The organism is Streptantibioticus ferralitis, from assembly GCF_029223525.1.
Classification (GTDB): Bacteria; Actinomycetota; Actinomycetes; order Streptomycetales; family Streptomycetaceae; genus Streptantibioticus_A; species Streptantibioticus_A ferralitis.
On the sequence record NZ_JARHTQ010000002.1, the window covers coordinates 113,875 to 168,951 of the forward strand.

The following is a 55,077-nucleotide window of genomic DNA, read 5'->3' on the forward strand; positions in this document are numbered from 1 at the left end:
GGCGGGGGAAGATTGTGTCGCCATAGCCGTTGCGGAGGAGAGGCGGCTTCCGCCGTCGTGGCGCGTGGTCGCTCTGGGGCGCGCCTCTGCGGCCCGGAGGGGGCCTTCGCCGTCGTGGCGGGTGCGCGCCGTGAGCCCGCCGTTTGCGGCGGGTGAGGCCTTTCGTGGGGCGGCCGGGTGGGGGTAGCCGTCTGGCCGGGGGGGCGTGCGGTGGCGTCTCGGTGGCTGGGGCGGCCGCGGCGCAGCTGCAGGCCGCACCGCTCGGGATGCCGTGACGGCCGATCCTGGGTCCAATGGCAGTACCGGATCCGGCCCGGCGGCGGGCGTTCAGGCGAGGAGGCCTACGGCTATGACTGCTGCGACGCGCCTGCTCAGAGCCCTTCCGGCGGTGCACCGCGACCGGTTGATGGAGCTGGCCAGCGAGGTCTCCTTCGCGCAGGACGCCCGGATCTTCGAGGAGCAGGGCCCCGCCGACCGGTTCTGGGTCATCCGCTCCGGTGCGGTCACCCTCGACCTGCGGATACCCGGTCGCCGGGCGGCCACCGTCGCAACGCTGGGCCCCGGCGACCTGCTGGGCTGGTCATGGATGTTTCCGCCCTACACCTGGGATTTCGGAGCGGAGGCGCTGAGCCCGGTGCGCGCCTACGAATTCGACGGCGCTCAGGTGCGTGCCCTGTGCGAGGAGGATCCGGTCCTCGGCTACGCCCTGGTCCGGGCCGTCGCGGAGGTCCTCGCCCACCGGCTCCAGATCGCACGCTCGCGGTTGATGGATCTGCAGGCACAGCGCGGCGGCATAGCGAACTGGTGAAACCGTCAACCATCACTCGTTCGGCGGATAACGCTGACCATCGCACCCGAAGGGAAGCCGTGCGTGATCACCACCGACCAGCTCTCGAACCCCGCGGTACGCACCCTGGTCGATGCCGTCAACTCGGGTGACCAGCGGGCGTTCTTCCAGGCCCTCACGCAGGACGCGACCATGTCCGACGACGGGACCGACAGAGACCTGGAGCGGTGGGCCGAAAGCGAGATCTTCTCCTCGGACGGCCGTATGGACGTCGAGTCGCAGACCGACGACGGGCTGTCGCTGATCGCCCGCTTCCGCAACAACACCTGGGGCGAGATGCGGACCGCCTGGAAGTTCACCGTGACCGACGGGAAGGTCAGCCGGTTCGACACCGGACAGGCTTGAGGCACCCCGCAGCGCCTCAGCCGCCCTTCACGCGCCGCTACAGTGGGGGGTCCTAGGGCCCTCGTTGTGACTTCGTGGTGGTGGAGTGATGGCAGAACCGCCCGCCGTCCGTCCTGCGGGCCGCCGGGACCTGGCAGATCGCGACGATGTGCTCGCGTTGCTGGACGACTTCTACCGCGACGTCCTGACGGACGAGGTACTGGCCCCGGCGTTCGAGGCGGTCGGCGCCGACGTCCCCGCGCAGCTGCCGATCATCGCGGACTTCTGGGCGGGCCAGCTGTTCGGCCACAGCGCCTACCGGGGCGGACTGCTCCGCGCCCATCAGCGCGTCCACACCGAACACCCGCTGACCGAGGCGCACTTCACCCGTTGGGTGCTGCTGTGGAACCGTGCCGTCGACGCACGGTGGTCCGGCCCGGTCGCGGAGCGGGCCAAGGCGCAGGCAGCACGGATCGCCACCGCGATGCGCGACCGTCTGGACGGCCAGCGGCAGGCCGCCGCCGTGGATCCGGCAGATCCTTCGGCACCGCTGCTTCCCGTGCTCGCCGAACAGCCGGAGAGTGAGCCGGAGTTGGCGGAGAACGGCGCCGGTTCCGCGGGAGCGGAAGGCGGAGATCCCGCGTGCTGGCTGGCCCGCGTCTGCCCGCGGTGCGATGCCGTCGCGGACCGGGATCCGCCCACCCGCTGTGCCCGCTGCGGTGCGATGCTGTCACGCTGACGGGTCGACGGCGAGCCAACGCCGGTATGGCTGGCGGCCGTTGGCCACGCCCGTCGGCCGCCCGCCCGCTGGCCGCCCGCCCGCTGCGGACAACTCCGCCCCGCCACCGGCCTGTCCGGTGGCGCTACCCGGCAGTGACCCCCGAGACGACGCGCTTGTCGAGGGCGGCACGGACCAGCGCGGCGGCGAACACGTCGTACTCGTCGGCGCCCACCAGCCGGGCCAGTGCCTCGGCGGACTCCGGCAGGCCCAGCTTGTGCGCGCCCTGGACCGCCTTGCCGTCGAAGTACGGTGCCACCTCAGGCCAGGTCGTCTGGACCTCGCGGAGGAAGATGTCGGCGCCCACCGGGCCCAGCCCCGGCAGCTTGCGCAGCAGGCGGCGCAGCGTCTGCACATCGCCGTCGGCCTCCGCGCGCAGCCGTCGCAGATCGCCCCCGTACGTGTCGAGCAGATAGCGCGCGCCGTCCCCGAGCTGGGTCGCGGTGCGCTCGTCGTAGCGCCGATAGCCGCCCTCGCCCAGGACATCGACGCGCTGTTGCCACGACGCGTCGGCCATCCGCTGCGGATCCCGCAGTCCCGCCTCGAACAGCGCCCGGGCCGTGGCGGTGCCCACCGAGGCCCGGATACGGGCACTGAGCAGGCACGCCAGCACCAGCAACTGGTAGAGCGGCTGCGGGGTGTTCCGGACGCGGATGCCCGCGTCGGCGGCGAAGGTGCGCCCGTGGTCATGGAGCAGTGATCGGGTGGTGCTGGTGTTCGTCGGCATGGCTGATCGCCGCCTTGTCCAAGAGCGTTCGTTGCCCCCGCCGCGGTCAGTTCTCCCGGATCCGGTCCCGCCGCACCCGGCGCCAGGCGCGGACCATGTCCACGGTGAGGACGACCGCGAGCAGCCAGGTCGCGGCGACGGCCGCGATGACACCGGGGGCCAGCGTGGAGACGGCCACGACCATCAGCGCGGTGGACGCCACCAGGACCAGGGCCACCAGCAGTGGCCGCCAGTGCCGCACGTAGCGCAGGCAGACCGCGGCGTTCGGGATCCGCCGCAGACGCATCGTCCGCAGTCGGCGGTCCAGACCGTCGTCCTGCCGCAGCATCGTCTCGATCTGCTCCAGAGCCCGGCGCTCCTCGTCGGAGAGTCGATGTCCGTCCATCGCCGACACCTCCGTGACCGCTCCCGAAGGGGCCATTCCTTCCCACTTTCTACGGTAGCCGCAGCAGCGCCGATGAGCGCTGGAGTTTCACGGTTGATCTGCTCCGGATCCGGGTGGAAGTGCCCCCGGCGGCCACGGCCGTTGCGCCATCCGTAGGCCGGGCCGTGTCGGGCGCCGCCCCATCGGGGACGTATGTGGCTTCCACGGCGCCGACCGGTGCGCACAGAAGACGAACGGAGCGCGTGATGGTACGTACCCGGGCTTGGGCTTCCGCGGTAGCGGCCGGGCTGGTCATGGCCGGTGGAATCGCCGGTTACGCCGGCGCGGAGGACCCGAGTCCCGCAGCGAACGAACCCAGCGCGTCAAGTGCGCCCGGCCCTTCGGACAGTCCCAGCCCTGCAGACAGTCCCAGCGCCTCCGGTAGTCAGAGCGCCCCAAGCAGCCCCAGCCCCTCGGACGGCAGCGCCAGCCCCTCGGACAGCGCCACCTCCACCGTGGGGCCCGGGGACGCCGCCTTCCTCAGCGCGCTTCACCAGGGAGATCTCGCCGAGATCGGCGCGGGCCGGGACGCCCTGCCCCGCGCCGCGGCCGCGTGCGTCATGCGTGTGGGCGAGGCGCTGCTGCGCGACCGCGCCGCGGTGGACTCGGCCGTCACCACGCTCGGCGGGCAGTTGAGGATCGGGCTTCCGCAGGGCCCCAACCCCGCCCAGAACGACCAGCTCGCCCGGATCAGCAGGAGCGCGGGCACGCCGGGCTATGACACGCAATGGCTGCAGGCGCAGTCGGCGGCGAACACCGACGCCTTGAGACTGCTCGATCAGGAGATCGCCTCGGGCGGACCAGGTGATCACGCGAAGGTGGTCACGGCAGCCCAGGCCGCGCGGCGGGTCGTGGCACATCACCTCGCGATGGTGCGCGCCTGCCACCCCCTCGCGGGCGCCACCGCGGGCAGCCCGGGGCCGACCGCCCAGAGCGCGGCGTGGAAGGCGCCGAACGGCAGATGGAGCGCCACCGACGCCTCGGTGGTCGTGGTGGGTTCGCTGCTGGTGATCGCCGGATCGGCGTGGGCCACCCGCCGATGGCACCGCTCGCTGTCCCGCTGACGGCGGCGGGACCGGTGCGCCGCGGGCTGCTCGCCGCCGGAACTCAGCCCCCGCTGCCGTAGGGGCGGGTGAGGATCTCCAGCCGGTGCCCGTCGGGATCGTCGAAGTACGCGCCCCGGCCGCCGTCGTTGTGGTTGATACGGCCTTCCTGGTGGTGCCGGGGATCGGCGTAGTAGGTGAGGCCCGCACGCTGGATGCGCTCGAAGATGGCGTCGAACTCGTCCTCCGACACCAGGAACGCGTAGTGCTGCGGGGTGATCGGCTCCGTACCGCTGTCGGCGAAGTCCAACGTGACGCCGTTCGCGGCCGTGACCGGGATGAACGGACCGTAGGGCGCGCCGACTTCAAGGCCGAGCAGGCCTGCCAGGAAACGTGCGGACGCCGCCTTGTCGCGGGCGGCGACGATGGTGTGGTTGAGCTGGATCGACATGGCGGAATGCCTCCAAGCATGGGCTGGAAGGTGTCCTGAGGGAAATCCTAGGCCCGGTCGGCGGGGACCTGGGGGGCTCGGCCGCGGAAATCGATCGCCGGAGAAAAAACGATCCCGGACTCCGTCACCGGCGGCTATGCTCGGGATCATGAAGCGCGCTGCTGTGACGACGACGCCGGACCCAGTCCCGGCGCGCTGACAGCTGTCATCGAGAAGCCCCGGGGCGAGTGCCCCGGGGCTTCTTGTCGCGGTCACTCGCACCGGCACGACGAGGAGACCGTGATGCGAACCCCCGTACACGACCACCGCAAGCTCGGCCGCGAGCTGGACCTTTTCGACACCGACCCGCTGATCGGCGCCGGGCTGCCGTACTGGCTGCCGGGCGGCGCCGCGGTGCGGCACGCCCTGGAGGAGTACATCAGGGAGGCAGAACGGCGGGCGGGCTACCGCCATGTCTACTCGCCCGTACTGGCAAAGCGCGAGTTGTACGAGATCTCCGGGCACTGGGCGCACTACAGCGAGGACATGTTCCCCGCGATGGAACTGGGCGGTGAACAGTTCGTGCTGCGGCCCAGCCTGTGTCCGCATCACGCGCTGATCTACCGTTCCCGTGAGCACAGCTATCGCGAACTTCCGCTGAAGATCGCCGAGTTGGGCGGAATGTATCGCTCGGAACTGTCCGGCGTCCTGGGCGGGCTCACCCGGGTGCGGGCGATCCAGCTCAATGACGCCCATATCTTCTGCACCCTCGACCAGGTCGCCGACGAGGCCCGAGCGGCGCTGGAACTCATCGACCGCGCTTACCAGGCCCTCGGCATCCGCGCGGCGCGCTACCGCCTCTCGCTGCCCGGGCCGGGCGGGAAGTACGTGTCCGATCCGGCGATGTGGCAACGTGCCGGTGCCCTGCTGACCGGGGTACTGGAGTCCATCGGGGCGCCGTACCAGGCCGAGGAGGGGGAGGCCGCCTTCTACGGACCGAAGATCGATGTGCAGATCGCCGACGCCAGCGGCCGTGAGTCGACCCTGTCCACCGTTCAGGTCGACCTCCACCAGCCGCGCCAGTTCGACCTGCACTACACCGGGTCCGACGGGGCGGCGCACCGGCCGGTGATGGTGCATCGCAGCGTCATCGGCAGCGTCGAGCGGGCGGTCGCCCATCTCATCGACACCCATGGTGGGGCGTTTCCCGGCTGGCTCGCGCCGGTTCAGGTGGTGGTGCTGCCGATCTCCGACGCCGAACTGCCCTACGCCGAGGCGCTGGTGCGGCGATGCGTCGGGCTCGGCCTGCGCGCCGAGTTGTCCGCCCCGGAACGCGGCTCGCTCGGGGCGCGGGTGCGCGCCGCGCGGCTGGTGCCGTACCAGGCCGTCGTCGGCGCGAAGGAGGCCGCCGACGACCTGGTGGCACTGCGGCTGCGCGATGGCCGCCGGATCGACGCGCTGCCGGTGTCCGAAGCGGTCGCCCGGATCGCGGCGCTGGTCGGCCGCAACTGCGTTGACCTGTGGGACGAGTGACCGGTCAGTCCGGCAACAGCACCGCCACGCCGTTGACCTGGCCGGTGGCCAGGTCGGTGAGCGCCCGGTCGGCCTGCCCCATGCCGTACCGCTGGACGTGCACCCGCGGTCGGATCCGGGCGGCCTCCGCGAGGTAGGCGCGGCCGTCCGCACGGGTGTTGGCGGTGACGGAGCGGACGGTGCGCTCCTGGAACAGGTGCCGTGCGTAGTTCAGCGTCGGGATGTCGGACAGGTGGATCCCCGCGATGGACAGCGTGCCGCCCCGGTCGAGTGCGGCCAGGGCGACCGGCACCAGCTCGCCGGCCGGTGCGAACAGGATCGCGGCGTCCAGCGGTTCCGGCGGGCTCGCGGTCGCCGGGCCCGCCGACGCGGCGCCGAGTTCCAGGGCGAGCCGCCGTGCGTTCTCGCCGCGGGTGAGGACATGCACGGTGGCGCCCTGGGCGATGGCGAGTTGTGCCGTCAGATGTGCGGAGGCGCCGAATCCGTACAGGCCCAGACGTCCGCCCGGCGGCAGGTCGGCGCGGAGCAGTGCCCGGTACCCGATGATGCCCGCGCACAGCAGGGGCGCGAGTTCGTCTTCCGGCCAGTCTTCGGGAAGCCGGTAGACGTACCGCGCGTCGACCACCGTATGGCCCGCGTATCCGCCGTCGATGTCCCAGCCGGTGTACCGGGACTTCGGGCAGAGGTTCTCGTGCCCTGAGCGGCAGTACCGGCAGACACCGCAGGTGCCCGCCAGCCAGGCGGCGCCCACCCGGTCACCCGGCTGGAAGTCCCGCACGGCGGCTCCGACGGCCAGTACCCGGCCGACGATCTCATGGCCGGGGGTGCACTGCGGGCGGCGTGGCGGCAGATCGCCCTCGGCGAGATGCAGATCGGTCCGGCAGACACCGCACGCGAGGACCTCCACCAGGATCTCCTCGGCGGTCGGGCTCGGTACGGTCCGCCGTACCCGGCGCAACGGCGACGTCGCCATCGGCCCGGGGGTGTCCACGACCCAGGCCTGGGTCACGAGGTCATCGGTCATCCGACGAGTCCTCTCGCGCGAGGGCGGGAATGATGCCGCCCGCGAGCACCGCGTTCCGTCGGCGCGCCGAGAGATGGTGGTGGACCCCGTACTCCTCGTCGCGGGTGGTGTTGCGTACCCGCAGCTTCGGCTCCGCGTCCGGGGCGAGTGCCGCGTGCAGACCGTCCAATCGCAGCCGGTCGCCCTGCCTGATGCGGTCGTAGTCGGCCGGGTCGTCGAACTCAAGGGCAAGTACCCCGAAGTTGGCCAGATTCTGCCAGTGGATCCGCGCGAAGGACTTGGCGATGACGGCCCGCAACCCCAGATACCGCGGGGTGATCGCGGCGTGCTCACGGGAGGATCCCTGGCCGTAGTTGTCACCGGCCACGATCAGATGGCCGCCGTCCTGCCGGGTCCGGGCCGCGCGCTCGGGGTACTCCGGTTCGATCCGGGTGAGCGTGAACTGCGCGAGCTTGGGGATGTTGGACCGGTACGGGAGCGCCCTCGCACCGGCGGGCGAGATCTCATCGGTGGACACGTCGTCGCCCACCTTCAGCAGCACCGGTCCCTCGATGGTGTCCGGCAGTGGATCGAAGTCCGGCAGCGCGGAGATGTTCGGACCGCGCTCCAGCTTGACCCGGGCCGCCTCGGCGGGCGGTGGCGGCGGCTCCAGCATGGCCGTGTTCACCGAGGCGCACTCCGGCAGCCGCGGCGCCGCGTAGTCGACACCGCGGTCCTCGGCCCAGTCGCGGGGGTCGGTGATCACGCCGGTGAGCGCCGAGGCCGCCGCGGTCTCCGGCGAGCACAGCCACACCGCGTCGTCCTCGGTGCCCGAGCGGCCTGGGAAGTTGCGCGGGAAGGTACGCAGGGAATTGCGCCCGGCCGCCGGGGCCTGGCCCATGCCGATACAGCCCAGACAGCCCGCCTGGTGGATCCGGGCGCCCGCCGCGATCAGGTCGAACGTGGCCCCCGAGCGGGTCAGGTCCTGCAGGATCTCGCGCGAGGTGGGATTGACGTCGAAGCTGACACCCGGCGCGGTCTGCCGCCCCTTGACCATCGCGGCGGCCATCGCGAAGTCGCGCAGCCCCGGATTGGCCGAGGAGCCGATGACCGCCTGGCTGATCATCTCGCCCGCGGCCTCCCGCACCGGTACGACATTCCCCGGTGAGGTGGGTTTGGCGATCAGCGGCACAAGAGAGCCGAGGTCGATCTCCTCTTCCAGGTCGTAGCGCGCGCCCGGCTCCGCCGTGACCTCGGTGAAGTCCTCCTCGCGGCCCTCGGCCCGAAGGAAGTCGCGTACGGCGGCATCGGACGGGAACACGCTGGCGGTGGCACCGAGCTCGGCGCCCATGTTGGCGATGACATGCCGGTCCATAGCGGTGAGCGACGCGAGTCCGGGGCCGTGGTACTCCAGAACGCGGTTGACGCCGCCGTGCACTCCATGGCGACGCAGCATCTCCAGGATGACGTCCTTGGCGCTCACCCACGGCGGCAGTTCGCCGGTGAGCCGGATGCCCCAGATCCGCGGCATGGTCACGTACAGCGGACGGCCCGCCATGGCCAGCGCGACCTCCAGGCCACCGGTGCCGATCGCCAGCATGCCCAGCGAACCGCCCGCGCAGGTGTGGGAGTCGGAGCCGATCAGCGTCCTGCCCGGGATACCGAAGCGCTGCATATGGGTGGGGTGCGATACGCCGTTACCCGGCTTGGAGTACCAGATGCCGAACCGGCGGGCCGCGGACCGTAGGAAGTGATGGTCCTCCGCGTTGCGCTCGTCGGCCTGCAGCAGGTTGTGGTCGACGTACTGCACGCTGACCTCGGTGCGCACCCGGTCCAGGCCCAGCGCCTCCAACTCCTGCATCACCAGGGTGCCGGTCGCGTCCTGGGTGAGGGTCTGGTCGACCCGCAGGGCGATCTCCTCGCCCGGCGCCATCCGCCCGGACACCAGATGGGCGGCGATGAGCTGGTGGGCGACCGTGCCCCCGGCGGCCGCTGCTCGTGTGGGGGTGTCCATCGGCTCCCTTCCTGTCCAGCGGGGTGTCCATCGGGCGTACATCCGTGTCCAGCCTGGCGTGTCCCGGCGTGTCCCGCATGTGCGGAAGCGCCGTATCGGACGGCGCCGGACGGGTACCCGTACCGGTGAGGACTGATAGAGCGAGGTGACCGTGATGCTCCTGTTGGGGATGCTGCTGGTGGGCGTGGCCGCGGCGTTCACCGCCCTGGCGATCGCTGAGAACTTCGCCGGTGGGCCTGGTTACGGGGTGACCATGCTCGGCCAGCACGTGGCTACGCTCAGCACACTCGACGTGTTCCTGGCCGGGCTCGCGCTGGCGCTGGTGTTCTGCCTCGGCCTGGCGATGATGCGGGGCGGTGCCAGGCATGCCCGGCACCGCAGGGACAAGCGGCGGGTCGCGCGCCGGGCGGCGGAGCCCGACGCGACGCCCGTGCGGGGCGACGAAGGCGCCGCGGAGGGCAGGCCCCGGCACCGGCACGGGCTACACCTCTTCGGCCACTGAGGCACCCGCTCAGGAGGTGCCGTTGGTGTGGATGGCCTCGCAGAGCCCGGTCAACGAGTCCCGGGACACGATGCTGCCGCTCAGCGCCTGATGGGCCAACGGAAGTCCGCAGTGCCGCCCGTCCGTGGATCCGGTGCCCAGCGGCCCGGCCGCCGACGCCGGGCTCACGGCGGTCAGCACCAGGCCGACGCCGAGCACTGCGGTGGCCGCGGACCAGTGGGGCTTGCTGACCATGGGCGCTCCTCTACATCGCTTCCGTGCGCCTTACGGACACTCGCCGTAAGGCCTTCTGCCCGGAAGAACGGAAAAGTCCGCGATGGGTCACTCACGACGGGTCATTCAGGAGGGCAGCCCGGGACCGCTGAGCGGAGTGAACTCGACGACTTCCGGACTGCCGGAGAGCATGTTCAGCACATCCTCGACGGTGAACTCGGCCTCCGGCGTCACGGCGGCCAGGGCGGCGGTGACACTGTCCTGGTCAGCCCACATCTCGACGACCCGGACCGTGTCCGGATCGTTCTTGTCCTCGCAGATGACGTACATCTGGCAGCCAGGTGCCGCCGCCAGCGCCGCCGCGACCCTCGACAGGATGTCAGCCAACTCGCCTCCCCTGCCGGGTTGAGCGCGCATGGTGACGAAACGGCCGATCGTAGGTGTGGACATAGCGGGAGATTACCCAATGGGCCGGACGGTGTGTTCCGCTACCGTACGTGTCGGCAGGCCGCCCTGGCTCGCGGGCGTGAGCCACCGCGCCGTCCCCTGTGCAGGCGTCGGGCGCTCCTCTCGTCCTACGAGGTCAGCACCAAGGTGGTCAACGCCACCGTGGCCCATCCATGTCGCAGGTCGTGCGGGCTGTACTGGGGGAGCTGAGCTGCTCGCCGCTGCCGCTCCCGTAGCGTCGAGCAGGTCACCCGGCCTTCTGCCACACGCTTTGGAGCCGGACGATTCGCTCAATGGTTGCGGTGCCACCGACGTGGACCAGTGGACCGGCCTCGCGCTGCCAAGCGGAAGCGGTAATGGTGGCGGGGATACCGAGCGCATCGCCCATGTCGACGGTGATGTCGGTCATGCCCTCACGGGCCAGACGGGCGGCAAGGCAAGCGGTGCTGTTGGCGTTGGCGATGTCCTCTGGGACGCCGATCGACGGGGCGAACATTCGGGCCATGGCGCGGCCGTAAGCCGTCGGTGTGCAGTACACGTAGCAGCCCAGCAGCCCAAGGCGGTCGCAGGCATCACGAAGCCGGTCGAGGTTCGGGGCCAAGGCGGCGAGAACGGACCGTGTGGACACCGGAACCAGCATGCGCGGCCGCCCCAGGGAGGCGATGCAGGCGCCGCGAGCGGGCATGTCCGACGTGAGGCCCAATGCGTGGCCTCGTGGGCCTGCTCGCCGCGCCGCTGGGCGCCCGCACGACGCTCTGGCCGGCGGCGGTGTGGTCGGCCGTGAGTAGCGCGGCGGTGCTGGGCACTCCAAGGGTCCGCGCGATACGCGGACCCCAGCCGGTGCGATGGCCGCCCCTCACATCATGTCGGTGGCGCGCCGTTCCCCCGCGGTGGACGCCGAGGCCACTTCCGTGCACATGACCACGCTCGGCGATCACCGGTACGACGCCGATCGGCTGCCCTGCCACCTGTCCGTGGCAGGGCAGCCGCAGTGTCGTCAGGGGAGACGCCTGGCTCAGATGGTCGTCTTGAGCGCCACCTCGATATTGCCGCGGGTGACATTGGAGTACGGGCAGACTTGGTGCGTGGCCTGCACGAGTTCGTCGGCGGTGGTCTGGTCCAGGCCCGGCAGGTGCGCGTGCAGCTCGACCGCGAGGGTGAAGCGTGCGTCGTCAAGGGCGAGCAGGCTCACCGTTGACGTGACGGTCGAGTCGGCCACGCGGACCTTGCGCTCGCTGGCGATCAGGCGCAGCCCGTTGTGGAAGCAGGCGGCATAACCGGCGGCGAACAACTGCTCGGGGTTGGTCTTCTCGCCGCCGGGACCTCCCATCTCCTTCGGAACCGCGAGGAGTTCGTCGAGGACTCCGTCGGTGGAACGGACCTCGCCGTTGCGGCCGTCGCCGGACGAGACGGCCTCGGTGGTGTAGAGCACGGGCATGGTGACTCCTATCAGGGTTGCTGTGGGTATGTGGACGGTGCGGGCCGACACGACGTGGCGCTGCCGGGCGTTGTCTTTCGGCCGGCACACCGAGCGGCTATGGGGCCGGTTCGGTGGCCAAAGGGGCGCGCGGCGGCGTGGAGTCCGCAGGACGGGCGTGCCCGTCTGCGGCTGCGGCGGCCTGGGCGAGCAATGTCAGTGCGGCCTGCGAGGCCGACCCGGCTTCGGCGGTGACGGCGACGATGCGCTGCCCCGGCTTCGCAGGGACGGACAGGGCTTGTTGGGTGACGTCAAGGGATCCGACAAGCGGGTGGTGCATGCGGTAGGCGGCGATGTCCCAGGCACGGACCCGGTGCTGGGACCACAAGGTGGTGAACTCCTGGCTGTGCATGGCCAGTTCGCCGATCAGCGCGGCCAACTGCGGATCGTCCGGGTAGCGGCCGACGGCCAGGCGGAGTCGGCCGACCACGTCCCTGGCCTTCTTCGGCCAGTCCTCGTACAGCTCGCGGGTGTGCGCGTCGCGAAAGACCAGGCGCGCGGTGTTCGGGCGCCCCTTCGGGTCAGCGGGGCTGTCGGGGGCGAGGTGGCCGGCGAACAGCGCGTGTCCGGTGCGGTTCCAGCCCAGCACATCGCTGCGGCGGCCGAGGACGATGACCGGAGTGTCTCCGAACGCGGCGATCAGCTGTTCGGTCGCGGCGGTGAGCTGCTCCGGCGCCGGACGTCGGGTTCGTGAGCGAGCGTTCTGGTGAGCGGCTTCGGCGAGGTCGTGCAGGTGTCGGCTTTCGGTGTCGTCCAGTTGAAGCGCGCGCGATCGCGTCCAGCACCTCGGGGGAGGCGTGGAGCGATGTCCCCTGCTCCAGCCGGATGTAGTACGACTCGCTGACGCCCGCCAGACGGGCCACCTCGTCCCGTCGCAGGCCCGGCACCCGCCGCTGCTCGCCGTACGTCGCCACCCCTACGTCTGTGGGCTGGAGTTGCGCACGGCGGGCTCGCAGGAACCGCCCCAACTGCGGCTTGCTGTCCATGTGATCGAGTATGGGCGCGGGCACCGCGGCCCGCCTGCCCCTGCCAGTGTCAGCCAGGCTTCCCCGCGTGGGGACCTGCGGACGAACGCAGCGAGCTTTGGTGCCGAGTGCTCCACCGGGTCGCGAGGCGACCGCCTCATCAGCCGGGATGACACCGCGCTGCGAGAGCTCGCCGGTGTCGAGAACGTCGTCCACCTCATCGGAAATTCGGTGCTGGGATTGTTGCAACGCCCCTAGCTGCCAGCGCAGTTGCGACGGAATCCGGCCGTGATCCCGGCGGCGGTAGAGGAGTTCGCGCGTTGGGACGGTCCAGTACCCCTCGCCATCCGTCGATTCCCGCTTGAGGACGTCGAGATCGGAGGCGTGACCATCCCGGCCGGCGAGACGGTGTTGCTCTCCATCGCCTCGGCCAACCGCGACCCGGACCGCTTTCCCGACCCCGACCAGCTCGACCCGCGGCGCGCGCAGAGCGGCAACCTCTGGTTCGGCCACGGCATCCATCACTGCCTGGGCGCGGCGCTGGCCCGGGTGGAGGCCGAGACCGCCATCGAGGCGCTGCTTCGCCGCTTCCCAGGCCCGGCACTCGCCGTGCCGCCCGACGAGCTGCGGTGGCGGCCCTCGGTACGTGCTCGAGGCCTGACCTCTCTCCCGGTCACCTGGTGACGGCCAAAAGTACACTCGCTTGATGCGCGACCAGGATCGGATGCGGTATGAAGGTTCCAGCGCCTGCCCGGTGTGCATCCCCCGTCGCACCGGGCAGGCCTCTCCGAGCCGAGGTCAGAAGGCCGCTCGGCCCTGGTATGAACTTCCGGTCTGGACGAGTGGTTGCGTCTGGAAGTAGAACCGCGTCCCGTGCGTGACGTTACTGGCTATTACCGACCACTCGGTCAGTCGGCTCACGATTGTCCAGCCGTTTTGGCACGTGTGGTTCTTGGCCCAGCAGACACGCACCTCAAGGCCGTCCTCCGTGTTGAGGCGGAGGTTGATGTCGTTGCAGCGGGACGTGGTGGTGTACGTGTTGCTGTAGCCGTTTTCCGGAAGGGACAATGCCACGGAACCGCCGTAGCAGGACGTTGCCACGGACGCGGGCTGTGGGGCGGCCACCCTGGCCGCTGCCTGGGCGGGGGCTGTCAGGCCCAGAGTTGCCAGCCCGGCGAGGGTTGTGGTGGCTGCGAGTGCGGTGATGCCCTTGCGGACGTTCATGGCCTCGGTACCTTCCGTCGTGGTGGGACTGTGCGGCTGACCGCTGAGCCCTGGCGTGCAGACCACGGTGCACGGCGGTTGGCCGAAGGGCGAGAGGCGCTCGGGCAAGTGGTGTCCTCTCGGGACGTCCCACCCTCTGAACTGCTGTGATGAGGCATGGCGTGGCACTGCTGTGGGACGGCGAAGGCCGTGCACGCATCGATCCCGAGTCGCCGCCGCAAAGCCAACGGTGGCGGCCGCGGACGGAACGTCGGACCACCGGGCCGGGCGGCGCCCGGCGCAGGTCGTAAGGGGGTGACTTGGAGAGCCGACTGCCAGGCGTGGGGTCGCAGACGCGGGACGACGACTGGGGCTTCGGATAACTCCCCTGACATGTATGGCGATAGGTAGCTTGGACGCGTGGCAGCGCGGATCTTCTACATCGACGACTCCGGCGCGGAGAGCACCGGCTATGTCGTCTACGGCTGGGCCGAGGTCGACATAGCCCAGTGGAGCAAGGCGCTGCGCCGCTGGTTGGACTTCCGTAAGCGGCTGTACACCGACGCCGGCATCCCCGCCGACTACGAGTTGCACGCCACCCAGTTCATTCCCGGCCGCGGTGAGCCATCCGGGAACCGGGCGTGGGACCGCCGCAAGAAGAACCGAGCGCAGGTCGCGCAGAACGCTCTCGCCACCATCGCCGCCATGCCCGGTACCTTCGCCGGTGCGGTCTACCGTCACACACCGAAGAGGGGCCGCGCCTACCACGGCGAGCGCGCCGCGGTGTACGAGGCACTCCTCGCGGACCTCGACGCCCGGCTCGGTGCCACCGGCGACCACGGCGTCATCGTCATGGACGGAGACGGCAGCGATCCGACCTATCAGCGTGAGCACCGCAAGCTGAAGCTGGCCACCCGGCACATCGTCGAGGACCCTTGGTTCCTCGGTTCCAACACCAGCCAGCCCGTACAGGCCGCCGACCTGCTCGCCTACACCGCGTACCAAGCGGTGCAGCGCCACGAGGGCAAGCGGTTCATGTGGGACTGGTGGGCCAGGCTGCTGCCGGCCGCCGACCCGCCCCGGAAGATCTGAGCAGCACAAAGGCCCGGCACTCTGGCCGGGCCTTGAGAAAGCTAGACCCGGTGATCCCGCGTACGCAGGCCAGGTCCGCACAACGAGTATGCCATACCCCGCGCAGAGTCACACCCCTTCACACCTGGCGGGGCGCCGCGCGCCAGGTCGGCGTGGCGGAATCCGTGCGGCACGCGTTCCGTGAGCGCGGCTGCAGCGGCCTTCAGACAGTCTGAAGCCGTTGTCAGATACCCGCCGAGGCCATTTCGATGGCCGAGCGGTAGTTGAGGGCTGTTGCCTTCACACAGGCGCCGTAAGTACGGTTCTTGCTGACCACCAGGAAGTAGTCGCGCAGGTTCTTCCAGTAGCTCACCAGGTAACCCAGCCCGGGAACGAAGCCTGGGGGCCTGGGCACCAGCGCGAACGCAGCGGAGCACTTGAGGATCTCGCCGGTCGCCTGCGACAGGACGTCGCTCACGTCGCTGTTCATGTTCCATCCGGCGGCCAGCGAGTCGTCCCAGATGGCGCCCGCCACCTGGCGGAGGTCTTCCTGTTGCTGCGGTGTCGGGTCGTCGTTGAACACGCCGACGGCGGCGGGTCGTTGGGCTGGGACGCCGCTTGCCTGCGCCGTCCCCGCCGCGCCGACGGCCAGCGTCGCTCCGGCGACGAGGAGCGCCAGCGCGGGTGTCAAACGGGATAACCGTTGCCTCACCGCATCCTCCAGTTGTCCGTGGACCGGTCGGACTCGCATTCGTCAGGCACTGACGGGCCAACCATCGCGCATTGTCGCGGACACGGTCAACGCCCAGCGCATGACCGTCACGTGAACCGTGCCGACGGTGGGCACCTCCGGCTCAGCGGGTGACAGGCTGCACGGAAGATGGACTTGGGATTCCCGTAAGGGGAGACGCGAAGGTGGGGGCATGGAGGACGGGACGCGCTGCATGATGTCGGTGCCCGAGGCCGCGGCAGCGCACGCCGACGCCCTGGAGGTGCGGATCCGCACCCTCCGGCTGCGGCGTGCGCTGCTACGAGCGGTAGCCGAACGCAGCCGCCTCAGCACGGCTGGGGTGCTACCCGTGCAGCCGCTCCCGCAGTTCCTCGACATCGGCGAGGAACCAGGTCTGCCGCCCACGGTTGGCCCAGGTCGAGGGCACGTCCGGGGGTGAGCAGGCTGCGATCCAGATAGGAAACGAGGTTCTCGTCCGGCTTGGCGACGAAGAACGGTATGGGCTTGGACCGATCGGCGTAGAAGCCGTCCCACCAGGCGCTTCCGTCGGTCGTCGTCCATCGGTCGGCATCTGGCGCGAACAGGCTGTCCATGAGCCTGAGTACGTCGTCGATCGTGCGCACGCTCCGGTTCATCCGGCCCCCTCTCGTGGTACGGCGATGGTAGGGCGGCTTCAGGTAAAAGACCACGTCAAACGGCATGGCGGGATATCCTGAGGGCGCGTCTGAGGGCCGCTGACGCGGGCGGACACGGCATCCTCCCGGCCCTGCGTGCAAGGCCGTCGCCGCCCTGGTCCGGGGCCGCGACGGAGGCGTTCTTGGTCGCGCTCAGGCGGCATTTTCGCGGATCAGGACGTTGTGGCTCCATCAGTGGCGCCCAGAGTTCAGCCTCCTCCGATTCCGGTGCAAGGCCGGTCTGGCGACGGCTTCATGCGGGGGCGTTACCATCCCCGCCCATGAGCGACGACGTGCGCAACATCATCCTCGGGCTCGCGGCCAGCGCCATCAGTGCCGGTTTCGGCTGGTTCGTACGCACCTATGTCTGGCGGCGGCGACTGAGGCGCAAGCAGCGCTTCTTCGGGCTGCCGACCGGCTCCGAGTGCCTTCTTGTGGTCAACAGGGACACGAAGGCGGAGCGGGATTCAAGCGTGAGCCGACATGACGCGGTCGCGCTGATGGAACTGGCGGCAGTGGTCAAGGAGTGCGGCGCGCACGCCGAGATCCTGCCGCATGACCTGGGGCAGCAGGGGTTTGGCTCGCGTACGGAGTTCTGTGTCGGCGGACCGTCGTCGAACCTGCGCACAGCGGCGCATCTGAGGTCCCTGCTGCCGGGCGTCGCCATGAACGCCGGTGCTGAACTCGGCCCGGATCAGGGTGCGTTCACGATCGGTGGCGAGACGTACCGCATGGAGAGGGGGGTCGTGGAGTACGTTCTGCTGGCGCGGCTCACCGCGGGTAAGGGCGCTGGCAACGACCGGCCGGTGTTCCTCGCCTGTGGTCAGCGCGGGATAACCAACCAGGCGGCGGTGCGGTATCTCGCCCGTCACCACGGCCGTCTCGCGCGCAGTCATGGGTCGGACGCCACCTTCTGCCTGCTGCTGAAGGTGGTCAACTCCGATGCGTACGGTCCGGACATGGCCGAACTGGTCGCCGACGTGACACGAGCGGCGACCACTGCTCCGGTGGCCGCCGCCTGAGGCTCGGGGCCCTGCTGAACTCCTGGGCCGGGGCGGTTCGTTGCCCGCGCGGCAGGCTTCGGCACGTCCTCGCAAGGTGGTCACAAGTTCCCCATGTGACTGCCATAATCCCGTTTAACACTCAACAATTCGGGGGTCGTCATGTCGCAGCATGGCCAGTCAATGTCTTCAGGTCTCGGCGTAGGCGACGACCGCGATCCGTGCGGCCCGGCGGAGCGTCTGGCGGCGGAACGGGGCGGTGTGCCGGGTGATCGTCGTGCGGCTGGGGAAACGGCCGGTCGGCGTGCGACTCGGGAGCGGTCGTCGCACGCTGGCGGTATGGGGTATCCGACTCTTGTGGTGCATCCGCCTCAGGACGGTGGGCGGCTGATGACGGTGCTTGGTGAGCCGGTCGGCGTCGCCAAGTCACCGGGTGACGTCGAGGAACTCCTGCGCCGTGCAGGCATCAATCCGGACGACGTGGCTCTGGATGATCCGGATCTGATCGAGTGGCGCGGCGGTGGACCCGAAGTCTGGGGTTAGCCAGCCGGTGCGGCTGCTGCCGCCGCGGGCGTCTTCGCAGGCCGAAGCGTGAGTTTGAGACGGCCGGGATCGCGACGGCGGTGTCCCGCGCCGTTCCGTCTGATCGCTGGGTTGTTCGGCGGCGGGTAGCGGGGGCGGTGGCTGGAGTTCCGCCGCCCCCTGGGTGAGGAGCTCCTACTCAGTACCTGACGATCACGCAGCGGTGAACTCTGGAGTTCCAGCGGTAGTGGCTCCGGCAGCGCACCCGCGTGCCGAGCAACCTGAAGACGCTCATGGCCGTCCCTCCTGGGGGTCGGGCCGAGAGGAATCGTCCCCGTCGATTCCATCCTCTCAAATGCCGGAGGCCGTGTCCTGCCCAAGCGCGCGCTGCGGCGACCATCCCGGTCAGACCAGGGATGCCGCCCGCCGTCATGGGCCGGACACCGCGGGGGGTGGCCGCCGCGCCGCCGCGGTGCAGCGCGGCGGCGCGGGCGTGGCGTCAGGGTGCGAGGTGTCAGGGTGCGACGTGTCGGCGGTCGATGACCGAACGAAGCTTCCCGCTCGTGGCGGTCCGCTCGAAGTCAAGCGTGTCGACCGTCTCCACCGAGCAGCTGAGCAACTCCTCGTCCACCGCGCCGCGCAACTCCGGGCAGCCGTCCAGGAAGGCTTCGCGCGCCACGTCGGGCGCCGGTGCGTAGCGCCGGTCGAGACGGAGCGTCAGCTGCTCGCGTCCGGTGCCGGAGGACAGCACCATCTGCAGCTCACCGCGGTAGCCCAGGCGTTCCTCCGCGGTCCGGACGAACTGGCGGTAGTTGTAGAAGTAGGTACCCACCCGCACCACATCGCCGTGCCGCCCCAGCAGTTCGATGCGCGGGGTATGACTGCCGCAGCCGCACACACCGGGCACCGCACGGCCCAGGTCGCCGATCTCGTAACGGTCGAGGCGCTGTCCCCGCCGGGTCCGGCTGGTGAACACCAGCCGCCCCGGCTGCCCGCCGAGCACCGGCCGGTCCTCCTGCGGATCGAGGATCTCCAGCGTGTGCAGCTCGGTGAGCACGTGGTGTACCGAGCCTTCGCAGTGGTCGCACTGGTAGCCGAGCGGTCCGAGGTCCGTGCTCCCGTACGCGGCCGAGCGGATCACCTCCACCCCGAAGTCCTCTTCCAGCGTGCGGCGTTGCTCCGCGGTGAAGTGCTCACCACCGTAGAACACCTTGCGGATCCCGCCGTACGGGCCCAGCAGATCGGCCTGGGTGTGGAACAACTGCCACAGGTAGGACGGCATGCCGAAGACGGTGTCCACCCGGTACTCCACTAGCGCCTCGGCGATGGCCCGGTGGTCGGGGCCAGCCGCGATCGGGATCTGGGTGGCGCTCAGCCGCTCCAGGATGGAGAAGAAGCTGATGAAGCTGCCATACATCCCGCCGCAGAAGAACAGGTTCGCCGCCCGGTCACGGCGCGGATCGAACCCCGCGGTCAGCAGGCCGTGCGCGGCGGCGCGCATCTGCGTGTCGTAGTCGTCGTGGGTGAAGACCGACAGCGCGGGCGCCCCGGTGGTGCCGCCGCTGCGGAAGTACAGCTGGGCGTCGTCCGGATCGATGTCACGCAGGGCGCGTTGCACGCCCGCCTTGTCCAGCAGCGGCCCGGTGGGCGGGGCGGGCTGGGCGACGGGGCGTATCAGGTCGTCCAGGCAGGCGACGTCGGCGAACTGGCCGTCCGCCTGCACGCTGACCCGGCGGCTGTAACGCTGTAGGGCGTACACCCCGTCGTGCGGCTCTCCGTGATAGCTGTCCGGCATCGCGCCGACCGGCGTGATCCGCAGCACCCCGGCCGCGATGGCGGCCCGGGACAGCGCCGCGATGTCGGCCTTGCTGCCGCCGATCGCCGCGGTCTGCAGATAGCGGCGCATCGGCCGCAGGACCGCGGTCAGCCGGGCCCGGGGCAGCGGCTTGACCCAGATGCTGCGGTGCAACGGGGAGGCCGTCAGCGCGGCCCGGGAGTCGGCCAGGACACGCCATGAACCGTCCTCGGCCGCGATGACCTTCGTCAGACCGAGATGGCTCTCCAGCCGGGCCACCAACTCGGTGGTGGTGATCTCGGCCCGGGCCGCCTCGTCGATCACCGGCGCCGGGCGTCCGGCCGACACCCCGGCCAGTACGTCGGCGAACCGCCGGGCGAAGGCGAAGACCTCCTCCGCGTCGTCCGTGTCGAGGTAGATCACCTGAGGGCTGGAACACGCCTGCTGCTCGAAGCGGCACACGTCCGCCGCCAGTGCGGCCAGCGTGTCCGGCGCGGCCCAGACGTCGCGGGTCAGATAGCCGAACGAGATCTTGTGACCCCATTCGATCAACCGGCAGCCCGCCGGAACATGCGCGGCCACCCCCTCGACGGCCGCCTCGCCGCCCCAGACGGCCACCGCGTCGGCGGCCGCGCAGATGTCCCGCAGCCACTCCTGACGCCGCGACGGGAAGCGCAGCGCGATCAGCCGGGCGGCGATGGCACCGGACGGGTCGGCCGCGGCCAGCTCGGCGAGCAGGTGCTGGGCGAGCAGGGTGTCCCCGCTGCTGGTCTTCAGCACGTTGACGTTGCCCGCGAGCAGGCCCTCGATGACGCTCAGCGGTGCGACGCCCGCCGAGTTGCCCGGCGCGATGTGCACCACGAGTCCGACCGGGGCCCAGGCCTCGAAGACCGTGGTACGCGCGTCCGGGCGGGTCAACCGGTCCGGCGCGGGGCCGCCGAGTTCCCTGCGCAGCTTGCGGGTCAGCGCCGTACGGCTGATGGCCTCCGCGATCTCGGCGAGTACCGCGTCCGCCTCCTCGCCGTCCGTACCCGCCGCGATCAGGGGTTCCGCCAGTCGCGTGCGGACGCCCCGCGCCGGGTCCCGCAGCGCGGTGCTCAGCGCGTCACAGGCGGCCAGCACCGTGTCGGTGTCCAACGGCTCGGCCAGCGCCCGCTCCACGGTGGTCGGCAGATCGGCCAGTCGCTTGGCCGCTTCGGCGTCGTCGATGAACGCGCCTTGCCAGAAGTGGTCGTTGCCGGTCAAGACATTCCCTTCAGCAGTTCGGCGGCGGCGACCGCGCAACTGCGGTTGCGGCTCAGTCCGGCACGCCCGTGGATGGTGAACCAGTCGGTGCCCAGCGGGCATTCGCACTCTCCGCCCGGCTGGAGCGAGGCGAGATCTCCCATGACGACGCTGTGCGCCGGAACCGAGGTGATGTACGGCGAGGCCAGATGCAGATAGCCGCGTTCGCCGTACGGCAACGGCCGCAGCGTTTCGGTCGAGCGCACCGCCGCCCGGGACCACACCGGCACATGCAACCGGTGGCGTTCGCACTCCACGTACGGCACGCAGTGCTCGACCGAACCGTAGGTGTCGCGGATCCGGTCGCCGGGGATGCCCAGTCGCTCGGTGACGGCCGCGTGGAAACGGTCCTTGGGGATCTGCCGGTCGGCGTGTCCCTTCCAGCCGCCGCCGAGCACCACCAGCGAGTCCTCGGGCAACCGCAGCGCGGGGACGCCGAGTTCGCGCATCCGCTCCAAGGTGAAGTGCAAGAAGGCGGGGAAGCCCAGGATCCGGACCGGCAGCCCCTCGTCCGCGTAGCGCTGCAGCGCGTTCAGCACACCGAACACATCGAACTCATGACCCTTGCCGGTGTGCCGCAGGGCGTACGAGACCTGTCGCGCGGGTGCGAAGTCGCACAGGTAGTTGTCGGTGAACGAGGTGCCAAGCCGCATCTCGGGAGCCGGTTCATAGCTGTACAGAAGGTAGTTGACCGGCTGCTCGGGGGTGATCCACCCGTAGGAGTCGAAGATCCGGCCGACCATGCGCTGCGCGGCGCGGATGGTCCACTCGTCGAAGAACATCTGCGACTTCTGGCCGCTGGTGCCGGACGAGGTCAGATGGAGGAAGACCTCGTCCCGGGGGACGGAGAGCACCTCGTGCAGCTTGAAGAAGTTGGCGTGTACGAGCGGCAGCGAGCCGCCCGGGGTGTCGGCCAGCAGCGAGCGGAAGAACGGGGAGCGCTGCGCGTGCCAGGCGTTGGCCTCCTCCATGGCGGCTGCGAACAGCGCGTCGGTCCGCTCGTCCTGCGCGTAGGGATCGGCCAGGTCGCACAGCCGCTGCACGTTCGGCAGCGCCGCGGGGTCGGGGACCTCGACGGGGGCGAGATGCGGGTTCGGCGGATTGGCGGGGTTCATGAGACAACCTCGGGGAGGGGCAGATAAGTCGAAGTCCAGGCCGTCAGATACGCCGTCAGATACGGCTGGAGCAGACCGCCCGCGGCGACGTTGCGGAAGTCGATCTGACGGCTGGTGCGGGAGAGCACCACATAGTCGTGGAAGCGGTCGGCGGACCGCCGCATGGCCGGGTAGACGGCGCCGGGTACGAAACCCTGGGCCAGGAAGGCTGCCAGCCCCGTGCTGTCGGCCAGCGGCAGCAGCGCCTCCACATAGTCGGCGCCGGCCCGCGCGACGGCGTCCATCAGCGGTTCGAGCAAGTCGGTGACCGCGCCGAGGTGCGGATGCACCGCGACCAGAGCGCAGCTACCGGCCGCCCGGTCCAACTGGGCGTACGCCTCGAAGCGGCCGTCGTCCGGCAGCAGTACGGCGTTGGGCGTGTGCAGCGGAAAGAAGCGGCTGGCCGGATCGGGGAACAGCTCCAGGAACCGGCGCCGCACGAAACCGGGCGCGTCGACGAGTTCGAAGTCGGCCCCCGAACGGGTCGTGGAACGCGGCGCGTTCGGGCCGGGCCGGGCGGCCGCCGGATCGCCGAAGCCGACGCCCGTGCTCTCCTCGCAGGCCCGCAGCAGCGGCAGCAGCGCCTCGGGCACTTCCGGCACGGTCTCCCGGCGGGTCAGGACGCCGTCCGCGTAGCGGACGAACAGCGCCAGGCTCTCGCAACCCTCGACCTCGGCCGCGTTGGGCATCAGGCCGACCGGCCGGAACCCGTTGCGCAGCACCACGTTCTGCGGACCGCGGGTGACCATACGGACCGTGGCGTACACCGAGTCCACGCCGCCGCCGTCGAACGCCGCCGAGCACACCGACCCGGTCAGCCGCCCGGCCAGGCCCCCCTGGCGGTGCGCGGGATGCACCGCGAGCCCCACCAGTTTGCCGACGCGGGTCCCCGGATCGGTCTGGACGACCGCGGAACCGGCCAGTTCACCGCTGCCGGTACGGGCGGTGAGCCAGTACGTGTGCGGGTCGGCGATCAGCCGCCGCATGACCGCGGGATCGCTGCCGAGCGCGACGGGGTAGCCGTGGCCGTAGACGTCGAAGTACAACTGCCGCAGATCGGCGATGTCGCGAAGTGCCGCCGAGGTGAGCGTCGTGGTCATCACTGGTCACCAGCCATCGCCGCGGCCGCCTCCAGCGGCTCGTCCAGACCGTCGTCCGCGACGGATTCGTGCTGGCTACGTCCGCCCAGCCAGCACAGCGCCAGGGCCGCCGGAACCAGCCCGGCCGCCTGCAGCAGGCACAGCGAACGCGGCGACAGGTGGTCGCCGAGGAGGCCGAAGACCAGCGAGGAGACCGGGAACGTCGCGCCCAGCAGGGCCTGCATGGCGGCGAAGAACACCGGCTTGTCGGCGGTGGGCACCAGCCGCTGGAACAGGGCGACGAACCGCACCCCGATCGCGCCGACGCACCACCCGGCGACCACCAGGCAGGCCGCCACGACGGCCTGGTCGGCGACCGCGCCCGGCACGCCCAGCGCGGCTGCCATCGCCACCAGGCAGGCGCCGCCGGTGGTCGCCGGGCCGCCGGGCAGCAGACGGCCGGTGAACGACCCCACCAACGCGCCGATGCCCAGGGCGGATTCGAAGGTGGCGACCGTGCTTCCGTCGGAGTGCAGCACTGAGCGCGTGTACAGCGGCATGACCACGTACACAGCGGTGGTGAACAGGTTGGCCGCCGTCAGGCACCACAACACGTACCGGATCAGCGGGCGACCGCCGAGCACCTGGCGCAACGTCCGCCGTGCGGCGGTGGCCTGGCCGTCGGCCGCCTCCTCCGGGGCCGCCGCGAAGCGCGCCAGGCCGAGCACACCGGCCGCCGCCAGGTAGGCCCCGGCGCACCCCGCGAGCACCGCGGGAAAACCTCCGGCGTCCACCACCAGCGGGCCCAGCAGCCCGCCCGCGAGTCCGGCGAGCGACTGGGTGGCCAGCTCGAATCCGGTGGCCGCCTCGATGTCCGCGTCATCGACCAGTTCCGGCACCGAGGTGGTCAGACACGGGTCGAAGAGCGCCTGGCACGCCGCCAGCACCAGCGCCGCCGCGTACGCGGTCACCAGCGGCAGCGCGTGCAGATGGGCCCAGCCCGCCACCCCGGCCGCGACCACCCCCGCCACGGCGGCCGAGACCCGGAGTACCTCCCGGTGCGGGTACCGGGCGATAACCCGGGCGACCAGCGGGGCCAGCGCGACCGCGGGCAGCGTGCTCACCGCGAGGAAGGCACCGGAGGCCAGGCCCTGGTCACCGCCGATCGCATAGCCGACCAGCCACCACACGGCGCCGACCTGGAACATCCGGTTGGCGGCCTGGGTGAGTACCTGGGCGGCCCATACGGCGCCGAACGCCCGGTTGCGCAGCACCACGGGCAGCCGCCGGGCGCTTCTCGGGGTCGCCGTCATGACTGCGCCCTCTCGTCCAGCACCCGGATCAGCTTGCCCGAGCGGGCGTTGACCGCAAGCCCGCCCATCCGGGCCCACTCCACGGCGGGCGGGTGCACATGACCCGCCAGTGCGGCCTCGGCGTACAGCGGGCGGGCCGCGATCAGCTCCTTGGCGATGGCATCGGCCAACTCGCCCAGTCCGGTGGTGTCCTGGTCGGTCGCCAGCCGCAGCACCAGTCCGTCACGCCCGTCCCAGCGCCGGGTGACCAGTTGGATGCCGACCACATGTCCCGCGAGGTCCGCGGCGCCAACGATGTCATGGACGTCCTGCGTGTACAGCGAGACCGGGCCGACGCGCACGCCCTCCTCGGAGCGGCCGAGTATGCGGAAGTGCCCGGCGTCGGCGTCCACCCATTCCGCGCGGTCACCGACCGGATAGCGCAGGATCGGCATCAGCCGTCTCCGCAGGTCGGTCAGCACGGCACGGCCCGGCACACCGTTCGCGGTGATCGGCTGCCCGGTGTGCTCGTCGAGGATCTCCATGACGGCGTACGGGGTGAACGAGCGGTGGATGCGGGGATCCCCGCCGGGCACGGCGGCGCCGAGCAGCCCGGCGTCCACACTCGCGTAACCGATGGAGCGCGGGGCGGCGTTGGGGAGTGCCCGGGACAACAGCCGGTGCTGATCGGAGAAGAGACTTTCCCCGCCGAAGAACAGCAGTTCAACCCGGGGAAGTTGGCGACCGGACGCGATGAGGTGGTCGGCCAGCGAGCACAGTGTGGTCGGAGTCCCCGCCACCACATCGACGTCGAATTCCGTCAGCGTGTGTACGGTCGACTCCAGTGGGGCCGCACCGCCGATCGGCAGTCGTACGTTGCCGACGGGGGAGTGCTGGAGTGCGTCCAGAATGAACGTGAAACTGGCGTAGAGCTCGCCCGCGTAGAACAGGTCCGCAACTCGGTGCCCCGGACGCAGCCCGGCCCCGACCAGGTTCTCACCGAAGGCGGCGGTGAATTCGCGCCACTCTTCACGTGTATAGAAGGAGAATTTGGGTGCCCCGGTCGTGCCACCGCTTTTGAAGACCACCGCTTCGTCCAGCGGCCCGGTCAACAGGCGATTGCCGCGTGGTGTGTTGGCTCGCCAGAACTCGGTCTGCGGCACCACCGGAAGGTCCGTCAGCTCTGTGACCCGATCCGGCAGATCGGCGTAGAGCCGGGAGTAGAACGGTGAGTTGTGACGCACGAAGCGTATGAGTTCCGATATTTGTTGAACGGGCATCGATCCCTGCTTTGTGGCATGCGAAGGAGAGTGATGTCACATGGTGGTGAGATCACTTTGACGGGTGTGGCCGTCGTACGGGCCCTGCTGGCGGCAGCGGTCCGTACCCCGGATTTCGGGGCTATTTCCGACGGGCGGGGAGCACGCTAGCTGTAACCGCGGTGGCCGGTGCAAGCGGGCAGGCGATTTCCGGCCGGTTCCGGCTGGAAAGAAAACAGAAGGTGAATAGTCGTGTTCTGGCCAACTCGCCATGAGCTCGGGCCACTTGATGTCCCCACAGAACAATAACGGTACCACCCCTTCCGGCCCATTTTCGAACCGTGCTCGCGGGCCGCTGGGATACCCCTGTGCGGGTACCGTGGTATAGGCGGCGCGGCTGGAAAGCACTGCGGCCCGTCCCGAATGAACGGGACGGGCCGGGTGGTCGGCGGGCCGGTGGATCAGCGCCAGGAGTCGTTCAGCGTGACGGATCCCGAAGCGCCGGTCGTATACGAGCGGTTGGGATCGCTTTCCCAGGTGACGGAGCCGTCCGGATTCTTCTTCAGGTACTTGTACTGGACAGTGGTCTGCGCCGGGAGGGAGACCGTGCCGCTCCACACCGGGTAGGACGCCGAGGACAGCGGTACGGACTTGGCCGGGTCCCAGGAGCCCAGCGCCGGGACCGAGCCCACGACGAAGACGTTCTGGCCCCAGTAAGTGGTCGCGTTCTCGTCGAAAGTGACGGAGACCTGGTTCGGCGGACCGCCACTGGCGTACCGCTGGGCCACGATCGCCGGGGTGTCGACGGTCTTGCCCGCCGAGATGTCGACGGCCAGTCGCACGAACTGCGCCATCGTCCACATCAGCGGGGTCGCGGAGTTGTCCGGCTGCCCCTGGGTGAATCCGTCCGCACTGGCGCCGGGCCAGATCTGCTCGGAGATCTGGTAACCGGAGTTGGCCGCGTTCGCCATCGAGGCCAGCGTCGCCTGGGCGCCGGTCAGATCACCGGCCTGCACGTCGTACTCGCCGCGTTCACCGCTGAGCACCGGCCACGGGCGGCCGACGCCCGCACCCGTGTAGTCGGCGCCGGACGAGGTCTCACCGTAGCCGTCGTGGTTGTAGCGGCCCCAATAGGTGCCGTAGCCGGGGATGACCGTCTTGATCGTGGCGTCCACCGCCGCCAGCGAGTTGGTGATCTGTGGTGACGACGCGGGCTTCACACCGAGCCGGGACAGCTCCAGGAAGCCCTGGTCGACGATGGCCCGTTGGTCGTACGTGCCACCGCCGTTGGAGATGCTGATCGTGTCACCGCTGTTGGGGTTGCCGTTCGGAGTGATCCGTACGTAGTACGAGCCGCCCGCGATCGATCCCGTGGTGGTGTACGTGTGGGAGTCGACAGCCGTCTGGATGGCGTCGGCGTCGGCCAGATACGTGGACGCGTGCGACGGGTCGCCGTTCGCGGTCGCGATCTGGGCGGCGCACACCAGTCCGGCGACCTCGGCGGCCATCGTCGACGGGGAGTAGCCGCCGTTCTCCTCCCACCGCTCCTGGCCGGTGGCCGGGCCGTTGCTGACGATGTAGTCGGCGAGCAACCTCACCTTGGACCAGGTGGCCGCATCGGTCTTGCCGAGCTGGTAGGCCAGCACGATGGGGAAGGCGACCTGGTCCTCCTGGACGCCGCCCCACTCCTGGGTGCCGTCCAGCCAGCTGTTCTGCTTGACGTAGCCGCTGGAGGTCACCTCGTTGGTGAGGATGTAGTTGAGCGCGTCCGCCGCGTCGGTGCTGTCACCGGCCGCGAGCAGGGAGGTGGCCATCTGGTACTCGTCGCGGGTCCACACCAGGTGGTAGCCGTGTACCCCGGCGCTGTTGGCGCTGACGCTCCCGCCCCACGGGGTGAGCGGCGCGGCGACGAAACCGCCGACGTGGGTCTTGTCCTCGTCCGCCTTCACCTCCATCAGCGAGACCTGGTACTGCTGCTTGAGCTTGGCGTCCGAAGTGACCGAGGAGGGCGGTGCGTTGAGTCCGGCGTTCCAGCCGTGCCAGCCGGACTGGAAGGCGGTCTCGGCGCTGGGGAAGCCTGCGCTGAGTGAGGCGGCGGCGTCGCTGACCGCCGCGCCGGTGCTGGTGTTGAAGGCCAGGGCGAGGGTGAAGCTGGTGGAGCCGCTGGCGGACACCGGGATCTGGGCGGTCTGCGCGAGATGACCGGCGGTCGGCGCGGTCTGACCGGGTGTGGTGAGCTGGTGGCTGTTCATCAGCTCACTGGCTCCGTCGCCGGCGGTGCCCGCGTAGCCGGTGGCGGACGCGGTGAATCCGGTGGAGGCCGCCAGGGCGCTCGCCACCGATCCGTTCGCGGCCGTCAGATCGCCGCTGGCGGCGTCGGTGGATCCGGTGTTGCCCATGCCGTCGTTGTTCAGTGCCGGGTTGTACTGGGCGTACAGCGACAGCGGTGTGCTGGAGAGGTTCTCGAATGTCGTGCGCATCAGCACCACGGAACGGGCCGGATCGGCGACGTACGTCTTGGTGATCTTGTACTTGCCGTTGGCCGCGGCGTTGGTCTGCTGCCACTCCAACGAGGTCGGATCGACGAGGGAGATGGCGTGGCTGGTGTTGGCCACCTCGTTGTCGGTGAAGGACGAGCCGTCGGTGACGTAGTACTGCAGCCCGAAGGTGTCGGGGGTGTCGGGCTGCGGATACAGGACGTTCTGCAGCTCGCCGTTGCCGAGGGTGTACCAGACCTTCGACTGCGCGGAGAGCGCGTCGGCGAAGCCCTGTACGTTCGGCTCGTTCCAGTACGCGTCGGCACCCGGCGCTCCGGGCGCCGGGTCGGCGGCCGCGCTGCCCGCCGAACCGGCGAGTGCCGCGGCGGCCAGGGTGACCGCGGCGGTGAGGAGCGAGGTGCTACGGAGCCACGACGGCGCTCTCTTGGGTGGCCTCGCGGCCCTGCCGGGTGGCCTCTTGCTCGACATGTTGAACATATCGCTGCACTTATGCCTTTCGGTCGCCAGGGGTGGGGGACCTTGCGCGACTCCGCACACGATCGAAGCACCGGAGGGAGTGTCACCGCCCTGAGGTGCGAGAACGGTGCTGCGTGAGCTTCCTCCGGCGACGCGTACCTGTCAATACTTCAAGCGGATGCCATCCGGGCGGGGTTGCCGTGTTCAAGCTGTGAAGTCAGCCTCGGGCGGATTCCGCCAGCAGACCGGCGTCGCTGGACTGGACGCGTCCCGGGTGCGGGGGAGAGGGCGTCGACTTAGTGTCACGGCATGGGTCTCGTCCGGTCACGATCGCCGCTGTCCCGCATGCGGGGACCCCGGGGACCGGGCGGCATCGGCAGCATTCTGCTGGCCGCGCTCGCCGGGGTGGTGCTGGTGATCGCCACGCTCGCGTACGCGGCCACGCTTCCCTACGCGCCGTTCATACCGCCGCCGACCGACGCGCGGGGCCCCCAGCCGAATCTGCACCCCTTCTACCAGCAGACGCTGGCCTGGACGCACTGCGGACGACACGGGGTGAGCACCAGCGTCGCATCGCGCCCGGGGCTGGCCGCCGCGGTCTCCGGCATGCAGTGCGCTCGGCTGACGGTGCCGCAGGACTACGCCGCCCCGGCCAAGGGCACCGTCTCGCTGGCCGTGACCCGCTTCCGTGCCCATGCCTCCGGACACCGGCTGGGCTCACTGGTCTTCAACTTCGGCGGCCCGGGCACCTCGGGCGTCGACCAACTGGCCGCGCGGATCGGTAGCTTCGCCCGCCTGCGAGACTCCTACGACCTGATCGGCCTCGATCCACGGGGTTGGGGCCGCAGCCACCCGCTGACCTGCACCGGCCCGCAGGGCGAACCGCCCGCCGCCGCATCGGCGGACGCCGCGGCGCTGCTCCGCAGCCGTGATCCGGTCGACGACGCGGGGGTCCAACTACGGGCCGAGGCCGAGCAGTACGCCCAGCACGCGCGCGCCTGTGCGGAGATCTCCGGCCCGATCCTGCCCTACGTCGGCACCACCAGCGTCTCCCGGGACCTCGATGTGCTGCGGCAGGCCCTGGGCGACCGCAAGCTCAACTACTTCGGGATGTCGTACGGTTCCAAACTCGGTGCGGTCTACGCCCACCAGTTCCCGCACACCACAGGACGCATGGTCCTCGACGGCATCGTCGATCCCTCCCTCGACACCAGGCTGACGGCCCTCGCCCGAGCCAAGGACGACCAGCGCGGCATCCGGAACTTCCTCGCCGACTGCCTGCGGGAGCACCCCGCCGAATGCCCCTTCCACGGCAAGGTGGACACCGCCGAGGCGCGGCTCCAGCGCAGCTACGACGCGCTGGACCGCCATCCGCTGGCCGTACCGGGCGCGGAACTCGACCAGCAGACCTTCAGCCACGCCATCGCGGACTCGGTCTTCGACCAGCACGCGTGGCCCGCGCTGCGCTCCGCGCTGCGCGCCCTGCTCGTCCAGCAGGAGCCCGTACCACTGATCCGGCTCGGTGTGACCGCGGTGGCCGGTGGCATTGCCCGGCCGTCCGGGCCGTCCCGCGTCGATCCCCCGGCTGACAACGCCTACGCCGTCAGCCTTGCCGTGGAATGCCGGGACACAGCGGACCGCTACACCCCCCAGGAGGCGCAGACGGCACTGTCGAGCCTGGTGCGTGCCTCGCCGATCCTCGGCGCTTTGAGCCTGCACGAGATGCTGGCCTGCACCGGATGGACGGGCGGCGGTGACAACTCATGGCGGGAGGTCCGGGCGGAGGGCGCGCCGCGGATCCTGATGGTGACGACGGCAACCGACCCGGTCACCCCGTACCGGGGCGCGCGGCGGATGGCGGCGGCCACCGGTGTCGGAGTGGTGCTGACCTACCGCGGCCAGGGCCATGTCGCCTACCGGCTCAGCGAGTGCGTCCGGCAGCGCACCGACCGGTTCTTCCGCACCGGTCTGATGCCGGCCGACGGCGGGACCTGCGACTGACGTCCGGTGTCCGCCGACCGCCGGCGGACACCGGACGTCGTTCAGCGCACGGTGACGGTGCGGACCGCGGACGTCGGGCCGGGCTCGAAGCGGTTGCCGTGGGACTTCTCGAACAGCACGCCGCGGAATTGGTAGGTCCCCCGGTGCGTCGCCTTCACCCGCAGGGTGAGGCTGCCGCCCCCGCCGATGCCGGGCTTGGTGCACTTGAGGTCGCGCCAGGCGTGGTGTCCGGTCCGCTCCTGGACGCAGAAGCGCTTGATGTGGAAGTCGTCGTTGTCGCCGGTCCCCTTCAGATGGATCTGCCCGCCGACGTGCACGGTGCGCGGGCCCGCCGACAGCGAGATGTCGGACTTGGCGGAGGCGGCGCCGGCCGCGAGACCGACCGCCGAGAAGCCCGCCAGGGCGACGACGGCGGTGCGCAGCGCGACCCGGTTGAACCTGCTCATGGTTTCGCATTCCCCCTTGCTGTACAGCAGTTGGCGCGAGCCCGGGGAAGAGGGTCGGGCTTCTCCCGGGCTCGTGACCCGTACGACCGCCTGGATGGCGGAATGCCAGGTACCGTTGCCGCCCTGTCTGTCACTGGTTCATAACGGGCTCTACCAGGGGGTCAGGGTGAGCGTAAGTCCCGTCGGTGCCGTGTCCTGGATGTAGCTGGCGAACCCGGCGACGTCGTCGAAGGCGAAGCCGTACGCCTTGCCGTCCGTGGTGGCCGCGTGGATCGCCTTCGCGTAGTGGTTGGTGGTGTCGATGCTGTAGAACGCGCCGGCGTCGGTGACCGGTTGGGAGTGCTGGGAGGCGAGCACCGAGCGGTTGAACCCGGCGCCGAGCACGGCGGCGACCGGTCCGGTCGTACCGTCGTTGGGCGCGGCGAGCGCACCGTCGCAGTAGAGCACGTCACGGGTGGACGGCCGGGAGAAGGAGACCGAGCGGGGGCCGTTGAACGTGAGGGCGTCACCGCCGACCCGGCCGGTGAAGGTACCGGAGTCGACGGTGACCGTCAGATCCGTGCCGCGATAGGTGTCCCAGACCTGGCTGATGTACGCGTCGTAGTACGAGGACGAGAACAGCCCGGTGTCCAGGCCGTGGCCGGGGGCGATGACCCGCAGCTTGTTCCCGACGACCAGCTTGTCGAAGCCGGGCGCTGCGGCCACCGCGGAGAACACCGCATCGCGACCGCCCTGCCGGATCGTCCCGGTGGTCTGGTCGGCCGCACCGGTGAGCCGAAGCGCGAGCGGAACGCTGAACTGGTCGACGGCCGTCGTGTTGCAGTACATCCCGGAACTGTTGAACGTGAACTCCGAGAAGTCATGCAGCACCTGGTAGTTGGGATCGAAGGACACCCACCCCGCCGGGTACTGGAGGGCGGGGCGGCCCGCGCCGTCGGCGACCGCCTTGAACTTCAACTTGTCACCGAGGGCGACGTAGATCCTGCCGGACATGGCGGGCAGGGTGAGCCGGGTGTCCCCGGAGGCGGCCAGCGGTATGGAGTAGTCGGTGTAGCCGTCGGCCCCGTTGTCGGAGAGCGCTACCGGGGTGAGCGTGCCGTCCGGCTTGACGTAGGCCTGCTGACCGGTGGCCAGATCGGTGCCCACGATGTAGAGGCGGACCGAACTGTTGGCATACGTACCGGAGTTGTTCACCACGGTGAGCGGCAGGCTGCTGGCCGCCGCCGGTCCGGCGAACGCACGAGAAGTGAAGATTCCGGCGGTGGGGATGGTCGCTCCCGCCAGTCCGACGAGGAACGAGCGTCGCTTGAGCATTGCGTGGTCCCTGAGGTGTGGGGGGTGTGACGTTCGCTCATGTTGCCTGAGAAAACGCCACGTTCAGGTGTTGAGCGGAAGCCAAGCAGAAGGGGAGGAATCCTTTCAAGAGGTGTGCGCAACGGGATCACGGTTGCCGTGGGGGGTACAGCTTGCTTCTCGCCCCGTACGCGACCCTACGCGCCCTTGACGGCCTCGGCGGTGCGGGTGACGCTCATGCAATCGAGCGCAATCGGATCGGCACCGGGAGAGGATATGGGGTTGCGTTTCCTGGGGATCATCCCTAACACGCCCGTCGACGACTCGCCGACTATTTGGCTGGACGAGGACACGGGGGATCTGCTGATCCAGTCCTACAAGGCCACGGAGGAAGAGGTGAAGGCGTGCCAGGAGATCGGGTCGATTCCCGGTCACTCCACGGATGTTCCGGTTCACGAGACGATCATCCGGCTTCCAGCCGTGATGCTGAAGTGCATCCCGCGACCGGAGGGTGGCAACGGTGAAGTACCCCGTACGTGAGGGACTGGCCAAGGCGCAGCGCTCCGCCGTGCACCTGGAGATGCGTGACAGTTACACCCCGGACGATCCGGAGTTCGCCCGCTGGCGGGCTGGCCATCGATACGGCAACGACCCCGAGAAGCTGCCCGACTGGTGGGGGTCCTGGCGTGACCTCGTGACCGAGACGACGGCACGCGGCGTCGTGATGCGAAGGGCCCGCATCGTCTCGGAGCCGGTCACGGACTACATCCGGTATGAGCATGACCTCACGTTCGCCAACGTCGCAGCGGGTGAATTGGTCCGCTGGCTGCCCCGACGCAAGGCTGCCGACCTTGCGCTACCGGGGACTGACTTGTGGCTGTTCGACGGGTCGTCAGTGCTGTTCACCTTCTTCTCCGGAATCGGCGAGGTAGTTGATCGGGAGTGGTGCACCGAACCGGCTGTTGTGGGTCTGGTCAGTTCGGCCTTTGAAGCGGTGTGGGCACGGGCTACACCGCACGAGGAGTACAAGCCGGTCTGACTCGCCATGCCCGCCTCAGGATCTTCAAGTGTTCAAGCAGCCCGGCGAGTCCTTGCCGATCGCCTTCGGGAGATGCGCCAGGACGCCGGGCTGGACGGCAGGGCCCTCGCCGCTGCGTGCGGCTGGCACCCATCCAAGGTGTCGCGAATCTCGACTGCGAGGACCGCACCGTCCGCCGACGACATCCGCGCATGGTGCCGGGCGTGCGGCAGGGAGGACCAGACAGACGATCTGGTCGCTTCGCTGCGGGCTGTCGAAGGCATGTGGGTGGAATGGCGCCGAATGGAACATGCGGGACTGCGGCGGGCGCAGGAGGCCGTTCTCCCCCTGTTCGAGCGCACACGCTGGTTCCGGGCCTACTCTTCGTGGTTCGTGCCTGGATTGCTCCAGACCTACGGTTACACGGAGGACGTGTTGCGCGCTGTCCAACGACGGCGGGTCACAGTCGATGACGTGGCCGACGCTGTGGCCGTCCGCATGGATCGGCAACGCGTCCTGTACGAGGGACAACGGCGCTTTGCGTTCCTCGTTGAGGAGTCGGTGTTGAGGAATGGACTGGGCAGCGCTGACACACAGACGGAACAGCTTGAACACTTGATCACGGTCAGCGCCCTGCCCAACGTGAGCGTGGGAGTGGTACCTACTCGCCTGGGCCGAACGCGAATGCCAGTCGAGGGGTTCTGGATCTTCGATACTTCGCAAGTCAACGTTGAGCTTGTCTCGGGGCACCTCACGATCACGCAGCCCAGCGAGATAGCCATGTACGCGGACACGTTCACCACAATGGCTGACATGGCGGTCTATGGAGCGAAGGCCCGCGCATTGATCACCAAGGCCCTTGACTTGCTCCTGTGATCCACGCGCAATCACGTGCGGCGAGGGCCTGCGTACCCCGTGCCCGCCCCGCCATCCGATGCGGTGGGCAACGGTATGGAGGATGACCCGCCTGGGCCGACCGCCGGTCATCTGAGTCTCCACGCGTCGCGCCCGGCGCGACGCGCAACATACGGATACCGCCCGGCGACCCGGGTCAGCCCTCGCCCCCCGGCATCAGCGTGTTGGCGACCTCGCGGGCGACAGTGAGGATGTCCAGGTCGGGCAGGGAGAGGTCCTGCGCGGCAAAGCTGGCGAGGTTGACGCTGAACAGGGCGACCCGGGCGCGGAGTTGGTCGGCCGGTGCGGCGTCCGGGCCGAGGATGAGGTCGACGAGCTCGGCGATCCGGCCCTTCACGCCCCCGCGGTCGGGCGCGAGATCCCGGATGACGTGCTGGTTGGTGGTGGCGAAGCGGGCGATCTGCAGGCCGCGGCGTCCGGACAGGTCCACCCAGCGTGACAGGATCTCGTCCCGCAGGGTGGCGCTGCGGGGCTGCGTGCGGCCCCAGGCGAGGAGATCGTCCAGTTCTTGGACGTACTCGTCGAAGAGGGCGCGGATGATGTCTTCCTTGCCCGCGAAGTGGTAGTACAGCGCGGCCTTGGAGATGTCCAGGCGCTCGGCGATCTCCCGCATCGAGGTCGCCTCGTAGCCATTCTCGGCGAACAGGTGGAGCGCGACCTCCTGGATCTCCGCCTTGGTGTCGCTGCCCTTGCGTCGCCGCTCGGTCATGTCGTGCCTCATCTCTCGTCCGTCGACCTCGATCTTCCCCCATCGCAAGGCCGCACTTGCCGACCGTCCGGTAAGTAAGTTACCTTCCAAGGGTACGGCTTACTGACCGGACGGTAAGTAGGCGCGAGAACCTCGGACCCCATGGGACGGACTTCATGGCCACGGACACCCTGGCGGGCACGGGCGGCGCACCGCCCGAGCGCGCCCGCTTCAGCAGCCGCCAGATCCTCGTCGCCATGAGCGGCCTGGTCATCGCGATGCTGCTGGCCCAGCTCGACAACATGATCGTGGCCCCGGCGCTGCCGACGATCGTCGGCGATCTGGGCGGTCTGAACCATCTGGCCTGGGTGACCACCGGCTACATCCTGGCCTCCACGGTGGCGACCCCGCTCTGGGGCAAGCTGGGCGACCTGTACGGCCGCCGGTCCAGCTTCATGTTCTCGATCGTGATCTTCCTGGTCGGCTCCGCACTGGCCGGTATGTCGCAGAACATGGCGGAACTGATCGGATTCCGTGCCCTGCAGGGCTTGGGCGCCGGTGGCCTGATGGTCGGCGTGATGGCGATCCTGGCCGAGCTGGTGCCGCCCCGCGAGCGGGGCAAGTACTCGGGCGTGATGATGGCCGTCATGCCCGTGGCGATGATCGGCGGGCCGCTGGTGGGCGGTTTCATCACCGACCACCTGAGCTGGCGGTGGGCGTTCTACGTGAATCTGCCGCTGGGCGTCATCGCCCTGGTCGTGTGCTGGTTCACCCTCAGGCGGCTGCCCTCGGGAAGCGGGGCGGCGCGGGTGGACTGGAGCGGCGCCGCGCTGCTGACCACGTGGATCACCGCCCTGGTGCTGATCACCAGCTGGGGCGGCAGCCAGTACGCGTGGGGCTCCTGGCAGATCGCCGCACTCGGCGTCATCACGGTGGTCGCCTTCGCGGTGTTCGTCGCCGTCGAGCGGCGGGCGAGCGACCCGATCATGCCGTTGAACGTCTTCAAGGACACCAACTTCTCGCTGGCCGGGGCGCTCAGCTTCATCTCCGGCTTCGCGCTGTTCGGCGGGGTGACCTTCCTGCCCCAGTTCCAGCAGTTCGTGCAGGGCGCCTCGGCCACCAACAGCGGTCTGCTGCTGATGCCCATGATGATCTCCGTCATGGTCGTCTCGCTGGTGGGCGGCGCCCTCATCACCAGGACCGGCCGCTACCGCGCCCTGCCGATCGTCGGCAGCGCACTGATCGTCGTCGGCCTCCTGTTGTTCGCCACGATGGACACGCACACCTCCAGCACCACGACCGCGCTCTACATGGTGGTGCTCGGCGCGGGCATGGGCGGACTGCTGCAGACCACCGCGCTCATCGCTCAGAACAGCGTGCCCATGCGGGACGTGGGCGCCGCCACCGGAGCGTCGACCTTCCTGCGCAACATGGGCGGTTCGCTCGGCGTCTCGCTGCTCGGCGCGGTCTACACCAGCCACCTCAGCGACTACCTGACGGCCCACGGCTCGGCTGCCGCGCACCGCTCGGGCTCGGCCGCCCAGATGACCCCCGCCGCGCTACGCGCCCTGCCCGAGGCCGCCCGCCAGCTGTTCCAGAACGCCGTGGTCAACGGCATCGGGGCGATCTTCGCCTGGGGCGCGGCGATCGCCGCCATCGGGTTCGTCCTCGCCTGGTTCATCCGCCATGTCCCGCTGCGCGGCGCGACCACGGCACCGGTCGAGGCTGCCCCCGCCGTCGAGGAGCAGTCACTGACCGTCTGACCGGAACGCGGATGGCCCCACCGCAGCCGCGGTGGGGCCATCGTTGCGTACGCGGTCAGCTGCCGGCGTAGACGTCCTCGACGTACCGCCCCCGCTCGACCAGGTCCTGCCACCACCGTTCGGCCGCCGCCGCGTCCGCTCCCGTGCGGTCCGCGTACAGCCGCTGGAACGCGGCGCGCACTCCCGGTGCCATCCGGGCGCCGTCACCGCAGACATAGACCTTGGCGCCGGTTTCGAGCAGCCGCCACACCTCGTCGGCCTCGGTGGCGATCCGGTCCTGGACGAACGACCAGTCGTTCTGCGGGGCCTTGAAGAACGTCGGCCGCATCGAGACCGCCCCCTGCGCCTGGGCGCTCTCCAACTCGTCGCGGTGCAGGTAGTCGACTTCCGGGTGGTCGCAGCCGAAGTAGCACAACGCCGGTGCGAGCGCCGTGCCTTGGCGGATCAGCGACACCCGGTCGGCGATCGCGCCCCGGAAGGGTGCCAGGCCGGTACCGGCGCTGATCATGATGACCGGTGTGCTGGGCCCGGACTCGACGCGGAAGGACTCCCGGCACGGCTGGATCCGCGCGTACACCGTGTCCCCGGCCCGTACCCGGTGCAGATACGAGGACCCCACACCGTTGAAGGTGCCGCGCCCGGACCGGGCCGGAGCGCTGAGCAGCGAGACCATCAGGTCGACGTGCGTCGCGTCGGCGGCGGGCGAGGAGGAGACCGAGTAGTGCCGGGGGCGCATCGCGGGCAGCAGTTCCAGCAGCACCGGCCAGCTCAGACGGCCCTGGAGGGCCGGATGGTCCTCGATGACGTCGAGCAGGCTGCCGCGCGTCCCTTCGCCGGCCAACTGCCGCAGTGCGGCCTGCTCGGGCGGGCACGGGTTCAGCTCGGCCAGCAGGGCGAGGTGGGCGGCGGTGGGGGAGCCCTGCAACTCCACGTAGCGGCTGAGGAGTTCGAACACGGTGACCGGCCGGTCGAGGGGGAGCGTGGCCCGGGTCGGCCGGTGGGCGCGGATGCTGAGCACCGCACTCGGGTCGGCACCGAACAGCCGGACCGCCCGTTCGGCCAGCGCGGGATCGTTCACCGGAAGCACGGTCAGGTGATCGGCGGTCCTGTATGCGGCGCCCTCCGGGAGGGCGATGCGCACGAAGCGCTTGGAACGGCCGAGCGGGTGCCGCAGATCCGCGAGGTCGCCGGTCTCCAGCACCGTCATCGGGGTCATACCGTGCCGCTCGGCGAGCGCGTCCAGTGGCGCACCGGCGACCTCGGTCACCTCGTACGTCCGGCCGGGACCGGCGCTGTCCGCGGACTCCGGGAGCGCGTCCGGGTCGCCGTACCGCTCCAGCAGCGTCCCGCGCAGCGCCGCGGTGAAGCGCTCGACGGATCCGGCCAGATCGCCCGAGGCGTCGGCCTCCGCCCGCTCCAGCATCCGGGTGCCGCCGAGCTCGGCGAGCCGGTCGTCGATCAGGGTGGGCACCCGCTGGTATGTGGCCGCCCAGTTGCGGTCGCCGACGCCCAGTACGGCGAACCGCACACCGTCGGCGGCGCCGGGTGCGGCCTGCGACAGCCAGCAGACGAAGGCGTCGGCGTCGTCCGTGGGCTGCCCGTTGTAGGAGGCGGCGACGATGACGACGGGGGAGTCGGTGGGGAGCGCGGCGGTGTGGTCGTTCAGCGCCGCGACACTGACGTCGAAGCCCAAGTGGTCGGCGGTGTCGGCCAGTTCGGCGGCGAACTCACGGCAGGTACCGAAGTTGGAGCCGTGCAGCACGGTGAGCGCGGTACCGGGCAGCACCCGGGACGGCAGCGGGGCGTCGGTGGTACCGTCGGCCCGGACCGCTTCGGCCGTGACCTGGCCGACCGCCCGAGCGGCCCTGCCGCGCTGCCGCTCCTGCGCCGTGCGCGGTGCCAACGTGAGGGTGCAGCCCTCGGGCTTGAGGGTGAGTGTCTCCTTGATCCGCAGCTGGTAACCGGCGTGGTCGAGGAAGCGGTAGCGGTGGATCAGCAGGCCGAGCAGCATGGTGGCCTCGTGCAGCGCGAACTGCCGTCCGATGCAGGCGCGTTCACCGGTGCCGAACGGCTTGAAGGCGTTGGGCGAGCGCGCTGCCTCGGCGTCCGGTGCGAAGCGGTCGGGGTCGAACTCCTCGACGTTGTCGCCCCAGACGGGGTCGCGGTGCAGCATCGGCGTGAGCACCACCATGCTCTGCCCGGCCTTGATCGGATACCGCCCGCCGATCACGGTGTCCACCCGCGCCTGACGCAGGAAGGCGGCGGCGGTCGGCCACAGGCGCAGCGTCTCGTTGAGGATCTGGCGTACGTAGCGCAGCTTGCCGATGTCCTCGTAGGACGGCTCGGGGTCTGCGGTGTCCCCCCACAGGGCGTCGACCTCGGCCTGGGCCAGGTGCAGCACCTGCGGATTCTTCATCAGGTAGTAGAGGGCGAACGACAGGGTGCCGGAGGTGGTCTCGTGTCCGGCGATCAGGAAGGTGATCACCTGGTTGCGGATGTTCGCCTCGTCCAGCAACTCCCCGCTGTCCGGATGAGGTGAGCCCAGCATCAGACCGAGCAGGTCATCGGTCGAGGTGTCCCCGTTCGCCTTGCGCTTGCCGATCACCTCGTCGACCACCTCGGCCAGGAAGGCGGCGTCGGCACGGAACTGCGCGTCCTGTCGCGAGTGGTCGGCGCCCGGGACCCGTGCCAGGCTCTCCTGGCTGTACGCCAGCGCGCGCACCAGCGCCTGGACGAACGGATGCGGATCGGTCCGGCGGAACGACTCGAAGTCGTAGCCGAACCCCGACAGGCCGATGGTGTCCAGCGTCATCCGGGTCATGTCGTCCGCGACGTTCACCGGCACCGCATCCGCCAGGTGCGCGTCCCAGGAGGCGATGAGCCGCCGCGCCACCCGGAGCATGGTGGGGTGGTACGTCCGCATGGAGCCGAGCGCGAACGCGGGCAGCAGGATGTCATGCGCCTTGGCCCAGTTGGGCTCCTCGTTGTACGCGGTGAACAGGCCGTCCGCGGTGATCCCCCGGACGTTCTCCAGCGCCGGGCCGATCCCCTTGCGGAACCGCGTCTCGTCCGAGATCTCCTCGACCAGCTCCAGCGAGGAGGCGAAGGCGGTGTCCCGGTCGTGGAAGCGCTGTACGAAGAACGGGCCATGGCGGCGGGCGAGTGCGATCGCCCGTTGCAGCGGAGTGCTGGTGGGCGCCGCTGTCGACAGGTCGACGGTGGGCAACTCCAGCTCCGGGTACGCCCGGAGGCCCTGGATCCTGGCGGACTGCGTGTCGATCATGCCCGATGCCTCTCCCGGTGATGTCGGGGCTGTTGCTGACTCCACGATTGCCGAGTTCAGCGACCGTTCCGGCGGAAGAACTACATAATTCTGTAGTGGCGTGAGAGTGTCCGTGCGGGCGCCGGGCGGGCTCGTGTGCTATGGAGGGAGTCTCCGGGCCGGACGGCGAGCGCGGAGCCGAGGACAGGGAAGGGAGAGGAGTGCACGATGGCGGAGACGCCGGAGCAGCGGGCCGCCCTCTGGCGCAACCGGTTCATCAGCTTGCTCGACCGGTCGCCGGTGCCCATAGCGATCAGCCGCACCGACGGTGTGATCACGGGCGCCAATCCCGCCTTCGCCGCCGTCTGGGGGCTGCACCCCGGGCAGCTGACCAGCCGTCAGCTGTTAGAGCTCTTCACGCCCACCAGCGTCGGGCAGTTGCGCAAGCTGGACGAGGCGCTGCGGCTCGGACGCCGGTCCCGCTACCCGGTGCGGGTGAGATGGACGGCGAGCGGTACGAGCCATGACGGCCAGCTCGTCGTGGAGCCGGTGAGCGATCCGGAAGAGGAGTCGCCGCCGCTGCTGGTCACCCTGCACCCCGACGAAGGACCGCGGGCGGTCGGCGGCCGCGCGGCGGCACGGCCGCTCGGACAGGCGCACGAGGTGGTGGTCAGCCCGCAGGAGGCCAGCATCCTGGCACTGGTCGCGGCGGGCAACACCACGGCGGCGGTCGCCCGTATCGTCGGGTTGAGCGCGGACGGGGTGAACTACCACCTGAAGCGGTTGTGCACGCTGGTCGGTGCCACGAACCGCACGGGGCTGGTGGCCAGGGCGTATGTGCTCGGGCTGCTGGACCCCGCGGTATGGCCGCCCGCGCCGCCGTCGACCGGAGGCTGAGGAGCTAGCCGGCGGGACCTGGTGCGACCACGATCCGCGCCGGGTCGCCCTCGTGACGCTCCGCCGACCGACCCCGAGGGCGCCGTCATGGTCGCCATGTGGCCTCCTGGTTCCGGATTCCGGCATCGCACGCTATTGAGCAATGCCCAAGACCGTGTGGGCCGCCTTTCGGCAGTTGTGCCCGCCGTGGTGGTGGGAATCCCGCCCCGACGGCGGGATTCCCACCCCGCGGCTACGCCGAAGGCACGGGCGCGGCCGGAGGCGTCGTGGAAAGGTGCCGGGCACCCGAACGCACCGCCCACCAGAAGATGCCCAGCGACACGACCGCGACGGTGAGCGAGTCGTACGGAGCGGGCAGCCGGCCCGAGCCCTTGAACGTACCGAGCCACGACAGCAGCGTCAGCGCCGTCAGGTACACCACCAGCCAGGCCCCGCTGAGTAGTTCGTCGCGAAGTGACGCCCCGAAGCCGCCACGCCACATGGTCAGGAACACCAGCAGTCCGGCGAGCACGAGCGGCAGCGCCAGCCGCAGGTCGTGCCACCCCGACCAGTAGACGAACTCGCTGGACACCACGAAGCTGACCGGCGCGATCCACCGCACCCCCGGCACCCGCTCCGGGATCGCGCTGGTCGCCTGGGTACGGAACACGGCCGCGGCCACCGCGGAGGCCGCGTAGATCAGCAGGTACATGTCGCCCATCACGCTGACGATGTCCTGCCAGCCGCCGAACGGCAGCAGGAACACCGCGATCACCGCGAGATTCAGCGCCAGCGCCCGATGCGGGATGCCATGCCGCGGGTTGACCTGCATGAAGAAACGCGGCAGCAGACCGTTCTTGGCCAGTGCGTAGGTGTGCCGGGCATCGATCGCCACACCTACGTAGGCCGAACCGCCCGGAGACAGCACGGCGTCGGCGTACAGCAGGCTCGCCAGCCACTGCAGATTGAGGATCAACGCCAACTGGCCGAAGGGCGAATCGAAGTTGACGCCATGCCAGCCGTGACCGAGCAGGCTGTCCGGCACGGTGAACAGGAACGCCGACTGGAGCCCGAGGTACATCAGCAGGGCCAGGCCGATCCCGGCCAGGACGGAAGCGGGAACGGTGCGGCGCGGGTTGCGTGCCTCGCCGGAGAAGTCCAGGGGCGCCTGGAATCCGTTGACCGAGTAGACGATGCCGCCGCTCGCCAGCGCGCTCAGGCAGGCGGCGTACCCGTACGGCGCGAACCCGCCGTGGTCGGTGAGCCGACCGGAATGCCATCCGGAGGCGAACAGTGCGATCACAGTGACGATCGGGACCAGGATCTTGAGTATCGACACGGCGTTGTTGAGCCGCGCGAACATGCGTACCGCGAACCAGTTCAGCGCGGTGAGCACCACACTGAGCGCGATCGCCAGCCCAAGTCCCGACAGGGTCAGCCGGTGCCCGTGGTAGATGCCCGGCAGGTAGTGCGCCGCGTACTGCATGATCGCGCTGATCTCCGCCGCGGTACCGCCCACCGAGAGCAGTGCCGACCAGCCGATCAGCGTGCCCACCAGGCGTCCGCTGGCGTACAGCGGCCAGCGCACCGTGCCGCCGCCCTCGGGCCGTGACGCGCCGAGTTCGACCATGACCAGCGCCACCAGCCCGGACAGCACACCCGCGCCGACCCAGGACAGCAGTGCGGCGGGACCGGCGGTCTGTGCCGCGTACATGGCGGCGAACAGCCAGCCGGAGCCGACGATGTTGGAGAAGCCGATCGCGGTCAGACCCCAGAACCCGAGGTCGCGGCGCAACCGGTGCTCCTGCGTGGCCACGGTCGACGCATCGGCCTCGCCCATCAAGTGATCCGACACGAAAGGGTCTCCTCCGTCGTTGTCCGCGGAAGGTCAAGACTGCCATGCGCGCGGTGCGCGCCTTCGGACCGTCCACGATAGGGACGGCTGTTCATCCTTCTGACCATCGATCAGGTTCCTGGTGCGCAAATTGGCCGCACCACTGGACATCGGTGTCCGGCGGGGCTAGCTTCACCCTTGTCGTTACGTATACGTGACTAGCATTCGGCTATCTGAACAAACGGCCTGCCAGGTACATCACCGCACCCCATCCACCCAAGGAGCGAGATGTCCCGCAACTCCCATCGGCAAGCGCCCCGGAAGCGCCGTACGGCCCTCGTCGCGACGGCGGTGGCGGCCCTCGCGGCCACGGTCACGGCCGGATCGCTGACCGCGGCGCCCGCACGGGCCGCATCCGGCACCTGGACCGGTCAGTTCACCGGTTACAACTCCGCCGCGTGGCAGCGGTCCTGGGGCTACACCTCCCAGGGTTCCTGGGGCAAGTCCGACCTCAAGGCGGTCTCCGACCCGTCCGCGCCGGGTGACGGCTCGGCGCTCCAAGTGACCTATGGCGCGGGGTCATCGGCCAACTCCTGCTCCGACTGCGCCAATCCGGGCGGCGGCCAGTTCTACACCCAGCTGAGCAAGCTCGGCCGGTCCGATCTGGTGCACTCCACCACCTTGGACCTGAAGTACTCGGCGAAGTTCCCGTCCGGTTTCGACTGGGGCAAGGGCGGCAAGCTGCCGGGACTGTACGGCGGCCAGATCGGCCAGGAGTCCGGCGGCAACCACGGCAACGGCTGGTCGACGCGGTACATGTTCCGCGCCAAGTCGGCTCCCGACGAGGGCGAGGTCTACCTCTACACGCCGACCAACTCCGGGCCCACCGGGTACGGCGTCGATGTGGGACTCGGCGACTGGAACTGGCGGGCCGACGGTGCCTGGCACACCGTCGAGCAGCTGGTGAACCGCGCCACCGGCGACATCACCGTCTGGTACGACGGACAGCAGGTACTCGCCGCCAAGGGTGCCGCCTCCGGCATCTCCGGCATCACCTTCAGCGGTGTCTTCTTCTCCACCTTCTTCGGCGGCCATGACACCAGTTGGGGACCGAAGAAGACCGAGAGCGCGGAGTTCGCCGACTTCTCCCTCTCCGCTTCCACGCAGCACTGAGGCCGACCGGGCTCACCGAGGTCTGGCCGGGTCCGTCACGAAGAGGACGGCGGCACGGGCGCGGCCAGGCCTTCGAGCAGGGTGCGGGCCGCGCCCAGTACCAGGCCGCAGATCTCGTCCGGGTCGGCGCTGGCCAGCGGCTCCTTGCCGACCACCACCCGCATCAGTCCTATGCCGAGCAGCCAGGACAGCACCAGGTCGGCCCGCAGTCCCTTGTCGTCCTGGTTGCTGAGGGTGGCCAGGACCCGGGCGTACTCGTCCCCCAACAGCCGTCCCGCCGTGGCCACTTCGTCGCTGCCGCCGGTCGACCGCAAGAACGCGTCCAGCGAGCGGTCGCCCCGGCGCGCATCATCGGACAGCAGCATTCCGCGCAGCGCCGCCTCCAGCAGGCCTTCCGGCGCGGTGGTCTCCAGCTGCTCGCGGCCGTTGCGCGCCAGCACCTCACCGAACAGGGCCTTCTTCGATCCGAAGTAACGGAACAACAGGGCCTGGTTGACGCCCGCGCGAGCCGCGATGTCCCGTACGGTGGCGCGCTCGAAGCCGCGCTCGGCGAACAGCGAGGCCGCCGCGTCCAGCAGTGCCCGCCGGGTCGCCTGGGCGTCGCGCGTCCGCTTCGGCTGGATCTCGGCCATCTGTGCATCCCTCCCCGGAAGTCCGTCAGGATAGCGGCCCACCAGGACCGTTGACGCGTCGCACGGCTGGATCTACGCTATGTAAGCACGTGCTTACACTTGGAGGCCCAGGGTGACCACAGCTGACACAGAGCGCTTAGCCGGCGTAGAGCCCCTCACATACCCCTTCAACGAAGCGAAAGGTCTCGGGATCTCCGAGGCCTATGAGCAAGCCCGCACCAGCACCGGGCTGCTGCGGGTACGGATGGCGTACGGTGAGCCCGCCTGGCTCGTCACGCGCTACGTGGACGCCCGGCTGGTGCTCGGCGACCGGCGGTTCAGCCGGGCCGAGAGCGTCCACCGGGACCCTCCCCGCCAGGGCGAGGCGCGGTCGGACTCCGGCATCCTCAGCATGGACCCGCCCGATCACACCCGGCTGCGCACGCTCGTGGCCAAGGCGTTCACCGTGCACCAGGTGGAGAAACTGCGGCCCGGCGTAACGGAGTTGGCCGAGGAGCTGCTGGACGGGCTGGAGGCCTCGGGGCCGCCAGCAGACCTGGTCGAGGACTACGCGCTGCCGATACCGGTCGCCGTCATCTGCCGACTGCTCGGGGTGCCGGAGCAGGACCGGCCGCGATTCCGGGTGTGGAGCGACGCCGAGCTGTCCACCAGCTCGCTGACCGCCGAGGAGTCCGAGGCCAACCGCGAGGAACTGCGCGCCTATATGGCTCAGCTGATAGAGCATCATCGGCGTTGCCCGCAAGACGACTTGATGACCGCGCTGATCGAGGCCAGGGACGTGGGGGACCGGCTCTCCGAGCTGGAACTGATCGATCTGTGCGTGGGGCTGCTGGTCGCCGGTCATGAGACCACGGCCACGCAGATCCCCAACTTCGTCTACTCCCTGCTGGAACACCCCGATGAGCTCGCTCGGCTACGGGCCGACACCAGCCTCATTCCCACGGCGGTCGAGGAGTTGATGCGGTTCGTGCCGCTGGGCAGCGGTGCGGGCTTCCCCCGCTATGCGATGGAGGACGTCGAGGTGGGCGGCACGCTGGTCCGCGCGGGCGAGCCGGTGCTGGTCGCCGTGGGCGCGGCCAACCGGGACGCGCTGCGGTTCACCGAACCAGGCAGGCTCGACATCACCCGCCAGGGCAACCAGCACCTTGGCTTCGGTCACGGCGTGCACCACTGCCTGGGCGCCCCCCTGGCCCGCCTGGAACTGCAGGAGGCGCTACGAGCCCTTGTCGTGCGTTTCCCACGGCTGCGTCTGACGGGGGACATCGAGTGGAAGACGCAGATGCTGGTCCGGGGCCCGCGCAGCATGCCGGTGGGGTGGTGACGCTCGATGACCTGGCATATCGAAATCGACGGTCACCAGTGCATGGCCTCCGGGATGTGCGCGGGCATCGCGCCTGAGCTGTTCGCGCTCGACGACGACCACGCCCGCCCGCTGCACCCCGACGGCCCCGCCGACGAGCGGGCCCTGGACGCCGCCGACGCGTGTCCGGCGATGGCCATCACCGTCACCGAAGGGGAGGAGGTCATCGGGCCGCGATCGTGACCCGAGCCGTTTCGCGGGCACCGGTGGTGGAACTGCGCTTCGGCGCGGTCCGAGTGACCATGGAGCCATGCTGCTGGCCGATGTCGCCCGGACGTCGCGAGAGGTCGCCGAGGCCTCCGCGCGCTCGCGGAAGGTCGCGTTGCTGGCCCGGCTGTTCCGTACGACGGAGCCCGCGCAGGCCCCGATCGTGATCACGTATCTGGCCGGGCGGCTGCCCCAGCGCCGTATCGGAGTGGGCTGGAGCACGCTCGCCGAACGGGTACCGCCGGCGGTCGAACCCCGGTTGGCCGTGGCCGAGGTGCACGCCGCGTTCGACCGGATCGCGGCCGTCACCGGCAAGGGCGCGCAGACCGAGCGGCGACGGCAGGTGCGTGAGCTGATGGCGGCCGCCACCGGCGAGGAACAGCGCTTCCTGCTCGCCCTGATCGGCGGTGAGCTGCGGCAGGGCGCACTGGACGCGCTGGCCGTCGAGGGGCTGGCGGCGGCGGCCGATGTCCCGGCGCAGGAGGTGCGCCGGGCGGTCATGCTGGGCGGATCACTGGGCGCGGTCGCCGAGGCGCTGTTGGCCGAAGGCCCGGACGCGCTGGCCGACTTCCAACTGGAGGTCGGCCGTCCGGTACTGCCCATGCTGGCGCACACCGCCAAGAGCGTGGACGAGGCACTGGACAGGCTCGGTCCCTGCGCGATCGAGGAGAAGCTCGACGGCATCCGCATCCAGGTGCACCGGGACGGCGAGACCGTACGGATCTACACTCGGACCCTCGATGAGATCACGCCACGGCTGCCCGAAGTGGTCACCGCGGCCCGTGAACTGGCTGCCGAGCGGCTGGTACTCGACGGAGAGGTCATCGCGCTGGGCGCCGACGGGCGGCCGAAGCCGTTCCAGGAGACCGCTGGGAGGGTCGGCTCCCGGCTGGATGTCGCGGGCGCGCAGGCCTCACTGCCGCTCTCGCCGGTCTTCTTCGACCTGCTGTCCGTCGACGGTCGCGATCTTCTGGCCCACACCACGGCACAGCGCCACGCCGAGCTGGCCCGGCTGGTCCCCGAGCCGCTCAGGGTCCGCCGACTGGTCGCCAGCGATCCGCAGGACCCGCAAACCCGTGCGGCGGCAGGTGAGTTCACCGCCGCGACCCTGGCGCGCGGCCACGAGGGGGTGCTCGTCAAGGCGCTGGACGCCCCGTACAGCGCGGGTCGGCGCGGCGCCTCCTGGCTGAAGGTCAAACCCGTGCACACCCTCGATCTGGTGGTACTCGCCGCGGAGTGGGGCCACGGGCGACGCACCGGAACGCTCTCGAATCTGCATCTGGGCGCCCGGCAGCCGGACGGCACCTTCGCGATGCTGGGCAAGACCTTCAAGGGGCTGACCGATGCGATGCTCGGATGGCAGACGGAACGGCTACGGGAGCTGGCGGTGCGCACCGAACCGTGGGGTGTGGTGGTACGACCTGAACTGGTGGTGGAGATCGCCTTCGACGGGGTGCAGCGGTCCACCCGCTACCCGGCGGGGGTGACCCTGCGCTTCGCACGCGTCCTGCGCTACCGCGAGGACAAGACGGCGGCGGAGGCGGACGCCGTCGAGGACGTACTCGGCTTCCGCCCCTGAGCCGGATGCGGCGTGTGGCGGGCTTGGCCGTCTATGGCCGGATGGCTACGGAATCCATTGCCGAGCTACCCGGCCTGCTGGGGCTCGACGGCCGGTGCGGGCGGTGCGGCCATGGCCGCACCGCCTTCCGCAGTGCGTTACCTGATGCCGACCACCATCGAGTCGGGGCCGGCGAGGTGTTCCACCCGGCAGTCCCGGAAACCGGCCTCCGTGAGCCAGGCTCGGAAGTCGGCGCCGGTGTAGTCGAATCCGCCCTTGGTCTCGATGAGCATGTTGAGGCTCATCAGCCGCCCGAAGGCGTTCTCCCGGCGGCCGTCGTCGATCAGCGACTCGAAGACGATGACCGCCCCCGCATTCGGTAGCGCGTCATACGCCTTCTTCAACAGCATCCGCTTGGTGTGCAGATCCCAGTCGTGCAGGATGTGCCCGAACACCAGCACATCCGCGGCGGGCAGTGGATCGGTGAAGAAGTCCCCCGCCGTGAACGACAGCCGGTCGGCGGTTCCCGCCGCGGCCACGTACTCCTCGAAGTGCGGTCGCACCGGAGCCAGGTCGAAACCCGTGCCTGCCCGGCCATCTCCAGCATCCCGCCGACGTAGCACGGCTCGGAGCGGACGAGATGGCGCGCCGAGTCAGGGGTGTTGGTGTACCGGCCGCCGCCGTCCCGGTCCAGCAACCCGAGCGCGACCAGGGTGTCGAAGAAGTCCCCTGCCCCGCGCGGATGCAGGTCGAGCCGGGACCGTAACTCCTCGCCGCCCAGCGGGGCCGCGGCGAGTGTGCCGAAGACGTCGAGCTCCACCGCGCTCAACAGCGCGTTCGCCTCCCAGAACCCAAGCCCCACTCGCATGATCCGCTCCGGCGACCCCGAATCCCCGTGTCCGCCGTGGTGCGGCTCTTGATTCGACATCAGCTCGTCCCCTCTTTCGGCGCCCTGTGTATCGCCGCCCTTGGTGCGACAGGACCGATTCCGGTGGACACTACTGACGCTCGCCAGAGCGCACCCGGCCGTCAGTGGTACGACCGGGTGGACAGGTAGACGGAATTCTATTTCCGTTATGCGGTATCTTCGGCGCGCTGAAGCGGTGCGAAGCCTTCCCCAACGGCATGCTCCACGAGATCACCGCAGTCCAGGGGCTGCGGTGCCGGGCAATGCCGAGAGAGGATGGAGCGGAGTATCACGGTGCGGACCGGTGTGGACCGGGTCGCGAGCACAGACGGCACGGACGGGTCGCGCGGACGGCGCGGGCCACGGGCGTCACGACGGGCGGAAGGGGTGACCGGGAATGAGTGCGACCGACGCGTTCCCGGCCGGCCTGGGACCCGAGAGCACGGACGCGGCTGCCCCGCCGGGCGGGCTGCTGGACGTCCTGAGCGTGGCGGCGGTGGTGCTGGACGCCAGCGGCCGGATCACCCTGTGGAGCCCCCAGGCGGAGGACCTGTTCGGCTACAGCGCCGAGGAGGCGCTCGGCAGGTACGCGGCACGGCTGCTGGTCGACGAGCGGAACCGGGACCAGATACTCAAGCTGTTCGCCGAAGTCATGGAGGCCGGAACGTACTGGGCCGGGGTGTTCCCCGTCCGGCACAAGGACGGAAGCACCCGGCTGGTCGAATTCCGCAACATGCGGCTCCAGGACGCGCACCACGGGTTCTACGCCCTGGGGATAGCCACCGACCAGGCGACCTTGCGCCGGTTGGAGACGGAGCTCTCGCTGTCCGTGCGGCTGGTCAGCCAGTCACCGATCGGACTGGGCGTCCTCGACACCGACCTGCGGTTCGTGACCGTCAACCCGGCGCTGGAACGGATCAACGGAATCCCCGCAGACCAGCACATCGGCCGCCATGTCCGCGAGGTGCTGCCGTTCCTGGACGCCGACAACGTCGAGTCACTGCTGCGCCAGGTGCTGGACACCGGCGTTCCGGTGCTGGACCAGTTCGCCACCGGCCGCACCCCTGCCGACCCGGAAACCGAGCACGCGTGGTCGGTGTCGTACTACCGCCTGGACGACCCCGCCGGGCGAGTGCTCGGCCTGGCCACCTCGGTGGTGGACATCACCGAACGGCACCGCGCGGCCACCGAGGCGGCCGAGGCACGGGAGCGGCTCACCCTCATCGCCGACGCCACCGTTCGCATCGGCACCACCCTCGACCTCGACCAGACCGCGTGTGAGCTGGCCGACGTCTGCGTACCGGAGCTGGCCGACGTCGCGGCGGTCGACGTACTCGACTCGATAATGGACGACCGCCGCGGCAATTCGAGCGCGGACCGCGACCGCCCGGTCTTCCGCGCCCTCGCGGTGGCGGCGGGCTATCCGACCGAGGCCACCCGGGCGGCGGACCCCACGGGCGAGGTCGCCGCCTACGATCCGGACCGGCTGATCACCCAGTGCGTGAAGACCGGCCGCCCCGTGCTGATCCCACGAGTGCGGCCGGAGGACCTGCGCAGCATCGCCCGGGACGAGGTGTCGGCCGGACTCCTGGCCCGTGCGGGACTGCACTCCTACCTCGCGGTGCCACTGATCGCCCGCGGCTCGGTGGTCGGCGCGCTGGACCTCAAACGGGCCCGCAACCCGCTGCCGTTCACCGAGGACGATGCCGTGCTCGCCTGCGAGTTGGCCGCTCGCGCCGCCGTGTGCATCGACAACGCCCGCTGGTACCAGGCCCAACGCCGGGCGGCGCTGACCCTGCAGCGCGATCTGCTGCCGCCGAGTCCGCCGCACCGCCCGGGACTTGAGGTCGCCTACCGCTACCAGCCCGCCGCGGGCACCAGCGAGGTCGGCGGCGACTGGTTCGACGTCATCCCGCTGACCGGCGACAGCACCGCGCTCGTCGTCGGCGACGTCATGGGCAGCGGCATCAACGCGGCCGCGACCATGGGCCAGTTGCGTACCGCGACCCGTACGCTCGCCGAACTCGGCCTGGACCCCGCGGACCTCATGGGACACCTCGACCGTGTCGCCGACGGCCTGGGCCGCTCCATCGCCACCTGCGTGTACGTCGTCCACGACCCGGAACGCGGACAGTGCCGGATCTCCAACGCGGGACATCTGCCTCCCGTGCTGATGCGGCCCGGCCGCGCCCCCGAACTGCTGGACCTGCCCACCGGCGCCCCGCTGGGAGTCGGCGGAGTGCCCTTCGAGACCATCGTCGTCGACGTGGCCCCAGGTGATCAACTCGTGCTGTACACCGACGGGTTGGTGGAGACCCGGGACACCTCGATCGACATCCGGCTGAACGCTCTGCTCGACGTGCTCTCCGGCCCGCACCGGCCGCTGGAGACCACCTGCGACATCCTGCTGCGGATCCTGCGCCACCCCGACGACCACGACGACGTCGCACTGCTCATCGCCCGGTCCACCACCGACGACTGACCTCAGGCCCGCACACCCATCGCGCCGAGCAACAGCGGTAGCGAGCGGTGAAGTTCACGTTGCCAGTACGGCCAACTGTGCGTGCCGTGGCCGTAGAAGTCGGTGACCACACGGTGGTCGCCCAGCGTGTGCAGACGGTCGGCCACATGGCGGCTCTCGGCCAGGAAGAGGGTCTCGTAGGGGCTGGTGACGCCCGGCGGATCGAACGGCCCCGCGGTACCGTCCCCACAGGACAGGAAGACCGGCAGCCGCCGCAGCGAACCCGCCAGGACGTACGGATCATGCTCTGCCCAGACGGTCCGGTCGGCCACCGGATCGCCCCACAGCGCGTCCGGGTCGGCGCCCTGACCACGGACGATGGCCAGCACGTTGTCCGGGCCGCCGCGCTGGTAGAGCGGATCGGCCACCCCGCTGTAGGAGGCGGTGGCCCGGAACATGTCCGGGTGCCGGGCGGCGTAGGAGAGCGCGCCGAAACCGCCCATCGACAGCCCCGCGACCGCCCGGTCGGAACCGGCGCCGTAGGAGCGTTCCAGGAGGTTCCGGAGCTCGGTGAGGTGGAACGTCTCCCACCGTGGCGAGCCGCCGGTCCCGTAGTTCCACCAGTCGCTGTAGAAGCCGGTCCGGCCTGCCTCCGGCATGACGACCAGCACATTGCGCAGTGCCGGGATGCGTGCCAGGTCGGTCTTCGCCGTCCAGCCGGTGTAGTCGTCGCAGCATCCGTGCAGCAGCCACAGTGTGGGCCAGCTGCGACGCGTCCTCGGCGCCCAGCCGTCGGGGGTGAGCAGACGGACCTTGGCGGTGGTGCCCAGCGCGGGGGAGGAGATGGTCAGATCGACCTGGCGGGCGGCGACCCGCTGCTCGGCGACCACCCGGGCGGTGTCACCGCCATGGGCCTGCGCGGGCGCGGCGGCCAGTCCCAGGACGGCCACAACTCCCGCCAGGGGCAGCAGAACCAGCGGCAGCATTCGACGGGTACGTCTCATCGCTGGTATCCGATCCCCGAGCCGAAGCCGAACAGTGTCCCGCCGCCGGCCGCCTTCGGGACGGTGACCGGAAGCCTACCGACCGGAGCCGTGCCCAGCAGCGTGTTCGCCAACGCGGTGACGGACACCGGCTGGTAGTCATAGGCGGCCAAGTACGTTGCCGCGGTGGGGTAGTACGCGATGTCGTACGGCCCGCCGACCGAGGCCACCGCGATCGGCTTGCCGGTCGCCAGCAGTTGGCGCACCAGGCTCTGCTGGGCGGGGTCGCTCCAGGCGTTGTAGGTCGTCACGACCGTGATGTCATTGGCCCTGGCCGCCGCCACGGCGGCGTCGATCGTGGCCTGGTCCGGCGAGCCGGTCCACAGCCGCTGGGTCGTCAGCCCCCGCGCGGACAGGTCGCCCGCCAGGTTCTGCGTGGTGGCCGTGCCCCAACCGGTGACCAGTACGTGCGCTCCGGAGTGCGGGGCCAGCGGGAGGAGATGGCGGGTGTCGCGCAGCAGGGTGACGGAGCGCCGGGCGATCGCCGCCATGGTGCCCGCGTCATCGAGTGGACCCATGGGAAGGGCCGGGTACGGGTGTGTGAACAGGCCCAGCCGTGCCTTCATCCGCAGGATGCGGTACACCGACTGGTCGATGCGCGCGGTGCTGATCGTGCCCGCGTGCACGGCGTTCAGCACCGTCCGTACCGCACCCGGCAGATCGGGAGGCATCAGCAGCTCGTCGTCGCCCGCGTTGATGGCGTCCAGGATCACCTGCCCGGGGGCGATCCCACTCAGGGCGGCGGCGCTGAGGGCGTCGGTGATCACCACGCCGTCGTAGTGCAGGGTGCCGCGCAGCAGGCCCGTGACGATGGGCCGGGAGAGACTGGCGGGCAGCCCCGACGGATCGAGTGCGGGCGCGACGATGTGCGCCGCCATGATGGACGGCGCCCCCGCCGCGATGGCCGCCCGGAACGGCGGTACGTCCCTGGCCATGATCTGGGCGCGGGACTCGTGGGTGACGGCGACTCCGTTGTCGGTGTTGACCGTGGTGTCGCCGAGCCCAGGGAAGTGCTTGGCCTGCGCGCCCACTCCGCTGGACCGGTAGCCGTTCACCGCCGCGGCCGCGAAGCGGGCGGCCCAGGAGGTGCGGTCGCCGAACGCCCGGGGCCCGTCGGCGCTGTTGCGCGGATTGGTGTTGACGTCCACCACTGGCGCGTCGTCCACGTTGATGCCCAGCGCACGCAGCTGCGCCCCGCTGACCGAGGCGGCCCGGTAGGCGTCGCCCGGGTCGAAGGTGGCGCCTATGGCCATGTTGCCCGGCGACACCGCGAGCGGCGCGCCGATCCGGTTGACCACGCCGCCTTCCTGGTCGGTGCTGATCTGCAGGGGGACGCCGGCGTGCGAGGCGGTCGCGGCGTGCTGCAGACCGGCGGAGAGCGCCGCGATCTGCCGCGGGTCGCCCAGGTTGTCGCTCCAGGAGAAGTAGATGATGCCGCCGAGGTGGTACGCGGCCAGCAACTGCGCACCATTGCCCACATTGTTGCCGTACAGCCGGTGGTTGGCCGCGACATCCGCGGGGTTGGTGGTGGTGGCGGAGTCCCCGTAGACCTCGGAGACGAACAGCTGGCCGACCTTCTCCCGCAGTGTCATCCGGGCCAGCACGGAACGGATCTGACGGTCCGTCGGCAAGGCGGTGCCGGTGGCCGGAGCGAGCGGCGGAGCGGCGGCGGTGAGGGCGACCGCGGCGGCGGTCAGCAGGATGGGTGTGACCGCACGAGCACGCATCAGCAGCCTCCCGACGAGAGGTGGGGATCCGACCAGGACGGTGCAGTGGTGCGCAGGCATTTCACCGCGCACCCAACCCTCTGTCAACGATCCCGGCACACCACCCGACAACGGTGTCGGCAACCCCGCACACATCATTGACCGGGAACCGTCGCATGCGTACGTTGCCATTCGGTACGCCGACGCAGGAGGCCGTCATGGCACCGCTCAGCAGACGCGCTCTCATCGCCGCGACCGCGCTCGGCGCGGGTGCCGCCGGCCTGGCGGACCCGGCGAACGCGGTGCCCGGCCGCGACCGGCTGGTGACCGGCGCGGACGTCCTGGCGGCGCAGGGCTGGCGCCCGCTCGCCGGACGCCGGACGGGTGTGCTCACCAACCCCACCGGTGTGCTGCACGATCTGACCCACATCGTGGACGCCATGACCGCCTCGGGTGCGCGCCCGGTCGCCGCGTTCGGCCCGGAGCACGGCTTCCGCGGCACCTCCCAGGCCGGCGGCTCCGAGGGCGACTACACCGACCCGCGCACCGGCATCCCGGTGTACGACGCCTACGGAGCGTCCGCGGACCAGTTGGCGGCGATGTACCGCAAGGCGGGCGTGGACACGGTGGTGTTCGACATCGCCGGGGTCGGCGCGCGCTTCTACACCTACACCTGGACGATGTACGTGGCGATGCTGGCGGCGGTACGGACCGGCGCGGCGTTCGTCGTGCTGGACCGCCCCAACCCGATCGGCGGGCAGGCGTACGGGCCGCTGCTGGACCCGCGCTTCGCCACCGGAGTCGGGCTCAAACCCATCGTCCAGCAACCGGGCATGACGGCCGGTGAGCTGGCGAGGATGTTCGACGCGCTGTTCCTGCCCGGCGACTCCGGCGGCCGGCGACTGAGCAGCCTGGACATCGTGCCGGTGCGCGGCTACCGGCGCGCCATGCTGTTCACCGACACCGGTCTGCCGTGGGTGCCGCCCAGCCCCAACATGCCCACCGGTGACACCGCGCTGCTCTATCCCGGTACGTGCATGTTCGAGGGCACACTGCTGTCCGAAGGGCGCGGCACCACCCGGCCGTTCGAGATGATCGGAGCTCCCGGGATCGACTGGCGCTGGGCGCAGGAGCTGAACGCGATGGGCCTGCCCGGCGTGCGGTTCCGGGAGAACTACACCGTCCCCAC

53 protein-coding genes and 3 pseudogenes (1 of these 56 only partly in view) are annotated in these 55,077 nt (G+C 70.2%); 25 read left to right on the plus strand and 31 right to left on the minus strand.

Annotated elements, in window-relative coordinates:
* Positions 1-349: 349 nt before the first annotated feature.
* The 3 genes from P2L57_RS03355 (at position 350) to P2L57_RS03365 (ending at position 1,910) form a co-directional block, all read left to right on the plus strand.
* A complete protein-coding gene (locus tag P2L57_RS03355) occupies positions 350-808 on the plus strand; it encodes a Crp/Fnr family transcriptional regulator (protein WP_275807931.1) in 459 nt (152 codons plus the stop codon).
* A gap of 63 nt (positions 809-871) precedes the next feature.
* Complete coding sequence (locus P2L57_RS03360; RefSeq protein ID WP_275807934.1) at positions 872-1,192, plus strand: nuclear transport factor 2-like protein; 321 nt, start codon at positions 872-874, stop codon at positions 1,190-1,192.
* An 88-nt stretch (positions 1,193-1,280) separates the two neighbouring features.
* Positions 1,281-1,910, plus strand: coding sequence for a group III truncated hemoglobin (locus P2L57_RS03365; RefSeq protein ID WP_275807937.1), 630 nt, complete (start codon positions 1,281-1,283; stop codon positions 1,908-1,910).
* Between the two features lie 124 nt (positions 1,911-2,034).
* Here P2L57_RS03365 and P2L57_RS03370 read toward each other — a convergent pair whose 3' ends face one another.
* Together P2L57_RS03370 and P2L57_RS03375 are read right to left on the minus strand one after the other, a co-directional pair.
* The gene (locus tag P2L57_RS03370; RefSeq protein ID WP_275807940.1) at positions 2,035-2,676 is read right to left on the minus strand and encodes an HhH-GDP family DNA glycosylase; all 642 of its coding nucleotides are present in this window, start codon (positions 2,674-2,676) and stop codon (positions 2,035-2,037) included.
* A gap of 46 nt (positions 2,677-2,722) precedes the next feature.
* On the minus strand, positions 2,723-3,061 hold the full coding sequence (locus P2L57_RS03375) for a DUF3040 domain-containing protein (RefSeq protein WP_275807943.1): 339 nt from the start codon (positions 3,059-3,061) through the stop codon (positions 2,723-2,725).
* Between the two features lie 293 nt (positions 3,062-3,354).
* Between P2L57_RS03375 and P2L57_RS03380 the strand changes: the two genes are divergently transcribed.
* A complete protein-coding gene (locus tag P2L57_RS03380; RefSeq protein WP_303655945.1) occupies positions 3,355-4,164 on the plus strand; it encodes a DUF4142 domain-containing protein in 810 nt (269 codons plus the stop codon).
* A gap of 43 nt (positions 4,165-4,207) precedes the next feature.
* Here P2L57_RS03380 and P2L57_RS03385 read toward each other — a convergent pair whose 3' ends face one another.
* On the minus strand, positions 4,208-4,594 hold the full coding sequence (locus P2L57_RS03385; protein WP_275807949.1) for a VOC family protein: 387 nt from the start codon (positions 4,592-4,594) through the stop codon (positions 4,208-4,210).
* 282 nt (positions 4,595-4,876) lie between these two features.
* Between P2L57_RS03385 and thrS the strand changes: the two genes are divergently transcribed.
* Positions 4,877-6,106, plus strand: coding sequence for a threonine--tRNA ligase (thrS, locus tag P2L57_RS03390; RefSeq protein WP_275807952.1), 1,230 nt, complete (start codon positions 4,877-4,879; stop codon positions 6,104-6,106).
* A 4-nt stretch (positions 6,107-6,110) separates the two neighbouring features.
* Here the strand turns inward: thrS and P2L57_RS03395 are convergent, their stop codons facing one another.
* Together P2L57_RS03395 and P2L57_RS03400 are read right to left on the minus strand one after the other, a co-directional pair.
* Positions 6,111-7,130 (minus strand): zinc-dependent alcohol dehydrogenase family protein, encoded by a 1,020-nt coding sequence (locus tag P2L57_RS03395; protein WP_275807955.1) that lies wholly within the window; start codon positions 7,128-7,130, stop codon positions 6,111-6,113.
* Positions 7,120-9,123 (minus strand): aconitate hydratase, encoded by a 2,004-nt coding sequence (locus tag P2L57_RS03400; protein ID WP_275807958.1) that lies wholly within the window; start codon positions 9,121-9,123, stop codon positions 7,120-7,122. Before P2L57_RS03400 ends, P2L57_RS03395 begins: the two co-directional genes overlap by 11 nt.
* Positions 9,124-9,277: 154 nt before the next feature.
* Here P2L57_RS03400 and P2L57_RS03405 point away from each other — a divergent pair, with 154 nt between their 5' ends.
* On the plus strand, positions 9,278-9,625 hold the full coding sequence (locus P2L57_RS03405) for a hypothetical protein (RefSeq protein WP_275809152.1): 348 nt from the start codon (positions 9,278-9,280) through the stop codon (positions 9,623-9,625).
* Positions 9,626-9,634: 9 nt separating this feature from the next.
* Here P2L57_RS03405 and P2L57_RS03410 read toward each other — a convergent pair whose 3' ends face one another.
* From P2L57_RS03410 to P2L57_RS41070, 6 genes are all read right to left on the minus strand, one after another.
* The gene (locus P2L57_RS03410) at positions 9,635-9,859 is read right to left on the minus strand and encodes a hypothetical protein (RefSeq protein ID WP_275807961.1); all 225 of its coding nucleotides are present in this window, start codon (positions 9,857-9,859) and stop codon (positions 9,635-9,637) included.
* Between the two features lie 105 nt (positions 9,860-9,964).
* On the minus strand, positions 9,965-10,288 hold the full coding sequence (locus P2L57_RS03415; protein WP_275807964.1) for a putative quinol monooxygenase: 324 nt from the start codon (positions 10,286-10,288) through the stop codon (positions 9,965-9,967).
* Between the two features lie 244 nt (positions 10,289-10,532).
* Positions 10,533-10,970 (minus strand): PhzF family phenazine biosynthesis protein, encoded by a 438-nt coding sequence (locus P2L57_RS03420; RefSeq protein WP_275807967.1) that lies wholly within the window; start codon positions 10,968-10,970, stop codon positions 10,533-10,535.
* A 330-nt stretch (positions 10,971-11,300) separates the two neighbouring features.
* A complete protein-coding gene (locus P2L57_RS03425) occupies positions 11,301-11,723 on the minus strand; it encodes an organic hydroperoxide resistance protein (protein WP_275807970.1) in 423 nt (140 codons plus the stop codon).
* 97 nt (positions 11,724-11,820) lie between these two features.
* Positions 11,821-12,351 carry an MmyB family transcriptional regulator gene (locus P2L57_RS41065; RefSeq protein ID WP_504986583.1) on the minus strand — a complete coding sequence of 177 codons (531 nt, stop codon included), beginning with the start codon at positions 12,349-12,351 and terminating at the stop codon, positions 11,821-11,823.
* Positions 12,284-12,676 carry a helix-turn-helix domain-containing protein gene (locus tag P2L57_RS41070; protein WP_443732072.1) on the minus strand — a complete coding sequence of 131 codons (393 nt, stop codon included), beginning with the start codon at positions 12,674-12,676 and terminating at the stop codon, positions 12,284-12,286. Before P2L57_RS41070 ends, P2L57_RS41065 begins: the two co-directional genes overlap by 68 nt.
* Here P2L57_RS41070 and P2L57_RS41075 point away from each other — a divergent pair.
* Both P2L57_RS41075 and P2L57_RS03435 read left to right on the plus strand, forming a co-directional pair.
* Complete coding sequence (locus P2L57_RS41075; protein ID WP_443732073.1) at positions 12,560-12,985, plus strand: hypothetical protein; 426 nt, start codon at positions 12,560-12,562, stop codon at positions 12,983-12,985. The two genes, P2L57_RS41070 and P2L57_RS41075, sit on opposite strands and share 117 nt — an antisense overlap.
* Before the next feature lie 30 nt (positions 12,986-13,015).
* The gene (locus tag P2L57_RS03435) at positions 13,016-13,411 is read left to right on the plus strand and encodes a cytochrome P450 (RefSeq protein WP_372515590.1); all 396 of its coding nucleotides are present in this window, start codon (positions 13,016-13,018) and stop codon (positions 13,409-13,411) included.
* 114 nt (positions 13,412-13,525) lie between these two features.
* On the opposite strand, the gene P2L57_RS03440 is transcribed toward P2L57_RS03435, so the two are convergent.
* The gene (locus P2L57_RS03440) at positions 13,526-13,951 is read right to left on the minus strand and encodes a hypothetical protein (protein WP_275807973.1); all 426 of its coding nucleotides are present in this window, start codon (positions 13,949-13,951) and stop codon (positions 13,526-13,528) included.
* A gap of 399 nt (positions 13,952-14,350) precedes the next feature.
* On the opposite strand from P2L57_RS03440, the gene P2L57_RS03445 reads away from it, so the two are divergent.
* Complete coding sequence (locus tag P2L57_RS03445) at positions 14,351-15,022, plus strand: DUF3800 domain-containing protein (protein ID WP_275807976.1); 672 nt, start codon at positions 14,351-14,353, stop codon at positions 15,020-15,022.
* A 223-nt stretch (positions 15,023-15,245) separates the two neighbouring features.
* Here P2L57_RS03445 and P2L57_RS03450 read toward each other — a convergent pair whose 3' ends face one another.
* On the minus strand, positions 15,246-15,692 hold the full coding sequence (locus P2L57_RS03450; RefSeq protein WP_308292427.1) for a hypothetical protein: 447 nt from the start codon (positions 15,690-15,692) through the stop codon (positions 15,246-15,248).
* 232 nt (positions 15,693-15,924) lie between these two features.
* On the opposite strand from P2L57_RS03450, the gene P2L57_RS03455 reads away from it, so the two are divergent.
* A complete protein-coding gene (locus P2L57_RS03455; RefSeq protein ID WP_275809235.1) occupies positions 15,925-16,170 on the plus strand; it encodes a hypothetical protein in 246 nt (81 codons plus the stop codon).
* Here P2L57_RS03455 and P2L57_RS03460 read toward each other — a convergent pair.
* Positions 16,142-16,366 (minus strand): annotated as a pseudogene (locus P2L57_RS03460) (SAM-dependent methyltransferase); the annotation flags it as partial. The gene P2L57_RS03455 and the pseudogene P2L57_RS03460 sit on opposite strands and share 29 nt — an antisense overlap.
* Before the next feature lie 320 nt (positions 16,367-16,686).
* Between P2L57_RS03460 and P2L57_RS03465 the strand changes: the two are divergent.
* Positions 16,687-17,427 (plus strand): hypothetical protein, encoded by a 741-nt coding sequence (locus P2L57_RS03465; RefSeq protein ID WP_275807981.1) that lies wholly within the window; start codon positions 16,687-16,689, stop codon positions 17,425-17,427.
* Between the two features lie 168 nt (positions 17,428-17,595).
* On the opposite strand, the gene P2L57_RS03470 is transcribed toward P2L57_RS03465, so the two are convergent.
* Complete coding sequence (locus tag P2L57_RS03470; protein ID WP_275807983.1) at positions 17,596-17,736, minus strand: hypothetical protein; 141 nt, start codon at positions 17,734-17,736, stop codon at positions 17,596-17,598.
* A gap of 9 nt (positions 17,737-17,745) precedes the next feature.
* Between P2L57_RS03470 and P2L57_RS03475 the strand changes: the two genes are divergently transcribed.
* The gene (locus tag P2L57_RS03475) at positions 17,746-17,949 is read left to right on the plus strand and encodes a hypothetical protein (protein WP_275807986.1); all 204 of its coding nucleotides are present in this window, start codon (positions 17,746-17,748) and stop codon (positions 17,947-17,949) included.
* A gap of 493 nt (positions 17,950-18,442) precedes the next feature.
* Here the strand turns inward: P2L57_RS03475 and P2L57_RS03480 are convergent, their stop codons facing one another.
* The 6 genes from P2L57_RS03480 to P2L57_RS03505 form a co-directional block, all read right to left on the minus strand.
* Complete coding sequence (locus P2L57_RS03480) at positions 18,443-20,968, minus strand: acyl-CoA reductase (RefSeq protein ID WP_275807989.1); 2,526 nt, start codon at positions 20,966-20,968, stop codon at positions 18,443-18,445.
* A complete protein-coding gene (locus P2L57_RS03485) occupies positions 20,965-22,122 on the minus strand; it encodes a LuxE/PaaK family acyltransferase (protein WP_275807991.1) in 1,158 nt (385 codons plus the stop codon). Before P2L57_RS03485 ends, P2L57_RS03480 begins: the two co-directional genes overlap by 4 nt.
* A complete protein-coding gene (locus P2L57_RS03490) occupies positions 22,119-23,261 on the minus strand; it encodes a GNAT family N-acetyltransferase (protein ID WP_275807994.1) in 1,143 nt (380 codons plus the stop codon). The genes P2L57_RS03485 and P2L57_RS03490 overlap by 4 nt, the downstream gene beginning before the upstream one ends.
* Positions 23,261-24,553: an MFS transporter gene (locus tag P2L57_RS03495; RefSeq protein WP_275807997.1), complete on the minus strand. Its 1,293-nt coding sequence runs from the start codon at positions 24,551-24,553 to the stop codon at positions 23,261-23,263. The genes P2L57_RS03490 and P2L57_RS03495 overlap by 1 nt, the downstream gene beginning before the upstream one ends.
* Positions 24,550-25,812, minus strand: a complete 1,263-nt coding sequence (locus P2L57_RS03500) for a phenylacetate--CoA ligase family protein (protein ID WP_275808000.1) — start codon at positions 25,810-25,812, stop codon at positions 24,550-24,552. The genes P2L57_RS03495 and P2L57_RS03500 overlap by 4 nt, the downstream gene beginning before the upstream one ends.
* 440 nt (positions 25,813-26,252) lie before the next feature.
* A complete protein-coding gene (locus P2L57_RS03505; protein WP_275808002.1) occupies positions 26,253-28,757 on the minus strand; it encodes a glycoside hydrolase family 15 protein in 2,505 nt (834 codons plus the stop codon).
* Between the two features lie 333 nt (positions 28,758-29,090).
* Between P2L57_RS03505 and P2L57_RS03510 the strand changes: the two genes are divergently transcribed.
* Positions 29,091-30,746 carry an alpha/beta hydrolase gene (locus P2L57_RS03510; RefSeq protein WP_275808005.1) on the plus strand — a complete coding sequence of 552 codons (1,656 nt, stop codon included), beginning with the start codon at positions 29,091-29,093 and terminating at the stop codon, positions 30,744-30,746.
* 41 nt (positions 30,747-30,787) lie between these two features.
* Here P2L57_RS03510 and P2L57_RS03515 read toward each other — a convergent pair whose 3' ends face one another.
* Together P2L57_RS03515 and P2L57_RS03520 are read right to left on the minus strand one after the other, a co-directional pair.
* On the minus strand, positions 30,788-31,192 hold the full coding sequence (locus P2L57_RS03515) for a hypothetical protein (protein WP_275808007.1): 405 nt from the start codon (positions 31,190-31,192) through the stop codon (positions 30,788-30,790).
* A gap of 150 nt (positions 31,193-31,342) precedes the next feature.
* Positions 31,343-32,506 carry a glycoside hydrolase family 64 protein gene (locus P2L57_RS03520; RefSeq protein WP_275808010.1) on the minus strand — a complete coding sequence of 388 codons (1,164 nt, stop codon included), beginning with the start codon at positions 32,504-32,506 and terminating at the stop codon, positions 31,343-31,345.
* 255 nt (positions 32,507-32,761) lie between these two features.
* Here P2L57_RS03520 and P2L57_RS03525 point away from each other — a divergent pair, with 255 nt between their 5' ends.
* The 4 genes and pseudogenes from P2L57_RS03525 to P2L57_RS03540 form a co-directional block, all read left to right on the plus strand.
* The gene (locus tag P2L57_RS03525) at positions 32,762-33,025 is read left to right on the plus strand and encodes a hypothetical protein (protein ID WP_275809155.1); all 264 of its coding nucleotides are present in this window, start codon (positions 32,762-32,764) and stop codon (positions 33,023-33,025) included.
* Positions 33,006-33,524 (plus strand): DUF6879 family protein, encoded by a 519-nt coding sequence (locus P2L57_RS03530; RefSeq protein ID WP_275808012.1) that lies wholly within the window; start codon positions 33,006-33,008, stop codon positions 33,522-33,524. Before P2L57_RS03525 ends, P2L57_RS03530 begins: the two co-directional genes overlap by 20 nt.
* Before the next feature lie 6 nt (positions 33,525-33,530).
* Positions 33,531-34,379 carry a helix-turn-helix domain-containing protein gene (locus P2L57_RS03535; protein ID WP_275808015.1) on the plus strand — a complete coding sequence of 283 codons (849 nt, stop codon included), beginning with the start codon at positions 33,531-33,533 and terminating at the stop codon, positions 34,377-34,379.
* A 22-nt stretch (positions 34,380-34,401) separates the two neighbouring features.
* Positions 34,402-34,494, plus strand: a pseudogene (locus P2L57_RS03540) (glycosyltransferase family 2 protein); the annotation flags it as partial.
* A gap of 60 nt (positions 34,495-34,554) precedes the next feature.
* On the opposite strand, the gene P2L57_RS03545 reads toward P2L57_RS03540, so the two are convergent.
* Complete coding sequence (locus P2L57_RS03545) at positions 34,555-35,127, minus strand: TetR/AcrR family transcriptional regulator (RefSeq protein ID WP_275808018.1); 573 nt, start codon at positions 35,125-35,127, stop codon at positions 34,555-34,557.
* A 155-nt stretch (positions 35,128-35,282) separates the two neighbouring features.
* Between P2L57_RS03545 and P2L57_RS03550 the strand changes: the two genes are divergently transcribed.
* The gene (locus P2L57_RS03550; RefSeq protein ID WP_275808021.1) at positions 35,283-36,869 is read left to right on the plus strand and encodes an MDR family MFS transporter; all 1,587 of its coding nucleotides are present in this window, start codon (positions 35,283-35,285) and stop codon (positions 36,867-36,869) included.
* 55 nt (positions 36,870-36,924) lie between these two features.
* On the opposite strand, the gene P2L57_RS03555 is transcribed toward P2L57_RS03550, so the two are convergent.
* Positions 36,925-40,152: a bifunctional cytochrome P450/NADPH--P450 reductase gene (locus tag P2L57_RS03555; RefSeq protein ID WP_275808024.1), complete on the minus strand. Its 3,228-nt coding sequence runs from the start codon at positions 40,150-40,152 to the stop codon at positions 36,925-36,927.
* Between the two features lie 207 nt (positions 40,153-40,359).
* Between P2L57_RS03555 and P2L57_RS03560 the strand changes: the two genes are divergently transcribed.
* Positions 40,360-41,028, plus strand: a complete 669-nt coding sequence (locus tag P2L57_RS03560) for a LuxR C-terminal-related transcriptional regulator (RefSeq protein ID WP_275808027.1) — start codon at positions 40,360-40,362, stop codon at positions 41,026-41,028.
* A gap of 232 nt (positions 41,029-41,260) precedes the next feature.
* Here P2L57_RS03560 and P2L57_RS03565 read toward each other — a convergent pair whose 3' ends face one another.
* Entirely contained in the window at positions 41,261-42,847 is a 1,587-nt protein-coding gene (locus P2L57_RS03565) for an APC family permease (RefSeq protein ID WP_275809158.1), read from the minus strand.
* Between the two features lie 282 nt (positions 42,848-43,129).
* Here P2L57_RS03565 and P2L57_RS03570 point away from each other — a divergent pair, with 282 nt between their 5' ends.
* The gene (locus P2L57_RS03570) at positions 43,130-44,014 is read left to right on the plus strand and encodes a polysaccharide lyase (RefSeq protein WP_275808030.1); all 885 of its coding nucleotides are present in this window, start codon (positions 43,130-43,132) and stop codon (positions 44,012-44,014) included.
* A 35-nt stretch (positions 44,015-44,049) separates the two neighbouring features.
* On the opposite strand, the gene P2L57_RS03575 is transcribed toward P2L57_RS03570, so the two are convergent.
* Positions 44,050-44,646, minus strand: a complete 597-nt coding sequence (locus P2L57_RS03575; protein WP_275808033.1) for a TetR/AcrR family transcriptional regulator — start codon at positions 44,644-44,646, stop codon at positions 44,050-44,052.
* 112 nt (positions 44,647-44,758) lie between these two features.
* Between P2L57_RS03575 and P2L57_RS03580 the strand changes: the two genes are divergently transcribed.
* The 3 genes from P2L57_RS03580 to P2L57_RS03590 all read left to right on the plus strand — a co-directional run bounded on the left by P2L57_RS03580 (position 44,759) and on the right by P2L57_RS03590 (position 47,792).
* The gene (locus P2L57_RS03580; RefSeq protein ID WP_275808035.1) at positions 44,759-45,967 is read left to right on the plus strand and encodes a cytochrome P450; all 1,209 of its coding nucleotides are present in this window, start codon (positions 44,759-44,761) and stop codon (positions 45,965-45,967) included.
* A 6-nt stretch (positions 45,968-45,973) separates the two neighbouring features.
* Complete coding sequence (locus tag P2L57_RS03585; protein WP_275808039.1) at positions 45,974-46,189, plus strand: ferredoxin; 216 nt, start codon at positions 45,974-45,976, stop codon at positions 46,187-46,189.
* Between the two features lie 67 nt (positions 46,190-46,256).
* Positions 46,257-47,792 carry an ATP-dependent DNA ligase gene (locus tag P2L57_RS03590; RefSeq protein WP_275808042.1) on the plus strand — a complete coding sequence of 512 codons (1,536 nt, stop codon included), beginning with the start codon at positions 46,257-46,259 and terminating at the stop codon, positions 47,790-47,792.
* Between the two features lie 137 nt (positions 47,793-47,929).
* On the opposite strand, the gene P2L57_RS40110 is transcribed toward P2L57_RS03590, so the two are convergent.
* Positions 47,930-48,334, minus strand: a complete 405-nt coding sequence (locus P2L57_RS40110; protein ID WP_308292428.1) for a methyltransferase — start codon at positions 48,332-48,334, stop codon at positions 47,930-47,932.
* Positions 48,335-48,465: 131 nt separating this feature from the next.
* Positions 48,466-48,699: pseudogene (locus tag P2L57_RS40115) on the minus strand (dimerization domain-containing protein); the annotation flags it as partial.
* A 376-nt stretch (positions 48,700-49,075) separates the two neighbouring features.
* On the opposite strand from P2L57_RS40115, the gene P2L57_RS03600 reads away from it, so the two are divergent.
* The gene (locus P2L57_RS03600) at positions 49,076-51,160 is read left to right on the plus strand and encodes a SpoIIE family protein phosphatase (protein WP_275808045.1); all 2,085 of its coding nucleotides are present in this window, start codon (positions 49,076-49,078) and stop codon (positions 51,158-51,160) included.
* A gap of 2 nt (positions 51,161-51,162) precedes the next feature.
* Here the strand turns inward: P2L57_RS03600 and P2L57_RS03605 are convergent, their stop codons facing one another.
* Both P2L57_RS03605 and P2L57_RS03610 read right to left on the minus strand, forming a co-directional pair.
* Complete coding sequence (locus tag P2L57_RS03605; RefSeq protein WP_275808047.1) at positions 51,163-52,143, minus strand: alpha/beta hydrolase; 981 nt, start codon at positions 52,141-52,143, stop codon at positions 51,163-51,165.
* Entirely contained in the window at positions 52,140-53,909 is a 1,770-nt protein-coding gene (locus tag P2L57_RS03610) for a glycoside hydrolase family 3 protein (RefSeq protein ID WP_275808051.1), read from the minus strand. Before P2L57_RS03610 ends, P2L57_RS03605 begins: the two co-directional genes overlap by 4 nt.
* A gap of 155 nt (positions 53,910-54,064) precedes the next feature.
* Here P2L57_RS03610 and P2L57_RS03615 point away from each other — a divergent pair, with 155 nt between their 5' ends.
* On the plus strand, positions 54,065-55,077 hold the 5' portion of the coding sequence (locus tag P2L57_RS03615; protein ID WP_275808054.1) for an exo-beta-N-acetylmuramidase NamZ family protein. 289 nt of this gene lie beyond the right edge of the window; the window shows 1,013 of its 1,302 coding nt (coding positions 1-1,013); the start codon lies at positions 54,065-54,067; the stop codon falls past the right edge of the window.

What these genes read in the sequence shown, in the direction of transcription:
- P2L57_RS03355 (WP_275807931.1), top strand. Translation starts at nt 350, where the DNA reads ATGACTGCTGCGACGCGCCTGCTCAGAGCCCTTCCGGCGGTGCACCGC.
- P2L57_RS03365 (WP_275807937.1), top strand. Translation starts at nt 1,281, where the DNA reads ATGGCAGAACCGCCCGCCGTCCGTCCTGCGGGCCGCCGGGACCTGGCA.
- P2L57_RS03370 (WP_275807940.1), bottom strand. Translation starts at nt 2,676, where the DNA reads ATGCCGACGAACACCAGCACCACCCGATCACTGCTCCATGACCACGGG.
- P2L57_RS03375 (WP_275807943.1), bottom strand. Translation starts at nt 3,061, where the DNA reads ATGGACGGACATCGACTCTCCGACGAGGAGCGCCGGGCTCTGGAGCAG.
- P2L57_RS03380 (WP_303655945.1), top strand. Translation starts at nt 3,355, where the DNA reads ATGGCCGGTGGAATCGCCGGTTACGCCGGCGCGGAGGACCCGAGTCCC.
- P2L57_RS03385 (WP_275807949.1), bottom strand. Translation starts at nt 4,594, where the DNA reads ATGTCGATCCAGCTCAACCACACCATCGTCGCCGCCCGCGACAAGGCG.
- thrS (WP_275807952.1), top strand. Translation starts at nt 4,877, where the DNA reads ATGCGAACCCCCGTACACGACCACCGCAAGCTCGGCCGCGAGCTGGAC.
- P2L57_RS03395 (WP_275807955.1), bottom strand. Translation starts at nt 7,130, where the DNA reads ATGACCGATGACCTCGTGACCCAGGCCTGGGTCGTGGACACCCCCGGG.
- P2L57_RS03400 (WP_275807958.1), bottom strand. Translation starts at nt 9,123, where the DNA reads ATGGACACCCCCACACGAGCAGCGGCCGCCGGGGGCACGGTCGCCCAC.
- P2L57_RS03405 (WP_275809152.1), top strand. Translation starts at nt 9,278, where the DNA reads ATGCTCCTGTTGGGGATGCTGCTGGTGGGCGTGGCCGCGGCGTTCACC.
- P2L57_RS03410 (WP_275807961.1), bottom strand. Translation starts at nt 9,859, where the DNA reads ATGGTCAGCAAGCCCCACTGGTCCGCGGCCACCGCAGTGCTCGGCGTC.
- P2L57_RS03415 (WP_275807964.1), bottom strand. Translation starts at nt 10,288, where the DNA reads ATGTCCACACCTACGATCGGCCGTTTCGTCACCATGCGCGCTCAACCC.
- P2L57_RS03420 (WP_275807967.1), bottom strand. Translation starts at nt 10,970, where the DNA reads ATGCCCGCTCGCGGCGCCTGCATCGCCTCCCTGGGGCGGCCGCGCATG.
- P2L57_RS03425 (WP_275807970.1), bottom strand. Translation starts at nt 11,723, where the DNA reads ATGCCCGTGCTCTACACCACCGAGGCCGTCTCGTCCGGCGACGGCCGC.
- P2L57_RS03440 (WP_275807973.1), bottom strand. Translation starts at nt 13,951, where the DNA reads ATGAACGTCCGCAAGGGCATCACCGCACTCGCAGCCACCACAACCCTC.
- P2L57_RS03455 (WP_275809235.1), top strand. Translation starts at nt 15,925, where the DNA reads ATGGAGGACGGGACGCGCTGCATGATGTCGGTGCCCGAGGCCGCGGCA.
- P2L57_RS03465 (WP_275807981.1), top strand. Translation starts at nt 16,687, where the DNA reads ATGAGCGACGACGTGCGCAACATCATCCTCGGGCTCGCGGCCAGCGCC.
- P2L57_RS03475 (WP_275807986.1), top strand. Translation starts at nt 17,746, where the DNA reads ATGGGGTATCCGACTCTTGTGGTGCATCCGCCTCAGGACGGTGGGCGG.
- P2L57_RS03485 (WP_275807991.1), bottom strand. Translation starts at nt 22,122, where the DNA reads ATGAACCCCGCCAATCCGCCGAACCCGCATCTCGCCCCCGTCGAGGTC.
- P2L57_RS03490 (WP_275807994.1), bottom strand. Translation starts at nt 23,261, where the DNA reads ATGACCACGACGCTCACCTCGGCGGCACTTCGCGACATCGCCGATCTG.
- P2L57_RS03495 (WP_275807997.1), bottom strand. Translation starts at nt 24,553, where the DNA reads ATGACGGCGACCCCGAGAAGCGCCCGGCGGCTGCCCGTGGTGCTGCGC.
- P2L57_RS03500 (WP_275808000.1), bottom strand. Translation starts at nt 25,812, where the DNA reads ATGCCCGTTCAACAAATATCGGAACTCATACGCTTCGTGCGTCACAAC.
- P2L57_RS03505 (WP_275808002.1), bottom strand. Translation starts at nt 28,757, where the DNA reads ATGTCGAGCAAGAGGCCACCCGGCAGGGCCGCGAGGCCACCCAAGAGA.
- P2L57_RS03510 (WP_275808005.1), top strand. Translation starts at nt 29,091, where the DNA reads ATGCGGGGACCCCGGGGACCGGGCGGCATCGGCAGCATTCTGCTGGCC.
- P2L57_RS03515 (WP_275808007.1), bottom strand. Translation starts at nt 31,192, where the DNA reads ATGAGCAGGTTCAACCGGGTCGCGCTGCGCACCGCCGTCGTCGCCCTG.
- P2L57_RS03520 (WP_275808010.1), bottom strand. Translation starts at nt 32,506, where the DNA reads ATGCTCAAGCGACGCTCGTTCCTCGTCGGACTGGCGGGAGCGACCATC.
- P2L57_RS03525 (WP_275809155.1), top strand. Translation starts at nt 32,762, where the DNA reads ATGGGGTTGCGTTTCCTGGGGATCATCCCTAACACGCCCGTCGACGAC.
- P2L57_RS03535 (WP_275808015.1), top strand. Translation starts at nt 33,531, where the DNA reads ATGCCCGCCTCAGGATCTTCAAGTGTTCAAGCAGCCCGGCGAGTCCTT.
- P2L57_RS03545 (WP_275808018.1), bottom strand. Translation starts at nt 35,127, where the DNA reads ATGACCGAGCGGCGACGCAAGGGCAGCGACACCAAGGCGGAGATCCAG.
- P2L57_RS03550 (WP_275808021.1), top strand. Translation starts at nt 35,283, where the DNA reads ATGGCCACGGACACCCTGGCGGGCACGGGCGGCGCACCGCCCGAGCGC.
- P2L57_RS03555 (WP_275808024.1), bottom strand. Translation starts at nt 40,152, where the DNA reads ATGATCGACACGCAGTCCGCCAGGATCCAGGGCCTCCGGGCGTACCCG.
- P2L57_RS03560 (WP_275808027.1), top strand. Translation starts at nt 40,360, where the DNA reads ATGGCGGAGACGCCGGAGCAGCGGGCCGCCCTCTGGCGCAACCGGTTC.
- P2L57_RS03565 (WP_275809158.1), bottom strand. Translation starts at nt 42,847, where the DNA reads ATGGGCGAGGCCGATGCGTCGACCGTGGCCACGCAGGAGCACCGGTTG.
- P2L57_RS03570 (WP_275808030.1), top strand. Translation starts at nt 43,130, where the DNA reads ATGTCCCGCAACTCCCATCGGCAAGCGCCCCGGAAGCGCCGTACGGCC.
- P2L57_RS03575 (WP_275808033.1), bottom strand. Translation starts at nt 44,646, where the DNA reads ATGGCCGAGATCCAGCCGAAGCGGACGCGCGACGCCCAGGCGACCCGG.
- P2L57_RS03585 (WP_275808039.1), top strand. Translation starts at nt 45,974, where the DNA reads ATGACCTGGCATATCGAAATCGACGGTCACCAGTGCATGGCCTCCGGG.
- P2L57_RS03590 (WP_275808042.1), top strand. Translation starts at nt 46,257, where the DNA reads ATGCTGCTGGCCGATGTCGCCCGGACGTCGCGAGAGGTCGCCGAGGCC.
- P2L57_RS03600 (WP_275808045.1), top strand. Translation starts at nt 49,076, where the DNA reads ATGAGTGCGACCGACGCGTTCCCGGCCGGCCTGGGACCCGAGAGCACG.
- P2L57_RS03605 (WP_275808047.1), bottom strand. Translation starts at nt 52,143, where the DNA reads ATGAGACGTACCCGTCGAATGCTGCCGCTGGTTCTGCTGCCCCTGGCG.
- P2L57_RS03610 (WP_275808051.1), bottom strand. Translation starts at nt 53,909, where the DNA reads ATGCGTGCTCGTGCGGTCACACCCATCCTGCTGACCGCCGCCGCGGTC.